Source organism: Cypionkella sp. TWP1-2-1b2, from assembly GCF_049896245.1.
Taxonomy (GTDB): Bacteria; Pseudomonadota; Alphaproteobacteria; order Rhodobacterales; family Rhodobacteraceae; genus Cypionkella.
In genome coordinates this window covers 56,165-113,338 of record NZ_JAFCTX010000002.1, presented here as the reverse complement: position 1 = coordinate 113,338, position 57,174 = coordinate 56,165, and the positions used below count along the sequence as shown (strand labels likewise).

Here is a 57,174-nt window from a genome sequence, read left to right as displayed (position 1 = left end):
GATCTCGGCAAGAATGGCCGCATCGTCGGCGGCACCATCAAGTTCAAGGGCCGCGATCTGACCCATATGGGTGACGAAGAACTCCGCCACATTCGCGGCTCTGAAATCGCGATGATCTACCAAGAGCCGATGGCCAGCTTGAACCCGGCGATGAAGATCGGCGCGCAGCTGGCCGAAGTGCCGATGATCCATCAGGGCATGGCGCGCGATGAGGCGTGGAAGCTGGCGCGTCAGATCGTAGCTGACGTGCGCCTGCCCGATCCCGACCGCATCCTGCAAGCCTATCCGCACCAGCTTTCCGGCGGCCAGCAACAGCGCATCGTCATCGCGATGGCGCTGATGTCAAAGCCTGCTTTGCTGATCCTCGATGAACCCACAACCGCCTTGGACGTGACGGTGGAGGCTGGCATCGTCGATCTGGTCAAGGATCTCGGCCATAAATATGGCACCTCGATGTTGTTCATTTCGCACAATCTCGGCCTGATCCTCGATGTCTGCGACCGCCTCTGCGTGATGTATTCCGGCGAGGCTGTGGAAACCGGCAATGTCATCGAAGTCTTTGACAAGATGCGCCACCCCTATACCCAAGCCCTGTTCCGCTCGATCCCGCTGCCGGGAGCAGATAAGAACTCCCATCCCCTCGTCGCCATCCCCGGCAACTTCCCGCTGCCGCATGAACGCCCGAAAGGCTGCAACTTCGGCCCGCGCTGCGATTATTTCCAGGATGGCCGCTGCAACGCCGCCGAGGTGCCGATGTTCCCGGTGCCGGGCGATGACCGCCACGCCACCCGCTGCATCAAATGGACCGAGATCGACTGGGACGCACCCATGAAGTTGAAGGCCAGCAAACCCAAGACCCCAATCGGCAAAGTCGTGCTGAAGATGGAGGATCTGAAGAAATACTATTCGGTATCCTCGGGCGGCTTTGGCAGCGGCACCACGAAGGTGGTGAAAGCCAACGAAACCCTGTCGTTTGAAGCCCGCGAGGGCGAAACCCTTGCCATCGTCGGCGAAAGCGGGTGCGGCAAATCCACCTTCGCCAAGGTGCTGATGGGGCTGGAAACCGCGACCTCTGGCAGCATCGTGCTGTTCGATGAAAACGTGCAATCCACCCCGATCCAACAGCGCAACACCGACACGGTGTCCTCGGTGCAGATGGTGTTCCAGAACCCTTTCGACACGCTGAACCCCTCGATGAACGTCGGTCGCCAGATCATCCGCGCCTTGGAAATTTTCAAGCAAGGCAAATCGGACGAAGACCGCACCGCCCGCATGTTGGAACTTTTAGACCTCGTAAAACTGCCGCGCGCCTTCGCCGACCGGATGCCGCGCCAGCTTTCGGGCGGCCAGAAGCAGCGCGTCGGCATCGCCCGCGCCTTTGCCGGTGGTGCGAAAGTTGTCGTCGCCGATGAACCGGTTTCTGCCCTCGACGTGTCGGTGCAAGCCGCCGTCACCGATCTGCTGATGGACATTCAGCGCGAAAACAAAACCACCCTTTTGTTCATCAGCCACGATCTTTCCATCGTGCGTTACCTGAGTGATCGGGTGCTGGTGATGTATCTCGGCCATGTGGTGGAAACCGGCACCACCGATCAGGTGTTCCAGCCGCCCTACCACCCCTATACCGAGGCTTTGCTGTCAGCGGTGCCAATCGCCGACACCAAAGTCATCCGCAAACGCATCGTGCTGGAAGGCGATATTCCCTCGGCAATGAACCCGCCGCCCGGTTGCCCGTTCCAAACCCGGTGTCGGTGGAAATCTCAGGTATTGCCCGCCGGACTTTGCGACCGCGAAATGCCGCCGATGCGGACGCTGGAGGGCGGCCATCAGATCAAATGCCACCTATCGGCAGAGATGCTGGCGTCGATGGAACCGGTGATCAAGATGGCGGCGGAATAAGCGCTACGATCCTCAAACGCATATCCCCGCCATAAGCCGCGATGCCTCCGGCGGGGATATTTGAGCAGAGAGGATGACCTAAGGCATTGCTCTTTCTGAAATACTCCCCGCGGAGCGTTCGACAGATCAGGCAGCGAACGGCTACAAACTCGGCCCCGGCGCGATCTTGCTGCCATCGCTGAACCGTGACAACCGAAACCGCGTCAGATCATGCGCCTCGGTCTTACCTGCCACCAGATCGGCGACCACCCGACCCATGCCGGGGCCAATGCCAAAGCCGTGCCCACTCATCCCTGTGGCGATCACAAGACCGGGGATAGCGGCGACCCGGTCGATGACGGGCACCACATCTGGCATGGTGTCAATCATCCCAGCCCAGACGGCTTTCAGTTTCGGGCGACCCAACTCCGGCAGCGCCTTGGCGAAATTGTCCTGCACATCGGACAAGGCTTTCATGTTTGGGCTTGGGTTCAGCACGCGGAGCCGCTCGAAGGGCGAGGTTTGATCGGCCTGCCATTTGCGCTTGGTGCCCCAGGCATCTGGGTAATCCTTCGGCGCTGCGGGGCGGAACTTGGTCGAGGTGAAATCCTTTTTCAGCACCGGAATATAGGTCAGCATGTGGCGGAACGCATCGGGGCCTACGAAGAAATCATGGCTGGCGCCGGGCGCAATCGTGTAGCCACCATCCAGACGGCGGCGGAAGGCAAAGCGGTCGTCCGCCACATCGCCTGCGTAAACTTCGGGCATCGCCTCGGTCGCAGCGACACTCGCCAGAACCGCCAGCTGTGGAATTTTTACGCCCTCGGCACGCAGGAACAATGACGACCAAGCACCCCCGGCCACCACAACCTGATCGCAGGCAATCCGGCCCTTTTCGGTATAAACCCCGGTAATCCGCCCGCCCGCACGATCCAAGCGACGCACCGCACAATCCTCGATCAGCACAGCGCCGCGCGCCACAGCGCCTTCGGCCAGCATCGGCACGGCCACCCAAGGCTCGGCCCGCGCATCTGACGGCGTCAGCAACCCGCCCATCCAAGATGCCTCCGCGCCCTTGATCGCCGCCTGCACCTGACCCGCAGATTGCATTACCGTATCAAGGCCATGCGCCTTTGCATGCACCAACCAATCGGCGAAGCCCTGCATTTCGGCCTCGGATCGCGCGAGATACATCACGCCTTCCTGCCGAAACCCCAAGCCCGCACCAAACTCTTGCGACAGCGATTTCCATATCCGCAGCGATTCGATCATGATTGGCAATTCGCCCAGATCACGCCCCTGCTGCCTGATCCAACCCCAGTTTCGGCTGCTCTGCTCGCCCGCGATGCGCCCCTTTTCGCACAAAACAACCCTCAACCCAGCCTCGGCGAGATGCCACGCCGTCATCACCCCGATCACGCCGCCACCGAGCACCACCACATCGCAGGCGGCAGGTAAGGCACTGGTAAAGCGAGGTTTATTGGCTTCCGAGATCGGGAATTGCATCACTTCAACGTCTCCAGCAGGCTTTCCATAAACCGCAATCCGGCGTCCCATTCGGACAGTTCCAGATATTCATCGACCTGATGCGCTTGGGCAATGTCGCCCGGACCGCAAACCACCGCTGAATAGCCCGCGTCCTGAAATTGCCCCGCCTCGGTGCCATAAGACACCACACCGACGGTATTATCCCCGGTCAGCTGCCGCACCAAAATTTCGGCCGCGCCATCCACTTCAGGCCGGAGCCCCGGCACGCCGAAAAACTTTTCCAGATGCACACCCGCCTCGGGTCGCACCGTTTTCAATGCCACATCCAACCGCGCGGCTTCGACCTCAAACTCCGCCGCCAGAGCATCGGAATCCTCGCCCGGCACCACCCGCATTTCGACCGCAAAGGTGCAATCGCCAGCCGTGATGTTATGCGCGGTGCCGCCCGCTATCATGCCGACATGCAGCGTGGTAAACGGCGGATAGAAGGTGGCCGCCACCGCTGTGACCGGCTTTGCCTGAATTTCCGCGTTCTTGGCATTGACCCAAGCAATCAGCCGTGCGCCTTCCATGATCGCGGAAACCCCGTAGGGCAGCAGCGAGCTGTGGACCTCAAACCCCTTCACATGCACATGATAGCCGGTGCCGCCCTTATGACCGCGGATCAGCTTCATGCGGCTTGGCTCGCCAATCACCGCCGCCGAGGCTTGCGGCAGCACCGCTTGCATCGCGGCAATCATTGGCGGCGCCCCGGTGCAGCCGAGTTCCTCGTCATAGGACAAAGCCAGTTGCAGGGGGCGCTGAACGCCTTGCAGATGTGCGCGCACCAAGGCCCAGACCGCCAGCGCGACATAGCCTTTCATATCGCAGGTGCCGCGCCCGTAAAGCCGCCCGTCGCGTTCGGTCACAACCCAAGGGTCCGACGTCCACGCCTGGCCATCCACCGGCACCACATCGGAATGGCCTGACAGCACCACGCCGCCCTCGACCCAGGGCCCGACATGCGCGAACAAGGCGGCTTTGCTGCGGTCTTCGTTCCAGTGCCGATGCGCTTTGATGCCATGGCTCGCGAGATAGCCTTCCAGCCAGTCAATCAGATCAAGATTGCTGCCGCGACTCACCGTCGGGAAGCTTACGAGGTGGTCCAGCACTTGACGCGACGTCAGTTCGCTCATTTTCAGCCCCCATATGTTGTGGGCGAACGTGGCCTTGGCCACCGCCCCTGTCAATCCCAGCAAAATGCCGTCCAAACACTACAAAACGCCGGAAAAACAATCTGGATTGAGGTCAAAATTCGGGATTGATAGCTGCGGCGAAATCGTCAAGACTTGGCGGTACAACCGGGGGGGCCCAAGGGAATACCCAGCCTACCTTGGACAAAAACAAAGAATAACAACGACCTGGGGAGTTACATATGCCCGATAGGGCCGCGCCCGTCCTTGATGTGAGGCGGCTGAACACCGTATTCCGCACCCGTGGAGGCGAGATTCACGCCGTCAACGATGTCAGCTTCCATTTGGAACGTGGCGAACTTTTGGGCGTTGTCGGCGAAAGTGGTTCTGGCAAGTCAGTCACCATGATGTCGCTGATCGGTTTGCTGCCGAGCCCGCCTGCGGAAATCCGCTCAGGCTCGGTGATGTTGGGCGATCTTGATTTGCTGAAGATCACGCCCGAGCAGTTGCGGAATGTGCGCGGCGACAAGGTGGGCTTTATCTTTCAAGACCCGATGACCAGTCTGAACCCGGTGTTCAACATCGGCTTTCAGATCGCCGAGCCGCTGCGGCGTCACATGGGGATGAACAAGACGCAGGCGGCAGCGCGGGCGGTTGAGCTTTTGGAACTGGTCGGTATCCCCGATGCCGCCAAGCGTTTGGGCGATTATCCGCATCAGTTTTCCGGCGGCATGCGGCAGCGGGTGATGATCGCGATTGCTTTGGCTTGCGACCCGGATGTGTTGATCGCCGATGAGCCGACCACGGCGCTGGATGTGACGATTCAGGCGCAGATCCTTGAATTGGTGAAGGAATTGCGCGTCAAGCTTGGCATGGCGATCATCTGGATCACCCATGATCTGGGGGTGATTGCCGCCATCGCGGATCGGGTGATGGTGATGTATGGCGGCCAGATCGTCGAGCAGGCCCCGGTGAAAGACCTGTTCGCCAACCCGCAGCACCCCTATACACGGGCGCTTTTGAAAACCATTCCCTCGCTGACCGGCGCGCGCGAGAAGCGCTTGCAAGTGATCGAAGGCCAGCCGCCGATCATGACCGCAGCACCGAGTGCCTGCGCCTTCCGTGCGCGCTGCATTCATGCGTTTGACCGCTGCGAAGTGGAAAACCCCAAGCGCCACGGCATTGACAGGCTACCCTTGGGCCAAGGCCATGATGTCGCCTGCCATTGGATCGCCGCACCCGTTCCAGCGGAGACTGCCGATGTGTGATCATTCCGCTCTTCCGCCCTTGCAGGCGTCATCGCTGCGAGAAGCGCCCGCAAGGCAGCGCCGAGCCGCGTTTCGGGAGGCTTGCAATGTTTGATGCCGCCGTAGCCCCTTTGGTTCAGGTTGACGGGTTGAAGATGTATTTCCCGATCTATTCCGGCATCCTGCGCCGCCACACCGGCAATGTGAAAGCGGTGGATGGCGTGTCGTTCGACATTCAGGCCGGCGAGACGCTTGGCCTTGTGGGCGAGTCTGGTTGTGGTAAATCCACCGTGGGCCGGGCGCTGCTGCGGCTGTACGAGCCTACGGCGGGCGCTGTGGTGATTGAGGGCGAGGATATTGCCAAGCTTTCGCCGGAAGCTTTGCGTCGCAAACGCCCGACGATGCAGATGGTGTTTCAAGACCCGCAAGCGAGCCTCAATCCGCGGATGACTTTGGCGGACATTATTTCTGAACCGCTGGTCGAGCATACCAAGTGGAACGCCGACCGCCGCTTGGAACGGGTTTATGAGTTGATGGATGCGGTGGGGTTGAACCGCCGCTTTGCCAACCGTTTCCCGCATGAATTCTCCGGTGGCCAGCGCCAGCGCATCGGCATCGCGCGGGCTTTGGCGCTGAACCCGAAGTTCATTGTCTGCGACGAGCCGATTGCGGCTTTGGACGTGTCTATTCAGGCGCAAGTGGTCAACCTGCTGGAAGACCTGCAAGAAAAGCTGGGCCTGACCTATCTGTTCATCTCCCATGACCTTTCCATGGTGCGCCATATCGCCGATCGGGTGGCGGTGATGTATCTGGGGCGGATCGCCGAACTTAGCCCCCGCGATGCGTTATTCGCCAAGCCTTTGCATCCCTATGCCGAGGCGCTTTTGTCGGCGGTGAATGAACCCGACCCCTCGCTCGCCCGCCGTCCGCGCATCATCCTCAAAGGTGATGTGCCTTCCCCGGCACGGCCGCCAAAAGGCTGCAACTTTTCCACCCGTTGCCCGAAAGCCTTCGCGCGCTGCCACCAAGAGAAACCCGAATTGCAAGAGGTTGAACCGGGCCGCCACGTCGCCTGCTTCCTCTACAACAGCCAACCCGGAGCGACCGGGACACCTGAGGCCAAAGAGCACAATCAACAAGGAGAGTATAAATGAAGCTGAAAACAGCCCTTCTCGGGGCGGCCTGCGCGCTGTCTTTCGCGCCCGCCGCTTTCGCAGATCGTGGCACTGATGGTGAGGTGAAGTTCACCTTCCCGCAGGCTGTCTCGATCATGAACCCGTTCCTGTCCTCGGGCACCAAGGACGTTTATGCGGCCTCGCTGGTGCTGGAGCCGCTGGCAGGCTTTGACGCCGATGGCGTTATCATCCCGAAACTGGTCACCGAAATCCCAACGCTGGAAAACGGCGGCATCTCGGCTGATCTGACCACGATCACCTGGAAGCTGCTGCCCGATCTGAAATGGTCGGATGGCAGCCCTGTCACCGCCGATGACGCCGTGTTCACCGCCGCCTATTGCATGGACCCAGCGGGCGGTTGCGCGCAGCTTTCCAAGTTCGACGGTGTGGCGAAGGTCGAGGCCGTTGATGCTTCGACCGTGAAAGTCACCTTCACCGGACCGAAACCGAACCCCTATACCGCTTTCGTCGGGGCTTTGTCTCCGCTCCTGCAAAAGGCCCAGTTCGCGGCCTGCCAAGGCGCTGCTGCCCCCACCTGTACCGATCCGAACAACATGCCGATCGGCACCGGCCCGTTCAAAGTTACTGGCTTTACCGTCAATGACACCGTCACACTGGCGATGAACGAAAACTACCGCGACCCCGCGAAGCCCGCTTTTGCGAGCGCTGTGATCAAAGGCGGCGGCGATGCTGAAGGCTCTGCCCGCGCGGTGATGGAGACCGGCGAGTTTGACTACGCCTGGAACACCCAAATTCCGCCCGACAGCCAAGCCTCGATGACGGCGGCTGGCAAGGGTGAGTTCGTGGTGGCGTTCGGCACGCTGGTGGAACGCATCGAGATGAACATGACCGACCCCGATCCGGCGCTGCCGGAGGGCGAGCGTGCGACCGCCAAGCACCCCCACCCGTTCCTGTCGGATATCAAGGTCCGCACCGCTCTCTCAAAGGCCATCGACCGTCAGATCCTGTCGGACGTCGGCTATGGTGCAGGCGGCAAGCCGACCTGCAACGTGGTGCCCGCGCCCGACGCTTGGGCGTCCGACAACACCGGCTGCATCGCGCAAGACATGGAAGGTGCGAAAAAGCTGCTGGATGAGGCAGGCTGGGTTCCGGGTGCCGATGGCATCCGCGAAAAAGACGGCAAGAAGCTGCACATCCTTTATCAATCCACCGTCAACCCGATCCGCCAGGACTTCCAAGCCTTGGTCAAAGATTGGTGGACCGAGCTGGGTGTGGATGTCGAGCTGAAAGCCATCGACCCGTCGGTGTTCTTCGGCGGTGATGCGGGCTCGCCGGATACGTTTCAGAAGTTCTACGCCGATGTTGAGATGTATGCCAACAACTCGGACGGCACCGATCCGGAAACTTACCTCTCGCAATACCAGTGCAAGAACGCGCCATCGCCTGAAAACCAGTGGCAGGGTGAGAACATGAACCGCTACTGCGACCCGGCTTACGATGCCAAGGTCAAAGTGCTTTCGACCACGGTTGATGTGGCCGAGCGGCAGAAAATCGCCAAGGAACTTAATGACATGGTGACGAAAGATACCATGACGGTGATCCCGCTGGTGCACCGTGGTACGCTGTCGGCGCATTCCAACACCCTTGGCGGCGTGAAAATCAACGCTTGGGATTCGGAAATGTGGAACGTCGCAGACTGGTTCCGCGTGAAGTAACTGCTTTCGGCGGGGCCAGTGATTGGCCCCGCCACCCTTTTGCATTTGTGCGCCATGCCCCTGCCGTCTCGATTGCCTCACCCCCTTACCCCCTCTCCACAGGCTAAGCTGTGCTCAATCCGCGCGTTCCACCCGTTTCAGCACCTTCCTTTTCGCGAGCACCCTCACCCTCTACCCCTCTCCGCCACCTCGTCCCCTACCCCTCTCCGCCACATCACCCCCTACCCCGCTCTGCTCCACCCTCACCCCTCCCGCAAGATCTGACCAAAGGCGTCGCCGCGTATGCTCACCTTCACGCTCCGCAGGTTATTACTGGCCATCCCGACGCTTTTGGTCATCTCTTTGGTGATCTTTCTGCTGGTCGATCTCGCGCCCGGCTCGCCGATGTCGGAGATTCCGCTGACCGTGCCGCCCGACGTGCGCCGCAAAATGATTGAGGCTTTGGGCGCCGATCAACCGGTGTTCGTGCGCTATGTGCTGTGGTTGCGGCAGTTCTTCTGGGTCGAACCTGCGACCCTGTTCGACGGTTGGTTCGGCACGAATTGGGCGGGCGGTGAGCAGCGCATTCTGTCATGGCAATCGCGCGCCCCGGTGTTCACCATCATTGGCCAGCGTATTCCGCAGACCCTGACGGTGATCGGCACCGCTTACCTTGTCGGCGTGCTGATCGCCTTGCCGATCGGGATTTATTCGGCTTACCGCCAATATTCGCTGTTCGACCAGCTGGGCACCTTGTTCGCGATGATCGGCTTTTCGGTGCCGACGTTTTTCTCCGGCACCCTGATCATCATCATCTTCGCCGTCACTTTGGGCTGGTTCCCAACCAAATATGACACCAACCTGCATGTCACCGACTGGGCGTCTTTCGTGCAGCAACTCAGACAAATGGCAATGCCGGTGATGACGCTGGGATTGGCCAATGCCGCCGTGATCAGCCGCTACATGCGATCGTCGATGCTCGACAATATGGGGATGGATTATGTCCGCACCGCGCGGGCCAAGGGCATGTCTGAACGCGTGGTGGTGCTGAAACATGTGCTGCGCAATTCGATGATCCCGGTGGTCACGGTGATCGCCCTTGGCATCCCGTCGATCTTCGGCGGTGCGATTATTACCGAAAATCTGTTTGGGGTGAATGGTATAGGTGCTGCCCTGATCGGTGCGATCCATGCCAGCGACTTGCCGATGGTGCAGACCCTCGCCTTCATCTTCGCCGTGCTGATCGTCAGCTTCAACCTGATCGCCGATGTGCTTTACGGCTTGCTCGACCCAAGGATTCGCTATGACTGAGGTCACCACCGCCATCCCGAAACCGGAAAGCGCCGCAAAGGCGATCTGGCACCAATTTCGCAGCCATAAGGGGGCGGTGTTCGGGCTTGTCGTGCTGTCCTTACTGATCATCGCCGTCGTGATCGGGCCGTATCTGTGGCATCCCGAAAAGCTGACGGTGGTTGAGGCGATCAAATCGAAGAACAAGGGCCCCAGCCTGCGCTTCCCCCTGGGCACCGATCAGTTGGGCCGCGACATGCTGCAACGGATGATCGCTGCGGGCAAAGTTTCGTTGGCCGTGGGCTTTGTCGCCATGATGATCGCGATCATCTTCGGCACTTTGATCGGCGTTTTGGCGGGCTATTACCGCCGCCTTGACGGGCTGTTGATGCGGCTGACCGACATGTTCCTCGCCTTGCCCTTGGTCCCCCTGTTGCTGGTGATCATGATGCTGTTCCGCGACCGCACCGCCAGTATCCTTGGCCCGGAACTTGGCGCGTTTACCCTGATCGTGTTTGCCATCGGCATCACCTCGTGGATGCAGGCCGCCCGCATCGTGCGCGGTGAGGTGCTGGCGCTGAAAGAACGCGAATATGTGCTGGCCGCCCGCTCGATTGGCTCGGCTTCAAGACGCATCATTACACGGCATATCCTGCCGAACGTCGTATCCCCGGTGATGGTCGCAGCTACCCTTGGCATCGCCGAGGCGATCATCACCGAATCGGTGCTGTCGTTCTTGGGCCTCGGCTTTCCACCCGATTTCCCAACCTGGGGACGGCTGCTGTTTGATGGGTTGTCCTACATGCAGGTCTACCCCGAGCGGGTGATCTGGCCCGGCCTTGCGATCTCGTTGACGGTGCTGTCAGTGAACTATATCGGAGACGGATTGCGCGACGCTTTGGACCCGCGCATCCGGGGGCGCTGATATCTTATGAAGCTACTGTTGATCCACACCGGCGGCACCATTGGCATGGTGGCGACAGAGGCAGGCTTTACGCCCGCTGAAGGAGTGATTGAGGCGGCCTTGGCCGATCTGGGGGCAAGACATGTCACGGTTCTGCCGCTGCTGCCCTTGATCGACAGTGCCCTAGCCACGCCTGCCGATTGGAACCGCATAGCCCAAGCCATTGTGGACAATCACAGTGATTACAATGGCTTCATCGTCACTCACGGCACTGATACGCTGGCCTTCACCGCCAGCGCCCTCTGCTTTGCTCTGACTGGTCTGCAACGCCCGGTAATCCTGACAGGCTCGATGCGCCCGCTGATGGTGGAGAAATCGGACGGGGTGCAGAACCTGTCCGACGCGCTGAAAGCCGCCGAAACCGCCCCGCCCGGCATCTGGGTGCAATTCGCAGGCCAACTTCTGCACGGCGCGCGGCTGCGCAAGGCGCATAGTTCTGCGCTGGATGCCTTCACCGCCAGCCGCAGCGCGGTGCCGCCGCTGCAACCCGGCAAGATCCCCAGCCTGACCCCCTACAAAACCAGTGAAATCGTTATACTCAGCATGGCCCCCGGCCAATCAGAGACCTTCCTTGCCCACGCCTTCATCACCCTGGACGCCATAGTTCTGCGGGTGTTTGGCGCTGGCACTCTGCCAGAAACCCCCGCCTTGCGCGCTGGCCTTCTGGCGGCACAAACTCGCCAAACCCCGATCATCGCCATCAGCCAATCGCCCAAGGGCGGCATCGCTTTGGGCACCTATGCCGCCGGAAATCTGATGCTGGAGACAGGCGTGATCGACGGCCACGATATGACCCCCGAAGCCGCCTACACCAAGCTGGCCCACATCCTAAGTCTGCCCGAAGACCAACGCCAAGCCGCCCTACATCGCAACCTGTGCGGCGAGTTTACTGCATCCCGGCCTTGATCCGCCGCAATGCGCCCCAGACGCCCAACACCACCAAGGGCGTCAGCACCGCCATCGCCACGCCCTTGGAAACCCCGATTTCCTCGACCAGCGGATAGACAACGTATCCTGCCAAAGACACCGCGTAATAGCTGATCGCCACCACCGACAGCCCCTCTACCGTGTGCTGCAACCGCAGGGCCAGATCGGCCCGCCTGTCCATGCTTTCCAGCAGCTTCTGGTTCTGCGCTGATCGTTCGACATCGACCCGCGTGCGCAGCAATTCCGCCGCGCGTTGCGCCCGTTCTGCCATCGAGCCCAGCCGTGCCTCGGCAGATTTCACCGTCCGCATCGCCGGATCATAGCGCCGCATCATGAACTCGCCAAAGGTCTGCCGCCCCTGCACGCGTTCTTCACGCAGGGCCTCAATCCGCTGCGTCACAATCGCCTCATAGGCCCCGGTCGCGCCGAACCGAAAGCTATGCTGCACGGCAAGGCTTTCAAGTTCCGCTGAAATCATCAGCAATTCATGCAACGCCGCCTCGGCAGGCCGCGACACGCCATCCAGCCCCGACACCAAAGCCGACAGCCTTGGGTCAAGCGCGTTGAGCCGACCCGTCAGCCCGCGCGCCCGCATCAGCCCCAGCATCGACATGGCGCGGTAGGTTTCAACCTCGCACAACCGTTGCACAATCCGGCCAATCCGCCGCGCGCCAGTATCGGGGCGCACAAACACCGCAAAGCGCATATTGCCGGCCGGATCAATGCGGAAATCGCCCGCGATCAGCGCAGCGCCTTCCACCACTCGCGCCACCGCAAGGCTTTCGGGCACAAACCATTCCTCCAGCTTGGCGAGCATCGCGGGCTCGTCCTCCATCACCTCGACCCGGATCAGAACGGCGGCGACGCGCTTGCCGGGGGCGGCCTCGACCCAGTCTTCGGGAAAAACCTCCATCTCGGCGGGGTCAAACGCCCGCGCGGACAGACCCGGCGTGAAGGCTGAATAAGTCACGAACTCGGTATGGCTTTCCCATTTCACATCAGCCCGCCCCAAAGCCCCCGAGAAATGCGTGGCCTCCGGCTGCGGATGCGCCGAGCCGTAACGATCCAGCAGCGCCAGCAAATGCGCGCGATCTGCTTCGCGATCCCGGTTTTGCGCCTCGGCAGGTTCCTTGATGGCGATGTAGGCCGCCACGCAGGGCGCACTCAGCGCCGGGAAGGGCCGCGCGTGCAATTCGTTAACCAAAGCATAGCGCAAAGGGTGGTCAGTGGTCATCATTCAAGCCTTACGTCAGAAGCCGTGACCCAGTTGGCAATCTCTGTATCCCGACTGCCAGCGGTTTCGCGGAATACCGGGGTATGCACCCGCGCTGTTGCAGAAAAGCAAAACCCCGACGCGTTGGCCGGGGTAATGCAGGCGTAGGGTGCGTGATCTCACGCACCTGCATCAGTCGATCATCGGCAACAAAGCATCCAAAGACTTCTTCGCATCGCCATAGAACATCCGGGTGTTTTCTTTATAGAACAACGGGTTCTCGATGCCAGAATAGCCCGTGCCCTGCCCGCGCTTGCTGACAAACACTTGCTTTGCCTTCCAGCATTCCAACACAGGCATCCCCGCAATAGGGCTGTTCGGATCTTCCTGCGCCGCCGGATTGACGATGTCATTCGAGCCAATCACGATCGCCACATCGGTCGTCGGGAAATCGTCGTTGATCTCATCCATCTCCAGCACGATGTCATAAGGCACCTTCGCCTCGGCCAAAAGCACGTTCATATGCCCCGGCAGACGCCCCGCCACCGGATGGATCGCAAAGCGCACGGTCTTTCCCGCCGCCCGCAGCTTGCGCGTCAATTCCGACACCGATTGCTGCGCCTGCGCCACCGCCATGCCGTAACCCGGAATGATGATGATGCTGTCGGCATCATTCAAAGCCGCAGCGACGCCTTCGGCATCAATCGCCACCTGCTCGCCGGTGACCTCCATCGCCGGGCCCGTGGTGCCACCAAAGCCGCCCAAGATCACGCTGATAAAGGAACGATTCATCGCCTTGCACATGATATAGCTCAGGATCGCACCCGAAGACCCCACCAGCGCGCCCACAACAATCAACAAATCGTTCGACAGCGAGAAACCAATCGCCGCCGCCGCCCAGCCGGAATAAGAGTTCAGCATCGACACCACGACAGGCATATCCGCGCCGCCGATGCCCATGATCAGGTGATAACCGATGAACAACGCGGCCACCGTCATGCCCAGCAGCGCCAAGGTCGAGCCGGTTTGCAGATACACCACCAACAAAACCAGCGACACGATCGCCGCCGTTGCGTTCAGCACATGCCCGCCCGGCAGCTTTTTCGCCTTGCCGTCAACCTTGCCCGCCAGCTTGCCAAAGGCCACCACCGAGCCGGTAAACGTCACCGCCCCGATGAACACGCCAAGGAACGTCTCGACCCGCAGGATCGACACTTCGACGCCGGATTTATGCGCAATCACCGCCGCAAAACCTGCCAAAGCACTGCGCGCAGCCTCGTCCAAGCCCAAAACCCGCACCATCTCGATATGCGTATTATAGCCGATGAACACCGCCGCCAAACCAACCAGCGAGTGCATCGCCGCCACCAGCTGCGGCATCTCGGTCATCTGCACCTTTTGCGCGACATACCAGCCAATCGCCCCGCCCGCCGCAATCATAACCAGCGAGATCAGCCAGTTAATCGCCCCCGGCCCATAAAGCGTCGCCGCAACCGCCAGCGCCATGCCGACGATGCCATACCAAACCGCGCGCTTGGCACTTTCTTGCCCGGACAACCCGCCGAGCGACTGAATGAACAAAACGGCTGCGACCACATAGGCCGCCGTGGTGAATCCATATTCCATCTGCGCGCTCCCTTACGACTTCTGGAACATGGCAAGCATCCGCCGTGTCACCATGAAACCGCCGAAAATATTGATCCCCGCCATGAACACCGCCAAAGCGCCGAGGATCATCACCAACCAGTTGCCCGAGCCGATCTGCATCAGCGCGCCCAAGATGATGATCGAGGAAATCGCATTGGTGATCGCCATCAGCGGCGTGTGAAGCGAGTGCGAGACATTCCAGATCACCTGAACGCCGACATAGACCGACAGCACGAACACGATAAAATGCGACATGAAGCTTGCTGGCGCATACAGCCCCGCGAGCAAAATCAGCCCACCGCCGATCACCAGCATCCCCACCTGAGAACGCGTCTGCGCCGTGAACACCGCCGCTTCCGCCGCGCGCTTTTCGTCATGGGTCAGTTCCTTGACCTTTTCCTTCGGCTTTTGCACCGCAATCGCCGCGATCTTTGGCGGCGGTGGTGGGAAGGTGATCTCGTGATCTTTGGCAACAGTCGCGCCCCGGATCACGTCATCGGCCATATTGTGATCAATCACACCATCTTTCTTTGGTGTAAGATCGGCCAGCATATGCCTGATATTGTTGGAATAAAGCGTCGATGCCTGCGCCGCCATCCGGCTTGGGAAATCGGTATACCCCACCACCGTCACGCCATTGTCGGACACGATTTTCTGATCCATCACCGTCAGATCGCAGTTGCCGCCGCGCTCGGCGGCCAAATCCACCACGACCGAGCCGGGCTTCATCGCAGCCACCATATCGGCGGTCCACAGCTTTGGCGCAGGCCGTCCGGGGATCAGCGCGGTGGTGATCACGATGTCCATCTCTGGCGCCAATTCACGGAATTTCGCCAGCTGCTTTGCCGCGAAGGCGGGGCTCGACGGGGCCGCATAGCCCCCCGTCGCAGCGCCATCCGGCAATTCGCTGGCATCAAACTCCAGATACACAAAACTCGCGCCCATCGACTCGATCTGCTCGGCCACTTCCGGGCGCACATCAAACGCATGCACAATCGCGCCCAAAGACACGCTGGTGCCAATCGCCGCAAGACCAGCCACGCCTGCACCGACAACCAAAACCTTCGCCGGAGGAACCTTGCCCGCCGCCGTCACCTGCCCCGTAAAGAACCGCCCGAAGTTCGAGCCCGCCTCGATCACCGCGCGATAGCCCGCGATATTGGCCATCGACGACAGCGCATCCATCTTCTGGGCGCGGCTGATCCGCGGCACCATATCCATCGCCACCACGGTAGCACCGCGCGCCTTGACGATCTCCAGCAGGTCCGGGTTCTGCGCTGGCCAGAACATCGAGATCAGCGTCTGCCCCTCGCGCAACGCCTGCGCCTCGGCAACTTCCGGCCCACGCACCTTCACCAGCACATCGGCGCTCGCAACAACCTCGGCAGCCGAAGCCAGAACCTCAACCCCTGCCTTGATATACAAAGCGTCGGAGAACCCCGCTTTCGCCCCCGCCCCAGCGTGAATGACGCAAACATGCCCCAGTTTCACCAGTTGCAGCGCCGATTCCGGGGTCATCGCCACCCGGTTTTCGCCTGCAAAAATCTCGCTCAACGCACCTATTTTCAACGTATTCCCCCGCGTTTGGGCGGTTCAAGGAGCAACCGTGACCGCCAAATCCCCCATGAGGCTTAGCATTGCCGCCCGATAGTTCAACGCTTGATTGCCGCTTTTGGTGAAAAACCTGTCGGCTTTACCGGATGAAAGCAGGCGCAGCAGGCGCTTGGGGCAAAAATTCCGCTCCAAACCACCCAGACGGACGAATTTCCCGCCGCTGAATATCAGTGCAATTTCAACATCGTACCCAAATCCCTCTCGATAGCGCAAACATCCGGCGAATCCAGCAAGGCCGCCGCGATTCGAAACAATTTCAAGCTTGAAATTTTTGGCCATTCCGCCTATTGCTGACCCCAAACCGCCATGCGACGCTGTGCCTGAAGGAGCCTGCCATGACCGATTTCGCCGCCACCAAAGCCCAGTTCCACCTGCCCACTGGCATGATCTATCTCGACGGCAATTCGCTGGGCCCGCTGCCGACGGCCACCGCCGCACGGGTGGCGCAGACGGTCACGGCGGAATGGGGCGAGATGCTGATCACCGCCTGGAACAAAGCCGCGTGGATGGACAAGCCGATGCGCGTCGGCGACCGCATCGCGCGGCTGATCGGGGCCGAGGCTGGCCATGTGGTGATGGGCGACACGCTGTCGATCAAGGTCTATCAGGCGCTGGCGTCTTGCCTTGAGATGAACCCGACCCGGAAAGTCATTCTCTCCGATACCGGTAATTTCCCGTCTGATCTCTACATGGCCGAGGGCCTCTGCCGCACCCTTGGCAATGGCTACGAGTTGAAAACCGTCGCCCCCGAAGACCTGCTGGACGCCATTGACGACACCATCGCGGTGACGATGATCACCGAAGTCGATTACCGCACCGGGCGCCGCCACGACATGGCCGCGATCACTGCCCGCGCCCATCAACACGGCGCGCTGACGATCTGGGATCTGGCCCACTCTGCCGGGGCCTTTCAGGTCGAACTGAGCAAATGCAACGCCGATTTCGCGGTCGGCTGTACCTATAAATACCTCAACTCCGGCCCCGGTGGTCCGGCGTTCATCTACGTCGCCCCCCGCCATGCCGATACCGCCCGCCCCGCCCTATCCGGCTGGCAAGGCCACGCCGCCCCCTTCGCCTTCGATCTCGACTATCTCCCCGCCACCGGGGCCGAGCGGATGCGCGTCGGCACCCCGCCGATCCTGCAACTGGCCGCCTTGGAAGCCTCGCTGGACATCTGGGACCAAGTCGACATGGCCGCCCTGCGCCAAGCCTCGCTAGCCTTGCAAGACCAATACATCGCCGGGATCGAGGCCGCCTGCCCCACGCTCAGCCTCGCCACCCCGCGCAGCCATCAAGATCGCGGCAGCCAAGTCTCGTTCCGCCATCCCGAAGGCTACGCCATCATGCAAGCCATGATCGCCCGCGGCGTGATCGGCGATTTCCGCGCCCCCGACATCATCCGCTGCGGCTTCACGCCCTTGTTCATCGACGAAAGCGACGTGGCCAAAGCCATAGCGATAATCGCCGACATCATGCAAAACAACCTCTGGGACCGCCCCGACTATAAAACCCGCGCGAAAGTCACGTGATGCCGCTTAGGTCATCCTCTCTGCTCAAATATCCCCGCCGGAGGCTCTTGCCGCCAGCCACGGATGCCTCCGGCGGGAGTATTTTGACCAAGGTGAAAGCCACAAGCACCGCCCTTTGCCGCCCCGCCGGATGGATCGCGCAGTGGCGCACCATCGGCAATCTTTCGGTCCTCAACCGCCAATCTCATTCCTGCGCCTGACGCCCCATCCGGGGCAAACCCCATGACAGGAGAGAATGATATGACCACCGATGACAAGCCCGGCTGCCCGATGCACCAAAGCGCCGACAATCCCACCCCCTACAACCCAGCCTCTGAGGGCGCGCAGATGTCGTTCGATGGGCGGATGTCCTACGGCGATTATCTGCACATCGACCAGATCCTTTCCGCCCAACGCCAACTGACCCCGGCGCATGACGAGATGTTGTTCATCATCCAGCACCAGACCTCCGAGCTTTGGATGAAACTGGCGCTACACGAACTCAATGCCGCCCGCCAAGCCATAGCCGCAGGTCGCGCACCGGAAGCGTTCAAGATGCTCGCCCGGATTTCCCGGATTTTTGAGCAGCTGAACAACGCCTGGGACGTTTTGCGCACCATGACGCCGTCGGATTACACCACCTTCCGCGAAGGTTTGGGGCAGTCCTCGGGCTTTCAATCCTGGCAATACCGCCTGATTGAATATGCCGTCGGCAATCGCAACTTGGCGATGCTGAAACCCCACGCGCACCGCGCCGACCTCACCGCCCTCTTGGAAGCCGAACTCGCCCGCCCCAGCCTCTACGACGAAGCCCTGCGCCATCTCGCCCGCGCAGGGCTGCCGGTGCCCGAAGACGTGCTGAACCGCGATCTGCGCCAGCCTTGGCTGGTGCATGAGGGCGTGCAGCGGGTCTGGGAAATGGTCTACCGCGATCCGACGCAATACTGGCAGGCCTACGAGTTGGCCGAAAAGCTGGTGGATTTCGAGGATTACTTCCGACGCTGGCGCTTCAACCATGTCACCACGGTGGAACGCGTCATCGGCCTCAAACGCGGCACGGGCGGCACCGGCGGTGTCAGCTATCTGCGCCGGATGCTGGATGTCGAGCTGTTTCCCGAACTCTGGCATCTGCGTACGACGTTGTAGGGGCGCGCCAGATCCAGCAGCCTGTGGCGCGCACAGGTAAGCCCCGGATGCGCGCCACCCCACGAGCTTGTGATTATGCGCATATTGGAAACAAGGGCTTTGACCTTGCTTTTCGGCTCCACTAGCGTCTTTACAAGAGAATCTCGGCGGCACTTCCCTGCCGCCCCCTTTTTGTGATGGGCTGACGGATGCGTTTTTTGACGGTTAAACTTCTGGCAGCGACAGCTTTGTCGCTGACACTCGCGGCCTGCGTGCCGGGCACACCTCTCCCCGGGGCGACACCGGGCGTAGCGCAAGCCCCGGTGCCAACCGACAATGCGCTGCATTATGCGGGCGTCAGCGATGACGGCATCACGGTGCCGACGGTGCCGGTCGAAAAAGTGCCGCCGGAATTTCAGGTGCAGCAAGTTGCCTACGACAGCGCCGAAGCGGTGGGCACCATCATCATCGCGCCGTCAGAGCGCCATCTCTACTACATCAACGGCAAGAACACCGCGCTGCGCTACGGCATCGCGGTCGGCCGCGCGGGCTTCCAATGGGCGGGGGTGGCCAATATCACCAGCCGCACGCATTGGCCGAAATGGACGCCGCCGCCGGAAATGATCGAGCGCCACCCCGAGCTTGCGAAATGGGAAAAAGGCCAGCCCGGCGGGCCGACCAATCCGCTGGGCGCGCGCGCCTTGTATCTGACGACCAATGGCGTGGATTACGGCTACCGCATCCATGGCACGCCGGAATGGTTCTCGATCGGCAAAAACGCCTCGTCAGGCTGTATCCGCATGATCAACCAGGACGTGATGGATCTGTACAACCGCGTGCAGGATGGTGCCAAGGTCGTGGTGCTGAACGCCGATGGCAGCTACCCTGACAAGCTGAAACTGCCGCCACCCGCGCCGAAAAAGAAAAAGCCCGCCCCGGTTGAGGCCATGGCCCCGGTGCTGAGTGCCACCCCGACCATGCTACCGGGTGCCACGATCTTGCCCGCAGCACCTGCGGCGACAACCGCCCCGGCTGAGGCATCACCTGCCGCAACCATGGCCCCGGATGCGACCATGGCGCCCGCCGAGACGATGGCCCCCGCGCCAGCAACCACCGCTCCAGTGGCTAAAGCACCAGCCGCCACCGCTCCGGTGGCTACAGCACCAGCAGCCACCGCCCCGGCCTCAACCGCGCCTGCGGTGACGGCTCCGGCAGCCCCTGCCGTCTGCGCGGTGCCCTTGGTCAACGGCCTCTGCCCGCAGCCATAAGCGGAACGCGGCAGCCAACAAAAAAAACCGCCTCAGTTTGAGGCGGGTTTTTTCATGCTTAGAGTTCCGACGGCCTCACAACCACTTGTCGTAATCGCTGACCAGCAAATGCGTCGGCGCTACATCTTCTTCAATATCGGCAAACCGCCCAATCGGCTCGCGGAACACGTTGTCGGTGACATCGTCGTTCACCGTCGAGACCTCGCCAATCAACACATCGCCGCCCTCGCCCCAAAACGCGTGCCAATCGCCCGGCATCAGCGTCACCGATTCACCCGGCGCGAGTTTCAGCTTGTCGCCGGGCTTGTAAGGTCGCTCAATACCGTCACAACGCACCAGCCCGCCGCGATCCGCCGCCCAGTTGCCTTTATCGTCCGAACCATAAAGTTCAACCACCAAAGTCGCCCCGCCCCGGTTGATGATATCTTCCGCTTTGATGACATGGGTGTGCATCGGCGACAGCTGATCCTGCCGCGAAATCAACAGCTTCTCGGCATAGCACATCCCACCGCCGCGTTGCAGATCGACCAGCGATCCATTGCGCAAGGTGAACAGAAACAGCCCCATCTGATCAAACCGACCCTGACCGTAATCGGTGATATCCCAGCCGCAGCGGCCCTCAATCACCCGCGATGCAATCGGTTTGTTCGCCTTGAACTCAGCCGGAGTCCAGTTGGCAAAGGGCGGCAAGACAAAGCCATACTGGCGCACCATATCCTCTGCCCCAGCCATGATCTCATTGATACGCGAACGCTTCATCGTCAATCTCCCAAGAATCTGCCCGCAGTATACCGCCAATGTTTGCGCCAACAACGCCAATCGGGATCGGAATTCGCGCGAATTCCGGCACGATTTTCGCGCGAAAATCGCCCTACAACAGCCGTCGGATCGGTTCATTATTGCAAAAGATCACAAACTGCCCGGCATTTTCCACCACCGGAAATCCCCGCCGCTTGGCTTCGGCCAAGAACGCCTCCCGCCCGATGTAACGCTCTACATCCCGCACCTTGCGCCGAATGATTGCGCCACTCATCGCGGCTTGCGAGCCAAAAAGCTCCAGGAAAAACTGCTGAGGACTGATTGGGGGCAAAGCGGACATGCCGGCATCCTGCCGCACCTTGGTTAAAAATCCCTAAACGCCTATCCCCGCGCCGCCCAAGCCCGCGCCGCCCAAGCCCGCACTGCATCGCCAAACGCCGTGAACAAAGGCCGCGACACCGGATCATTCGCCGCATTCCATTCGGGATGCCACTGCACCGACAGCGTGAACCCCGGCGCATCCTTAACATAAAGCGCCTCGGGCGTGCCATCCGGTGCGACGCCATCAATCACAATCCGCCCGCCTGCCCGCGCAATCCCTTGCCCATGCAGCGTGTTGGTCATCACTTCGGACGCCCCCATCAGCCGCGCAAACACCCCGCCTTCGGTGAATTTCACCACATGGCGATGCGCGAACACCTCCTCCATCGTGCCATCCGGTGGCATCCGGTGGTTCAACCGCCCCGGCAGATCACGGATTTCGGGGTAAAGCGAGCCGCCCATCGCCACATTAACCTCTTGAAACCCCCGGCACACCCCAAAAAACGGCTGACCACTGGCCACACAAGCCCGGATCAGCGGCAGCGTGATCGCATCGCGCCCGCGGTCAAACGCGCCATGCGCCGGGGTTTCCGCCTCACCATATTCATCGGGATGCACATTGGGCCGCCCCCCGGTCAGCAAAAACCCGTCACACACCGCCATCAGATCGGCGACCGAGACAAACCGAGGGTCCGCCGGTACGATCAACGGCACGCAACACGCCACCTCCGCCACCGCTTCCGAGTTGATATGCCCGGCGGCATGCACCTCATAGCGCTCGTTCATGGTGTGCGCATTGCCGATGATCCCGACAACGGGGCGGCGCATGGCGTTTGGCGTAGCGGAGGGCATGGCAGGCCTACGTTGCAATTTCGCCTTATCATAGCAGCGCCCCCGGCAGGGTGAAGGCCGAAACTCCCCACAACCGGGCTGCATCCGCAAATCCGCGTGATTTTTCAGCAGATCGCCCAAAACCGCAGCACCGCAGCCATCCGCCACCAGCCAGAGTTACACTGTCAACGCCCAGACCATCCCCGGCCACGATGTCGCAAACAGGCTGGACCCCGCAACCAGCCCCCCCTAGACAGACACCAACGCCCCGAAAGGCCCCCCGTTGCAGGACGCCAGATCATGCCCCGCCCCCCCGCCTCGCCGCTGATCGGCGTTGCCTTCATGCTGGGCGCGATGGCCAGCCTGCCCTTCATCGACGTTTTCGCCAAATTCCTCGGCCAGCAGGGCGTGCCGGTGCTGCAAATCGTCTGGGCCCGGCTCAGCGTCGGAGCACTCGTGGCCCTGCCCTTCGCGCTGCCCCACAAAGGCCCAAAAGGCCTGATCCCCGACCGCCCCGTCTATCACAGCCTGCGCGCCGCTTTCCTGATCCTCGCCACCTTTTGCTTCTTTCTGTCGCTGAAATACCTTCCGATCGCCGACGCGCTGGCGATCTTCTTTGTGCAGCCCTTGGTTGTCATCGCGCTGTCGGCGCTGGTGCTGAAAGAAACCGTGCCCCGCAACCGCTGGGCCGCAGTCGCCGTGGGCTTTGCAGGCACCTTGATCATCATCCGCCCCGGCTTTGTCGCGCTGAACCCCGGCAGCCTGCTGGCACTCGGCGCTGGCACTTTCCTTGCGATCTATTTCGTGATGACCCGCCACATCTCGGGCCGCGCGCCCGCCATGGTCACCACCTTTCAAACCAACGCGGTGGGTGCGGCGTTTCTCAGCCTCGCCATGCCCTTCGTCTGGCATAGCCCAACGCCCGCGCAATGGTTGATGTGCGCAGGCTTGGGGGTCATCGCCACCTTCGGCCACTACCTGATCGTGCGCGCCTATGATTATGCCGAGGCCTCGCTGCTGGCACCTTTGGCCTATACCGAGATGGTGGTCGCCACCGCCGTCGGCTGGTATTTCTTCGGTGATTTCCCCGATGCCCTGACCTTCCTCGGCGTCGGTGTGCTGATCGCCTGCGCGCTCTACATCACGCTGACCGAGCGCAACCGCGCCACATCCGACGCGATAGAGCAGCCATAAGCACTTCATGTGATGCATGATGTTATCTCAACAACGCTTTGATATTGATTGATTATACCTAATAGAAAATCATCCCGGCTTTCATATTGGCTCAAATATCCAGACCGGAATGCCAAAGTTTTCCGTTATCCAGAGACGCAGCTCACCCCCGGCACCCCGATCTCAAATCCAATCCCGCAGCGCGCGGCCTCAGCCACAAGCTCAAGCCTGCACCATCCCATCCAATCACTACCGCAGCATCCAAGCCGCATGTGCCGCATCCGTGCGTTTCGCACCCCCCGATATCAGCCGCCGCGCGACAGGCTCCGCCACGCCCAAAGCCACACAAATCCGCGCCACCTCTGCTGTCGGCTCAGCCGCAGCGCTGTCATAGCGCATCCGCAACCACGCAATGCGCCGCTCGGCAAACCAGCGCTGCCAAACACACGCCGCAGCAATGCCCCGCTCGGCAAACCAGTGCTGCCAAACGCCCGCCGCAGCACTGCGCGGTCCGAAGACAGCCCCGGATAAACCGCGGAAATCACCCCCAACACATCGCCCGCATCAACCGCAGGCCAAACACCCCAGTCTTCCCGCTACCCCCCTGATCGCCGCCGCCAAATAGGTTGATCCATCAGCAACGACATCAAGATCACCGCGCTCCGGCAGGGCGCAGGGCCGCGGCGAAACCGGACCCGCATCGCGCATGGAAAACCAATCCGGCGCACCCGCCTCCCGCGTCGCCACCAACAAATCACGCAGCAAAGTGCTGTTTCCGTGCTGCGTGCCGCAAATAATCTGGCGTTTTATGCCAACTCGCGCCACTGGCCGCAGCACTGACAAACACATGTCCGTCTTGCCGCAACGCCAAATCGCTGAAATCCGCCCCGAGCACAGCCCCCGACAAAAGCCATTGCTCTTTGCCAAATACTCCCTGCGGAGCATCCCACCGCCTGCCCCGACCCAAGGCTGCAAAGCCATGCCCCGGCAGCGCGGTCGAGTGCCCCTTGATGGCGGCCAAAACCGCTCCGCCGTCTCAAATACCCGCGTCTCAGAACACCTGCTCAGATCTTCGAGAACCGCAACACCCCCGCCACCCGGTCGCCACCGCCAGAATCCGAGGGATGCGCCACGCCGTTCATCACCAAAACCTCAGCAAAATCAAACGGTGACATCCCCGCAATGCAGGCCACATTGACGCCAAACTGCCCGGGGTTTGACCTGCGCTGATGATGGGTGTAAATCCCGCAGGTCTTGCAAAAATAATGTCGCGCCACCCAAGTGTTGAACTGGTACAGGCTCAAATTCTCCTCACTCCGCACGAATTCAATGCGCCCAACCTGCGCCGAGACCACAACCGCCCCGCGCATCCGGCACAGCGAGCAATCACAGCGCCGCGCCGAGGTCACCCCATCGCTTAGCCGCAGCCGAAACTGCACCGCCCCGCAATGACAGGCCGCCTCCAGCATCCCGCGCGCTTCATCCGTCATCGCACCAGCCTCCCATCACCCGCAAGCAGTCCAGTGGAGTTCAAACTTGCAGGCAATCGAAAATCGCAACCACGCACATCACGCGACAGCATTTTTCGCTGCCTATGCTTGCCGCGAAACCAAAACAGCCCCGTCACCGCCCCCTCCGCACAGAATAAACCCCAAGCCCCTCAATCTCGCCAGGATTTGCTCTTTGCCAAATACTCCCCGCGGAGCGGCCTCGATCAACGCCAAGCGCAACGCCGCAAACCCATCCCCCGGCAGCGCGGTCGAGCGCCCCCTTGATGGGGGCCGAGACCGCCCCCGTTTCAGATCCCTGCCGTCAAAGGTTAAGACAGTATGAACCACCCAAGGCTAACCTCTTGAAAACCCACACGCGCGAATCTGTCCAGGCGTAGACGGGCCCTCAAACCCCGGCTCCTGCCGCAACCACAGCCGCCGCCGCCGCCAAGGCCCCCGGCCCATGCGGGATATCCAAGGCGATCATCCCCGCTTCCATCACCGCCAGCGCCCCCAAAGTCATATGGGCGTTCACATGCCCCATGTGCGCCACCCGCAGAAAGCCGTGATAGGCGGGGTCCGAACTCGGAGCCATCCCCAGCCCGATCCCCAGCGTCACCCCGGCGCGATGCTCGCACCACTGCCGCAACCGCGTCGCGTGGGGTGCGCCAAACCGCGCCGCCGTCACCGACCGCCCCCGATCGGCAGGGCTGGCCACGTTCAGCCCGATCAAAGGATTGCCGGCCCCCCAGCAGTCAAACGCCGCCCAAACTGTGCGCGCCAGACAGTCATGCCGCGCCCAGACCGCAGGCAGCCCCTCCTCGCCGATCATCGTCAAAGCCTCGCGCAGCCCATAAAGATGATGGGTGGGGGCGGTGCCGTTCCACAGCTGCCAGAACTCCTCGGCGTCCGCACGCGGGGTCCAATCCCAATACGGCGTGCGCAAATCAGCGCCCACAGTCCGCGCCCGCGCCTTATCGGAAAACCAGATGAACCCCATCCCCGGCGGCGTCATCAGCCCCTTTTGGCTTGCCGCCACCGTGACATCGACACCCCAGTCATCCATGCGGTATTCATCACAGCCCAAGCTTGCGATGCAATCCACCGCCAGCAACGCACCATGCCCCGCGCTGTCCATCACCGCGCGCAATGCCGCCACATCGGTGCGGATCGTGCTTGCCGTATCCACCTGCGTCGTCAAAACCGCCTTGATCCCGCCCGCCTTATCCGCGCGCAGAACGCCCTCGACGCGCGCCATATCAACCGGGGTCGATTTGCCGAAATCCAGCACCTCAACCTCAATCCCCATCGCGCGCGCCGAGTTCGCCCAGCTCAGCCCGAATTGCCCGGTCGCCAGCACCAAAGCCTTCTCGCCACGCGAGAACATGTTGGCGTTCGCCGCCTCCCAGACCGCATGACCATTGCCGATATAGGCCGCAACCGAAGCTTTGGTCCCCGCCAGCGCCTTCAGATCGGGCCAAAGCGAGGCCACCAGATCATACAAAGCCCCCTCATAGATGTTCGGTGCCGCTCGGTGCATCGCGGCCAACACCCGGTCGGGCATCACCGAGGGGCCCGGAATGGCAAGATAAGGACGGCCGTTGGCGAGGGTCATGTCAGGCTCCAAATACAAACCTGACATGGCTATCCGGGCCGATATGCCGCGTCAATCGCCAGCAGCAGTCCTGCGCCCGCCGCCGCAGCCGCGCTTGCCCTCACCGCCTGCGCAAGCTAGACCAATTCAGCCACGCGCAACCGCCAATCGCTCGCAACCGCCAATCGCTCGCAACCGAAAGTGCCTCGCCTTGTGACCCAAGCCAATCCCAGTCAGCAAGGGCCCAGTCAGCAAGGGCCCAGTCAGCAAGGGCCCAGTCAGCATGCGCCCAGCCTGCATGCGCCCAGCCTGCTCCGGCGTTTTTGGGCAGGCTATATCCACCAACACACCTGGGGCATCCTTGCGTGCCTGCTGTTGATGATCATCGAAGGCAGCGCGCTTGGTGGGTTGTCGTATCTGCTGAAACCGCTGTTCGACGTGGTGTTCACCCCCGGCGGCGAGGCGGCGCTTTACGGTGTCGGCTTTGCGATCTTCGGTTTGTTTGCCGCGCGCGCCTTCACTGTGGTGGTATCGCGCACTCTGATCTGGTCGATCTCTCAGCGGGTTTCTGCGACTATGCAATCCGACCTTTTGCGCCATATTCTGACACTGGATGCGCCGTTTTTCCAGACCAACCCGCCCGGTGTGCTGATTGAACGCGTGCAGGGCGATACCGGGGCGGTGCAAGGCATCTGGAGCGCCTTGGTCACCGGCATTGGCCGCGATCTGCTGGGGTTGATAACCCTGCTGGCGGTGGCCGTCTCGATTGATCTGCACTGGACGCTGGCGGCGCTGATCGGCGCCCCCTTGCTGATCCTGCCCGCCGCAATGTTGCAGCGCTATGTGCGGCGCAAATCCAACGAGCTGCGCGATCAGGCCGGCCAGCGCGCCACGCGCTTAGACGAGATTTTCCACGGCATCAACGCGATCAAGCTGAACCGGATGGAAGACTACCAGACCGGGCGCTTCCGCACGGTGCTAAAGTCGATCCGCCGCGCCGAGGTACGCTCGATCTTCGCCCGCAGCCTGATGCCGGGGATGATTGATCTGGTGACGGGTCTGGGATTTTTCGCGGTGTTGCTGATGGCAGGCGATGAGATTTCCTCGGGCCAGCGCACCACTGGCGATTTCATGTCGTTCTTCACCGCGATGTCGCTGACCTTCCAACCCCTGCGCCGCTTAGGCGAGATGTCGGGCACCTGGCAAGTCGCCTCCGCCAGCCTGGAACGCATCTACGCGCTGTTTGACGCCCGCCCCGCCTATCCCCGCCCCGAGGTCAGCCTGGCTCTGCCCGCCCCCGGCGCGCCGGAAATTCGTTTTGAGGATGTCAGCTTCGCGCATGGCGACCAACCCGTGCTGCGCGGTCTGTCCTTCACCGCCGAGGCAGGCAAGACCACGGCACTGGTTGGCTCGTCTGGGGCGGGCAAGAGCACAGTGTTCCACCTGCTGACCGGGCTTATGGAGCCCGCCAGTGGCGTGATCCGTATCGGCGGCGTGATCGCTTCCGGCCTCGCCTTGGCCGATCAACGCGCGCTGTTTGCCACCGTCACGCAAGACTCGGCGCTGTTTGATGAAACCCTCGTCGAGAACATCGCTTTGGGTCGCAGCGTGAAACCAGATGCGCTAGACGCCGCCCTGCGCGCCGCCCATGTCGCCGATTTTCTGGCCTTGCTAGCGCGTGGCGTCGATACCCCGGTCGGCCCGCGCGGCTCTGCGCTGTCGGGTGGCCAGCGGCAAAGGGTGGCGATTGCGCGGGCTTTGGTGCAGGATGCCCCCGTGCTGCTGTTGGATGAAGCGACCTCGGCGCTGGATGCGCAATCGGAATCCATCGTCGCCGAAGCTCTTGCCCATGGCAGCCAAGGCCGCACCACTTTGGTGATCGCGCACCGGCTTGCCACCGTGCGCAATGCCGACAAAATCGTGGTGATGGACCACGGCAGGGTTGCGGAAACCGGCACGCATGATCAACTTCTGGCACAGGGCGGGCTTTACGCTGGCCTCTATCGCCTGCAATTCAAGGACTAAGCCATGTTGGGCGAAACCGCCGCCGACCGCCGTGTTTTTACCGTCACCGGAGTGGATCGGCTGACATTTCTGCAAGGCATGGTCAGCAATGACGTGCTGCCTTTGGGGCGCGGTGATGGCGCGGTTTGGGCGGCGCTGCTGACGCCGCAGGGCAAATACCTCGCCGATTTCCTGCTGGTAGCGCAAGGCGACCGCCTGCTTTTGGACATCAAACACAGCATTGCCGAAGCCACGCTCCGCCGCCTGTCGATGTACCGCCTGCGCGCCGATGTGCAGTTCGCGGCCACCGATCTGACCGTATCGCGCGGGCTTGGCGCAGCCCCCCCCGGCACCATCGCCGACCCCCGCCACCCCGCCCTCGGCTGGCGCGGCTATGGTGCCGCAGGTGGCCCACCCGAGATTGACTGGGACGCCATCCGCGTCGCCTATTGCATCCCCGAAACTGGCATCGAGCTTGTCCCCGACGACAGCTACCTGCTGGAATCCGGCTTTGAGCGCCTGCACGGCGTCGACTTCCGCAAAGGCTGCTATGTCGGCCAAGAAGTCACCGCCCGGATGAAACACAAGACCGAGCTGAAAAAGGGCCTGATCACCGTCACCATCGCAGGCGAGGCCCCCCCCGGCACCCCAATCCTGCAAGGTGACAAACCCGCAGGCACCCTGTTCACCCAAAGCCAAGGCCGCGCCATTGCCTACCTGCGCTTTGACCGCACAGAGAACCTCACCGCAGGCACCGCCAAAATCGCGCTGTGAAAATTCTGCCCTAAAGGTCATCCTCTCTGCTCAAATATCCAGGCCCGAATGGCGTGCCGCCATTCGGGTTAGCCGGAGGCATCCGCCGCCTCAGGAAGCGCAAGGTATCAATCCGCCAACGCCGCATAATCCAGCGCCACCCGGCTCCAAGTCGCCTCAGAGTTGGCCACCAGCAACACCCCCGCCCTGCGCGCCAGATCATACGCGGCACCATCCAGAAACCGCGCCACGCCGCCCGCCGCCCGCACCGCCAACACGCCCGCCGCATGATCCCACGGATGCGGTTCTGGCCCCGAAAGCACAAACTCGACATGGCCCTGCGCCATCAGCCGATACTCATGGCACGAACAGCGCAAAGACGTGACGCGGCCATAGCCCAGCCCCGCCAACACCGCCGCGCGCTTTTGTTCCGCCTTGAACAGCCCCACCGGAATGAAGCCACACATTTGTGCCGGATCGGAAACTTGCGACACCCACAACACCTGCGACCGCCCATCCGCCTGCACGAACCGCGCCGCACCACCCGCCGTCACCTCCACCCAGTCATCCAAAAGCGGGTCATAGAGCAAACCATACTTGGCCACGCCATCAAGCACAGCCGCCGCGATCATGCCAAAGGTCGCAAGCCCCTTGGCGAAATTCCAGGTGCCATCGACCGGATCGACGATCACCTGCCACCCGAGGCCCGCCATCGCATCCCTCAAGCTGGGATCAGCCGCCACCGCCTCCTCACCAATCACCCGCGCCTCGGGCCAGGTCTGCGCCAAAGCAGCACAGATCAAAGCCTCGGCCTCGGTATCCGCCACCGTCACCAAATCGGCGAAATCGGTTTTCTGGCTGACCTCACCCACAGCCAAAGCCCGAAATCTTGGCAACACCGCCGCCCTGCCCGCCGCCCGCACCGCTTGCAAAATCACGTCCATCACACACCCCTGAAACAAAAAAGGCCGCCCCAAAAGGACGGCCCTGAATCCCTCACCGACGAATCGCCAGACCTTACGCGCGTTCTGAATATTCCATCAATTCGGTATGCACGATGATATCTTCATCCGGCCCGATAAACGGCGGGATCATGATGCGCACGCCGTTGTCCAAGATCGCTGGCTTGAAAGAGTTCGCCGCGGTCTGGCCCTTTTGCACAGGCTCGGTATCGACCACCTTGCAGCGCACTTTCTGCGGCAGGCTGACGTTCAGCGGCTCTTCGCCGTAATAATTCACCGTCGCCATCATGCCATCTTGCAGGAAGGGGCGACGGTCGCCCAGCAATTCGGCATCGATTTCAACCTGCTCGTAGGTCTCGGAATCCATGAACACCAAGCGGCCATCGGTTTCATACAGAAACTGCTGGTCCTTGTTCTCCAACTCGACCCGCTCCACCTTGTCTTCCGAACGGAATCGCTCGTTCAACTTGCGGCCATCACGCAGGTTTTTCAGCTCTACTTGCGCGAAAGCGCCACCTTTGCCGGGTTTGACATGGTTGACCTTGACCGCAGCCCAAAGCCCGCCGTCATGCTCCATGATGAAGCCCGGTTTGATTTCGTTTCCGTTGATCTTCGGCATTTGTGGTAAAACCTTGTCAAAAGGTTGAAGTTAAAGGAACGCCCCCTATATATCGGGTCAAGCCTGCAAGCAAGACGACTAGATTCGGTAGATACTGTCGCAAGCCATGCCGCTAGCGCATGACAGATATGCAAAAGTTGACCCCCCGAATCGTTATCAAAACGTTACAAGCGCAGACGTTACGAAAATACAAGAGCAAGAAAAAAGGACAATGTGATGTTGGATACGGTTGACAGCACAGCCTTCAACTTTGAGCAAGGCCAGCGGGCGCGCAAACTTTTTGCGGCGGTGGTTTTGGCTGCTTTGGATGATGCCATTGCAGATGATAAGAAATATGGCAACGGCCCCGATCAAATCGCCCGTTGGGCACGCTCGCGCGATGGCCGCGAAGTGTTGTCCTGCGCCGGGATTGACCCGAACGAGCGTGTGGTCAAAGGCCTGATGGAATTCGTCTCAAAAGGCGTGCGCACTTCGGTGGCACTGTCGCGCGAAGAATCCGAGCGTCGTCATGCGCTGGAACTGGAGCATGCAGAAGCGGCATAAGCCACCTCTGCCATAGAATAAGAAAAACGCGCCTTCTGGCGCGTTTTTTATGTGCTGTCACTGGGTTGCGGTCGGCCCCAGCCTGTTCAAACTTGGCCTGCCCAAGCTGAACCTATTCAAACTCTTGCGCCGCCAGCGCGCGTGCGATTTCCGCCCGCACCAGCTTGCGTATATTCCGGGTGATCCGCTCGCCCATTTTGCCCGCCAGTTCTTCGCGCAGCATGTCACGCACCAATTCGCGCAACACGTCTTCGTCAAATCGCATCGCCTGATCGAACGCGTCGTCGTCGTCCGCCGCATCCGGCTCGGCGAGTGCCGCCAGCACACTGGCTTCGGCGGCATCGGCCCAAACCGGATCAGGCTCTAGCGTGCCATGCAGCGGCGCTATGGCGGCCTCAGCCTCATCGTCCTGGCCGATCTCATCCGCTTGCGCCCAAGCCGGAGTTTGCGCCGGGGCAGCCGCCGCAGCCGCGTGATACTCAAAATGATCATGCGGCGCGGCGCCCGCCTCATCCGACGCCAGCGGCTCATCCGGCAACACGTCATCCAAAGCGTCATCGGCAGGCAGCGACCATGGATTGGTCAAGCCGATATCGGCGGCCATATCCGGCTGCGGCGCAGAGTCGCCAATTTCCGCTTCCCAATCATCCGGGCTTGCGTCCACAGCAGCACCTACGCTGGCCACGACACCGCCCAAGCCACTGCCCAAGCCATTGCGCTGAGTATCCGGTGGGGCATCCATCAGGTTTGATCTCGGCACCGCAACAAACATCGGCACAGGATCGGGCAGTTCAGCCTCGGTCTGCACCACCCGCAACGCCGGGGTCAGGATCAGTTTATCGCCCGCAGCCACCGCCAGCTTTGGAGCGGGCCGCATGTCATCCGACACCAGCCTGCGGATAGAGGACAGCACATCCTCAATCTCGGTCGAACTCAACGGCTCTGACATTAACGGCGCCCTACGCATTTCAAACTCTGCTCTTCATCGGCAGTCTAGCGACAGAAGCCACGCATGACAAGGAATTGGCGCATTACCGAGAACGATCAAGCGGATAGACTGCCGACGAGTTTAATGAAAACCGCCCCCGCGCCGCATCCGGGCAGGGGCCGCTTACACCCTACGCATATCTGAAACGGCTTAGTTGCCGATTTTCTCCAGAATCTTGTCCAGCCGCTTGCCGCGCGTCGAAGTCAGCGGCGCTGTCTTGACGGCGTTATAATAGGCTTCTGGATCGTAGGTGGTGATGCCAAGGTTCAACTGTTCCGCCGTCAACTGCCCCATGGTGGACAGCAACTGATAGACGCCGACATAGCGGCTGGCTTCGGATTGCAGCTTGGCCGCCCGCGCGTTCAGCAATTCCTGCTCGGCGTTCAGCACGTCCAAAGTGGTGCGCGCACCCAAAGTGGCTTCCTCGCGCACGCCGTCAAACGCCTTTTGCGCCGCCGTCACCTGCAAACCACCGGCCTCGATCGAGGCCTGCTGCACGATTACGTTCGACCATGCCTGACCGACACCTTCGGACACATCCACCACCGCCTGCAACTGCGCCGCAGCCGAAGATTCCTTGCCCGCCAAGGCCTGCCGATACAAAGCCGAGCGTTCGCCGCCCTGATAGATCGTATCGCTGAACCGGATTCCGGCGACGGTATTGCCCGATCCCGACAACCAATCCTCGTTGACAGTAAGAGAACTGCTTACCGTCGGCAGGAAGGCGGCTTCGGCGATCTTGACCCGAATATCCGAGATTTTCACCTCATGACCGGCCTGTTTGATCACCGGATGGTTGCGCACCGCGATTGCGCGCGCGGCTTCTTCCGATTTGGCGGCAAACGGCAACTTCGGCAGACCCGCCAGCTTGCCGGGGTAATGGCCAATCGCCGCCTTGTAGCGCTCACGCGCGACTTCCAACGCACCCTGCGCCGCAGCCAGACCCGACTGCGCGGCAGCCCGGCGTGCTTCGGCCAAGGATACATCGGTCAGCGTCACTTCGCCCACATCAAAGCGGTCTTTCGCCGCCTGCAATTCCTGGCTGATCAGCCGGACGTTGGATTGCCGAAGCGCTACGATTTCCGCCTGCAAACGCAGGTCAACATAGGCCGAAACGGCGGCTAACAAGACCTGCTGCTCGACGTTCACCAAAAGCTCACGCGTCGCAAGCACGCTTTCACGCGCCACATCGACCGCCATCTTGCCGCGCCCGCCTGCATAGATCAGGAAGGTCGCGCTCAGCTGCGCCGAAGCATCGGTAGACTCGGTGTACACAGGCGCGCCGACCGGAGTGCCAAAAAGATTGGTGCGAAACGCATTGTCAAGCTTGGTCCGACTCGCCTGCGTGGCAAAACTGATCACCGGACGCAACTGTGCCAAAGCCACCGCGGCATCTTCATCCGCCGCGCGCAGCACAGCCTGATTTTTATCCAGCAAATGCGAGGTTTTATAGGCCGAGATCAGCGCATCCGCCAAAGTCTCGGACTGTGCGGCAGGGGCCACCACCATTGCCGCCGTCACCGCCACTGCTGCCCAGAACTTCTGCATCACGCCCTCATATTTCGTTGCGCGTTGTGCGCTTGTTGTCAGTGGCCAGATCACGCCCGGCCCCCCGTCTGTCTGTTACAGCGCAAAAGCCGCGATTTTGGCGAAGCCCGGCAAGATCGGAGCCGTGGCGTTAAACGAAAACCGCCACGTCACCCTGCCATCAGCCTTATGGCCGATCTTCACCGACCCCAGCGCACCCTGCATGAAAATCGCGGCGATCCGACCGCCTTCGGCCAGTTGCGCAAGCAGCGCCTCGGGCACGTCCTGTACGCCGCCTTCGATCAGGATCACATCATACGACCCCGCAGCACCCGCCTCCAGCGGCCCCGTCACCACGCAGACGTTACCCGCGCCGAAACTCGCCTGCGCCGCACCCGCCAGCCCTGCGTCGGATTCAACCATCACCACCGAGGCCAGCATCCGCCCCAGCACCGCAGCACCATAGCCCAAACCACCCGCGATATACAAAGCGCGGTCCGTCGGCTGCACATCAAGCGCATCCAGCATCTTGGCCAAGGTGCGGGCTTCCACCATCACCCGGCCATTGCCGATCTCAAGGTTCTCACCGACATAAGCCGCCTCGGATTTCGAATGTGGCACATAGGCCTCGCGCGGCACCGCAAGCATCGCCGCGATAATGGGGAATTTTGTGACATCAGACGGGCGCACTTGCGTGTCGACCATCATCACGCGGCGGGCAGAAAAATCGCTCATATGGCTAAACTCACCAGTCTAGTTTGCGTCTCTTTCCTCCTGCCACATCTGACCCGACAGAGCAACGCCCCATCGCAACCGCGGATAGATTGTGACCGGATGTTGCCGTTTAAACCGCAGATGCGCCGTTAAATCTGGCACCCGCCCAAGTTGCCGCCCGTGTGCCCAACTCTTTGAATTTCACCGTTGCCGCTTCCAATTTGCCCCGCCAGATCGGATCGGGCTGCTGGCCTTCGGTCACTTTGAAGAACACCTGCAACAGGCAGGCAATCGCAAACGGCTCAATCAGCGCCGCTTTCACCGCCCAAGCGAACAGAATGGCAAACACAAACCCGCCCGCCGACCATGATCCGGGGATCAGATAAACCACCAAAGCCGCTGGGGCCAGCATCACCAGAAACACCACAACCGACAGCCCATAGCTGAACAAAGTCAGCCAAGCCGCATTGATCAGCAGGGGCCTTGCGTTCTGCGCATACAGCACCAGCCCGTCTTGCGCTGAACTCCAAGGATTTTCCGCCTTAGTCTGAATGCCATGCGCCAAAATCACCTCATCGACCAGTCCCACCGAGACTCGCAAGTAAGCCCGCACCACCCCCATCAGCTGATCCACCCCCGGAATTGGCAGAAACCCCAAAATCCCCTGCATCAGCCCGGTGATCACCCCGACCACGCCCTTGATCAGTTTATCCAGTGCAAACAAGGCCGAGGCCTCGCCGAACCGCGCCTTCACCACCGCCGTCGCATGGTCAATCTGCCCGCGCCCGCCCGGCACCTGCCCGCCCTGCATGATCTCGACCATCACCGCGATATGGCCGGCCTTCACGATGTAAAGAATATAGTCGCGCACGAAAAACAGCACCCCCGCCGTCGCCGCAAAGCCAAACAAACCGCCGTAGAAGGTCGAGTTGATCTGGAAATCACCATCGCCAAACGCGCCAACACCCCAGCCAATCCCGGCCCCCGTTCCCGTCGCCAAAATGAACGCCGCCGAGATGCCAAAATACACGATCACCCGAAACAGCACAAAAGGCGCGGTCTTGCGCATCAGGCCAAGCGCCTGCGCCATTGAAAAATCCCACATATCCGTCTCCAAATAATTCGGTCCAAAACCATGCCAGAATTCGCCTGAGCGGCGCGCAATGCAAGGAAATTTATCATCGCGATTTCAGGGGAAGTTTTCACGCAAGGCCAGATCGAAACCGATCCTTAACCCCTGCCCCCACATCCTGGCCAGACAAAGCCGCAACAGGAGAATCCGATGCAAAACCTAAAGCCCGCCGATGAATTATCCGAAATCCGCGCCACACTCGTCCGCTTGCAAGCCCGCGAAGCCAGCCTTTGCGCCGCCTTGCAACAGGAAACCCCAACATTGCCCAAACCCCGGCCCGGCTGGCCGATCCGGCGCAAGACAGAAGGATTGCACTAGGTGGGCATGGCGAAACAATGCTCAAAACAGACAAAACCGCGTAAAGATCGCATCTCACCCCTACATATTGTGGTAGGTTCACAGAAATAACACAAGTCATTCCCCGCTGGGAACAACTTCAGATCAAAATATCGACGCGTCCGATACCCTAGAAAACTATGTTACGGCCCCACGGGCTAAGCGCCCTAAGTGCCGTCGCGCAGCCGGAACCGCTGAATTTTCCCGGTCTGCGTCTTCGGCAAAGCCTGCACAAAATGCACGGAACGCGGATATTTATACGGCGCGATCACCCGTTTGACGTGATCTTGCAGCGCCTTCACCATCAAAGCATCGCCCACACGGCCCTGCGCCAACACCACATGCGCCTCGACAATCTGACCGCGTTCCTCGTCCGCCCGCCCGATCACCGCACATTCCAGCACATCCGCATGTGACAGCAACGCCGCTTCCACCTCTGGCCCTGCGATATTATAGCCCGCCGAGATGATCATATCGTCCGAGCGCGCAGCAAAATGGAACCGCCCGTCTTCATCCTGCCAGAAACTATCCCCGGTCAGGTTCCAGCCATCTTTCACGTACTTTGCCTGCCGATCATCGGCCAGATAGCGACACCCGGTCGGCCCGCGCACCGCCAAACGGCCCACCTCACCACGCGGCAGTTCCGCCATATCCGGCCCGACAACCCGCGCTTCATACCCCGATACCGGTCGCCCGGTGCAGCCCGGACGATGATCTTCAAACCGATTGGTCAGGAAAATATGCAACATCTCGGTGGCACCAATGCCATCCAGCATCGGCTTGCCGGTTTTCGCCATCCACTCGTCATAGACCGGTGCCGGCAAAGTCTCCCCCGCAGAGACAGCCGCCCGAAGCGAGGATAAATCCGCCCCCGCCGCCATCGCTTTCAGCATCACCCGGTACGCCGTCGGCGCGGTAAAACACACCGTCGCTTTGTGGGTCTGGATCAACTCGATCATATTGCCGGGCGTCGCCTGCTCCAACAAAGCCGCCGCCGCACCAAACCGCAACGGAAACACCGCGAGGCCGCCCAGACCAAAGGTGAACGCCAGGGGCGGCGAGCCTACAAACACATCCTGCGGCGTGACGTTCAAAACCTCTTTCGCATAGCCATCCGCGATGATCAGAATATCGCGGTGAAACGCCATCGCCCCCTTCGGCTCGCCCGTGGTGCCAGAGGTAAAGCCGATCAGCGCCACGTCATCGCGCCCCACCGGCGGCGGCGTAAACCGCACCGATTTCGACAAAGCCGCCCGGTCCAGTTCCGCATCGTGGTTCGCCGTGCCGTCAAAGCCGACCACGGTTTTCAGATATCCCGAGGTTTTGGCGCAGGCCACCAACTCCTCCATCAACCGTGTGTCGCACAAAGCCAAAGCGATCTCGGCCTTATCAACAATCTGGCCCAATTCCCCCGCCCGTAGCATCGGCATGGTATTGACCACCACCGCCCCGGCCTTGGTCGCAGCCAACCAGCACGCCACCATCGCGGGATTGTTGGCAGACCTGATAAGCACACGATTGCCGGGTTTTATGCCGTAGTCCTCAACCAACACATGCGCCAAGCGGTTCGACCAATCGGTCAGCTCTTTATAAGTGCGCTGCCGCCCGTTGCCGATCAAAGCCGTGTGGTCGCCAAAGCCCTTTTCCACCATCTTATCGGTCAGCTCAACCGCCGCGTTCAGGTATTCCGGGTAGTCAAAGCCACCCAGCAAAAACTCCGGCTGCTGATCCTGCGGTGGCAGGCGGTCGCGGGTGAAGCTATCGCTATGTCCTGATGGCCCCAACATTCAAGCCCCCTCCGGGATAACAGCCGTCGCTTCAATCTCAATTTTCGCCCGATCCTCGACCAAAGCCACCACCTGCACCAAAGCCATCGCCGGATAATGCCGCCCGATCACCGCCTTATAAACCGCGCCCAGGCCCTTTAGATTGCTGAGGTATTCGTTTTTGTCGGTGACATACCACGTCAAACGTACAAGATGCTCCGGCTTGGCCCCGGCACAGGCCAGCACCTCGACAATCCCCTCTAAGGCCGTCTCAACCTGCCCAACGAAATCATCGGACTCGAACTCCTGATCGGCGTTCCAGCCGATCAGCCCGCCGGTGAAAACCATCCGCCCCGAGGCCGCCATACCATTGGCATACCCCCGCGCAGGCTTCCAGTTTTTCGGATGCAAAACCTCATGGCTCATGCCGCGTCCTCCATATAATTCGCCAAACGCGCCCGCATCTCATCCGGCCAAGCCGTTGATTTCATGCCGTCAATCCACACCAAAGTCATCGCCACACGCAGCCGCAACTCAGTGCCCATATGGCCCTCAATTTTCAAGCCAACCGAGGATCGTCCCAGCTTTTCAACCGCCAATGAAAACAGCACCTTATCGCCGAGCCGCGAGGGGGCCACAAACTCCGCCTCAAGCGCCACAGTCGGCACGCCATTATGCGCCGCCTCCCGACTTCCAAACCCGTGCATCGCGGCAAAACTCCGCCCGACCACATCGTTGAAAAAATTCTCGACGACCGAGTTGGTCATCTCAAAATAGCGCGGATAAAACACGATGCCTGCCGGGTCGCAGTGGTTGAATTCGATCTGAATTTCACGCGTGTAGCTCATCCGAGGATACTCCGCGCAATCACGATGCGCTGCACATCCGAAGCCCCCTCATAAATCCGCAAAGCCCGGATTTCGCGGTATAAAGCCTCAACCGCAAAGCCATGCCGTACGCCATCGCCGCCATGCAGTTGCACCGCCATATCAATCACCTTCTGCGCCGCTTCGGTGGCATAAAGCTTGGCCATCGCGGCTTCACGGCTGACCCGAGCCGCGCCCTGATCCTTCACCCAAGCCGCCCGATAGATCAGCAAAGCCGAGGCATCCACCTGCAAGGCCATATCCGCCAAATGCCCCTGCACCATCTGCAATTCGCTTAAAGCCGCCCCCTGAATCCGCCGCGATTGCACCCGCGCCAAAGCCTCATCCAGCGCCCGGCGCGCAAAGCCCAAAGCCGCAGCGCCGACGGTCGAGCGGAACACATCCAGCACCGACATCGCGATCTTAAATCCATCCGCCGCCCGACCGATCAGCGCGGTTTCAGGCAAGGTCACATCGCGCAACGCCAGATGCGCCAACGGATGCGGCGCAATCACCTCAATCCGCTCGACCACGCGAAGCCCCGGCGTATCCGCAGGCAGCAAAAACGCCGACAGCCCCTTCGCACCCGGAGCCTCGCCCGTCCGCGCGATGATCACATAAACATCGGCAATCCCGCCGTTCGAGATATAGGTTTTCTCGCCGTTCAGCACCCAGCCCTGCGGCCCGCGCACCGCCGTTGTCGCGGTCGCCGCCACATCCGATCCCGACCCCGGCTCGGTCAAAGCAAAGCCCGCAATCGCCGTCCCCGCCCGCGTCCGCCCCAGCCATTCGCGCTGTGGGTCCGAACCGAAAAGCGACACCGCCCCCATGCCAAGCCCCTGCATCGCAAAGGCAAAATCCGCCAAACCATCATGCCGCGCCAAAGTCTCACGGATCAGACACAGACTGCGCACGTCCAGCTTTTCGCCAAGCCCAGCACCGGAGTGCTGCAACCAACCGCCCGCCCCCAGCATCGCCACCAAGCTGCGGCAAGCGGCATCCACGTCGCCGTGATCGACAGGCAGATGCGACGCACACCAAGTCTCCAAACCCGCCGCCAACGCCCGGTGACGGTCCTCAAAAAACGGCCAGCTTAGGAAACTCTGATCGGGCACGGTTCATCCTCTCTGCTCAAATATCTCGGGGTACGGGGCTGAGCCCCCGGTGATCAATCCCCCGCGAAAACCGGCTTTTCCTTGGCCACGAACGCGCGATATGCCCGCTCAAAATCCTGCGTCTGCATGCAAATCGCCTGCGCCTGCGCTTCGGCCTCGATGGCAGCCAGCAGCCCCATATCCCACTCCTGCAGCAGTTGCGTCTTGGTCACGCCATGCGCAAAGCACGGCCCCGCCGCCAGTCGCCGCGCCAGAACCAGCGCCTCGGCCTCCAGCGCACCCGCGCCGTGCAAAGCGTTCCAGAACCCCCAGCGCTCACCCTCGGCAGCCGTCATCACCCGGCCCGTGTAAAGCAATTCCGCCGCCCGCCCCTGCCCGATGATCCGTGGCAGCATCGCACAAGCGCCCATATCGCAGCCCGCAAGCCCGACCCGCGTGAACAGGAACGCGCATTTCGCTTCCGGCGTCGCCAGCCGCAGATCAGCCGCCATCGCAAGGATCGCCCCCGCCCCAACAGCCACGCCATCCACTGCCGCAATGATCGGTTTCCCGCAGGAAATCATCGCCTTGACCAGATCGCCGGTCATCCGGGTGAAGGCTAGCAGATCCTTCATCGGCAGCCCGATCAACGGCCCGATGATGTCATGCACGTCGCCGCCCGAGCAGAAATTGCCGCCGTTCGACGCCAGCACCACCACATCGACGTCCTCGGCGTAGACCAGATCGCGAAACAGATCGCGCAACTCGGCGTAGCTATCAAACGTCAGCGGGTTCTTGCGCTCGGGTCGGTTCAACCGCAGCACGGCGACTCGATCCGAGACTTCCCACAGAAAATGCGCAGGCTTAAAATCCGCCAGTTTCATGCTTTTCCCATCCGCTTCAAAATCTCGGTCAAGCTGTCCAAATCGGCTTCGGACAGCCCGCCAAACAGCCGGTCCACCTCACGCTCGTGGTCGCTCGCCAGCCCTTCAAAATCAGCCAAACCCTGCGGTGTCAGCGCGACAAACACCGTGCGGCGATCCTGATCACTTTGGGTGCGCAGAACGAGGCCGTCCTTTTCCAACCGATCCACCACCGCCGTCGCATTGCCGTTCGAAACCAGAAGCATCCGCGACAATTCACTCATCGTCACGCCATCCCGCCGCCGATACAAAGCCGCCAGCACGTCAAAACGTGGCAGAGTGGTGTCGTGTTTCACCCGCAGAAACTCGCGCAGATGGCTTTCCGAACTGCGCGTCACCCCCAGCATCCTGATCCACATTTTCAGGCGGCGCTTTGACAGATCACTCACAACTCCCCCCCCGCAATGGTTAGTGCCTGCCCGTTGACGCCTTCCGAGCCCGCCCCACACAGAAACAACGCCATCGCGGTGACTTCCGAAGCAGCGATCAGCCGCCCCTGCGGGTTGATCTCGGCCAAGACTGCCCGCGCTTCTGCCAAGGATTTCCCGGTCTTCTCGGCAATCACCTCAACCGAGTGATCGGTCATCGGTGTGTCCAGAAACCCCGGACATATCGCGTTCACCGTCACCGGACGCTTGGCAATTTCCAAAGCCAAAGATCGCGTCAGCCCGATCACGCCATGCTTTGCCGCAGCATAGGGGGCAACCTTGGCATAGCCTTTCAGCCCGGCGGTGGATGCGACCGAGATCAACCGCCCCCAGCCCGGCATCTGGTTCAACCCGTCACGCAGGGTCAAAAACACGCCCGTAAGGTTCACCGCAATCATCGCATTCCACTGTGCCAGCGAGGTCTTCGCCATCACCGTAGAATCCGCGGCCCCGGCATTGGCGATCACCACATCGCATGGCCCGGCTTGGGCAAACATCGCCCGCACCGAGGCTTCATCCGTCACATCCGCCTGCACCGCCCGGATACCCGGCGCGCGCGCCACAACCGCCTGCAACGCCTCAATCCGACGCCCCGCGATCACCACTTCGGCCCCCGCTTGCGCGAAGCCCAGCGCAAGGTTCTCGCCTGCACCCGAGCCGCCCCCGGTGATCAAAACGCGTTTGCCAGCCAGACTGATACCCGGCCCACTCATACCCGGATCACGCCTTCCGATTTCTGCACCAAGCGCTGCGCCTGATCGCGGCCCGCATAATAGGGCTTCGGCCATTGCGTGCCTGTGTCGCCCAAGCTTACCGACTGATGCAAAGTCCAATAGGGGTCGGCCAGATGCGCCCGCGCGAGGCAGACCAAATCGGCACGCCCGGCCAGCAGAATCTGGTTCACCTGATCGGCCTCGGTGATATTTCCGACAGCCATCGTCGCCAGCCCCGCCTCATTCTTGATGCGATCCGAGAACGGGGTTTGGAACATCCGACCATACACAGGCTTGGCATCGGTCGAGGTCTGACCCGCCGATACGTCGATAATATCAGCACCTTCCGCCGCGAACATCTGGGCGATCTGCACAGCCTCAGCAGGCGTCACCCCACCCTCGGCCCAGTCATGCGCCGAGATTCGCACCGACATCGGCTTATGCCCCGGCCAATAGCGCCGCATCTCGCGGAACACTTCCAGCGGATAGCGCATCCGATTTTCCAAAGATCCACCGTATTCATCCTCCCGTACGTTCGACAAAGGCGAGATGAAGGATGAGATCAGATAGCCATGCGCGGCATGCAGTTCGATCATATCGAAATCCGCGCCCTCGGCCATTTCCGTTGCCTTGATGAACTGGCGCAGAACGCTGTCCATATCATCGCGGTCCATGGCTTTGGGCACTGCATTGCCCACCTGCCACGGGATCGCCGACGCACTCAGCAAAGGCCAATTCCCCGACACCAACGGTGCATCGGCATCCGCCCAGCCCACTTGCGTCGAGCCCTTCCGCCCCGAATGGCCAATCTGGCAGCAGGTCTTGGCTTTCGTCTCGGCATGGATGAAATCGTTGATCTTCTTCCACGCCAATTCATGCTTAGGCGTGTAAAGCCCGGTGCAACCCGGCGTGATGCGGCCATGCGCAGACACGCAAGTCATCTCGGTGTAAACCAGCCCAGCGCCACCCTTGGCGCGTTCGGCGTAATGCACGAAATGCCAATCGCCCGGCACACCATCGACCGCGCGATACTGTGCCATCGGCGACACCACCACCCGGTTTTCCAGCATCATGCCGCGCAACTGAAACGGCGTGAACATCGGCGCACGGCCCGGCTGACCGCCATATTGTGCTGCAAACCAATCCTCGGCGGAACGCAACCAAGCCGGGTCGCGCATCCGCAGGTTTTCATGGCTGATGCGTTGCGAACGCGTCAACAGCGAATAAGCAAACTGCGGCGCTGGCATATCGAGATAACGCTCGACCTCCTCAAACCACTCCAGGCTATTACGCGCCGCCGATTGCAGCCGCAAAACCTCCACCCGGCGTTCCGCCTGATACCGCTCAAACGCCGCCTGCATGGTGGGTTCTGCATGCAGATATTCCGCCAAAGCAATCGCGCTATCAAACGCCAGCCGGGTGCCAGAGCCGATTGAGAAATGGCTGGTCGCCGTCGCATCGCCCATCAGCACCACATTCTCGTGATACCACTGCGCGCAAATCACCCGCGGAAACTGCATCCACACCGCCGAGCCGCGCAGATGCGCGGCGTTCGACATCAGATCATGGCCGCCAAGGTGACGTTCAAAGATCTTGCGGCAGGTTTCCACGGTTTCCTCTTTTGACATCGCATCGAAGCCCCACAGCTCCCACGTATCGGGGCTACATTCGACGATGAAGGTCGCGGTATCCTTGTCAAACTGGTAAACGTGTGCCCAAACCCAGCCATATTCGGTCTTCTCGAAGATGAAGGTAAAGGCGTCATCGAACTTGGCATGTGTGCCGAGCCAGACAAACTTGCATTTGCGCACATCAATGTCCGGCTGAAACACCTCGGCATATTCGCGGCGCACAAGGCTGTTCAGGCCATCTGTCGCCACCACCAGATCATAGTCTTTGCGATATTCCTCGGCTGACTTGAACTCAGTCTCAAACCGCAGATCAACGCCCAATTCCCGCGCCCGCGCCTGCAACAAGATCAGCAGCGCCTTGCGCCCGATGCCCGCAAAACCATGCCCGCCCGACACAGTGCGCACGCCGTTATGCACCACCGCAATATCGTCCCAATAGGCGAACTGGCTGCGGATCGCCTGGGTGGAAACCGGATCATTCTTGGCCATACGGCTCAAAGCGTCATCCGACAGCACCACACCCCAGCCGAAAGTGTCATTGGCCTTGTTGCGCTCCATAACCACAACCTCATGGCCGGGGTCGCGCAGCTTCATCGAGATCGCAAAATACAGACCCGCCGGACCACCGCCCAAACACAGAACCTTCATGGCAATCCCTCCAATGCGTTTGATGCAGCCTGCCACCACGACAAAACAATTTCAAGCTTGAAATTTCTCGCTTGAAATTTTTCGCCCACCCCGCATAGTGCACTGATGGAAAACCTGATCCTCACCGCGCACCAAGGCTGGCTGCACGTCGCGCTGAACCGCCCCTCGGCGAAAAACGCGCTGAACACCGCGACGCTTGCCGCTTTGGCCGAGGCGCTGACCCAAGCCGCCACAGACCCCAATATCCGCGCTGTCCTGATTTCTGGCACCGAAGGCAATTTCGCCGCAGGCGCCGACATCACCGAAATCGCGACCAAAACCACAGCCGAGGCCGCCACCGACCCCCGCAAAGCCCATTGGGCCACCATCCGCGCCTTCCCCAAACCGCTGATCGCCGCCATCGACGGCTTTGCCCTCGGTGGCGGATTAGAACTCGCCCTGATGGCCGATCTGATCGTGCTGGGCGAGACCGCCAAACTCGGGCTGCCCGAAACCAACCTTGGCCTGATCCCCGGCGCAGGCGGCATCCAGCGCCTGCTGGCCCTGATAGGCCGCGCCCGCGCCAGCCGGATGATCCTGACAGGTGAGATCATCGACGCCCCAACTGCCCACGCCTGGGGCATCGCCGCTTACCTTGCCACAGGCTCCGCTTTGCCCGATGCGATCGCCCTCACCACCAAAATCAGCCAACGCGCGCCCATCGCCCTGCAGGCCGCCAAAGCCGCCCTCGTGACAGGCGACGAAACCGCCCGCGCCTTCACCTTGGAACGCGCGAGTTTCGAATCCCTGATGGACACCGCCGACAAAGCCGAAGGCATTAGCGCCTTCCGTGAACGGCGCAAACCCAGTTTCACAGGCGCATGATGCACCCCAGCAATCGCCCCAAAATCGGCATCATCGGTCTGGGCACAATGGGCTTGGGGATCGCGCAAGTCTTTGCGCAAGCGGGCTTTCCCACCATCGCCACCGATGCCCAGCCGCTCGCCCGCGCAAGTGCCCGACAACGCATGTCCGACGCCCTGAATGCACGTGTCACCGCCGGCAAACTTAACCCAGAGGCCCGCGATGCAACGCTGTGCAATCTGAACATCACCGCAAGCCTCGCCGAGCTCGCGCCCTGTGATCTGGTGATCGAGGCCATCATCGAGCGCCTCGATGCCAAACAGGCGCTGTTCGCCGAACTCGAAACCATCATTGCGCCAAATGCCGTGCTTGCCACCAACACCTCCTCGATCCCAGTAGCCTTTATCGCCAGCACCGCACAACATCCAGACCGCATCCTTGCGCTGCATTTCTTCAATCCCCCCGCTGCTATGAAACTGGTTGAACTCGCCCCCCACGCAGGCACCTCTGCCGCAGCCCTTACCCTTGCCCGGGAAATCACCGAAACCGCCGGAAAAACCGTAGTCCAATGCCCCGACCGCCCCGGCTTCATCGTCAACCGCTGCGCGCGCCCCTATTATGGTGAGGCCCTCGCTCTGCTGGCAGAAGGCCACCCCGCGGAAGAAATTGACGCCGCGATGATGGCCGCCGGATACCGCCTTGGCCCCTTCGCCCTGATTGACCTGATCGGCGCTGATATCAACCTCGCCGCCACCGAGGGCCTTGCAAGCGCAATGCAAAACCACCCGCGCTACCACGTCTTTGCGGCCCTTAAAGCCCAAGTCGCCAGCGGAAACTTAGGCCGTAAATCCGGCCAAGGCTTCGTTCACCCCGCGCAAACGGCACCCAAAGCCAACTCCGACATTGCCCTACGCATTGAGGCAACCCTGATCAACGAGGCCGCATGGCTGCTCGCCGAGGGTGGCACCACGCCCGAAGGCATCGACACCGCTTTGAGGCTTGGTCTCAACTTCCCACGCGGCCCGTTCGAGGCGTTAGCCCTTCACACAACCCCAAAAGTCCTCGCCACCCTGCAAAGCCTCGCAGCAAACGCCCCCGAGGCCTTGAAACCCCGCTACGCCCCAGCCCCCTTCCTCACCCGGTGAATCCCATGTCTGACGCCTATTTCCTGTACCATTCCATCGGCATGTATCCCGGCAAGACCGCCGATCTGGCCGCCGCCATGACCGAATTTGCGGACGTCTGGGGCAAGACCGATGACAGCCAATGGGCGTATGCGCTTGGCAAACGGCAGAATTTCATCGACCGCTGGCGCGCCATCCTGAACGCACCCAGCCAATCCATCACCGCCACCGAAAACGTCACCGCGGCCTTCCACGCGCTGCTGACCTCGCTGCCAACTAGCCACCTGAAGGGCCGCAAAGTGCTGGTCGGGGCCGATTGTTTCCCCTCCAACCACTTCCTTTTGAATGGCATGGCCGAGAAATACGGCTTCACCCTGCATACCGTTCCCCTGCGTCAAGGCATGGGATATGTCGAGGATGACGACTTCATCGAGGCATGGACCCCAGACGTTGGCCTCGCCTTACTGACATGGGTATCCTCGCTGACCTCGCATCGTATCGACCTGAAACGCATGGTCGCGCACGGCCGCCGCATGGGCAGCCTGATCGGCACCGATATCACCCAAGCCGCAGGCCTGATCCCCTATGACGTGATAGCGCCCGAGGTTGATTTCACCGTCTCCACCAGTCTGAAATGGATGTGCGGCACCCCCGGCGCAGGTATTCTCTATGTCAGCCCGCGCCTGACGCCGCATTGCCACCCCGAACTGCGCGGCTGGTTTTCACAATCCAACCCGTTCAACTGGGACATCACCGCCTTCCAATACGCCCCCGACATCCGCCGCTATGACAGTGGCACCCCCGGCACGATGGCAGCACTCGCCAGCCTGCCCGCTTTGGACTGGCACGCAACCCAAAACCAAACCGACCTGCTGGCCCATAACCGCCAACTGACCGCCCGGCTTATTGATGCCGCAGACGCGCTAAACCTAACCCTGCTCACCCCCCGCGCCCCCGAAAAACGCGGCGGCTCGATCATGTTGCGCCTGCCCGACAGCCATCCCGCCGCCGCTATCGTCACCGCCCTGCGCGCCCAAGGCATCACCACCGACGCCCGCAGCCAAACCCTCCGCCTCTCGCCGGGTAATCTGACGACGCTGGAAGCTACCGAAACTTTGATCGCGGCGCTGACAAAACTGCTGCGCCCTTAACCATTCATCTTGGCAAAAATACTCCCGCCAGAGGCTTCAACATCGCCTCGAAAGCCCCGGCGCAGAACAAACACCGTCTGCCAATCCCTTAATAAACCCTAAACCGCCAAAACCACCCCATTGAAAAACAACAATTTTCCAAACGGTCCCAACGCGGGACCGCATCATTCTTTCCCGTTGCCGGACTCTTCTGGCCAGCCTACCCTGCGCCCATTCATTCCCGGAGGATACCATGATCGCACCCCTAGGCTTCGACACCCTTGCCATCCACGCAGGCACCGCCCCCGACCCCGCGACGGGCGCGCGGCAGGTCCCGATCTATCAAACCACGGCCTACGTTTTCCGCGACGCCGAGCACGCCCGCAAACTTTTCGGCCTGCAAGAAGTCGGCTACATCTATTCCCGCCTGACCAACCCCACCGTCTCGGCGCTGGCCGACCGGGTCTGCGCCCTCGAAGGCGGCGCGGGGGCGATCTGCTGTTCCTCAGGTCATGCAGCGCAAATCATGGCGCTGTTTCCCCTGATGGGGCCGGGCCTGAACATCGTCGCCTCGTCGCGGCTTTATGGCGGCACGATCACCCAGTTCAGCCAGACCATCAAACGCTTTGGCTGGTCGGCGAAATTCGTCGACACCGAAGACCTGCTGGCGGTCGAACATGCCATTGATGAGAACACCCGCGCGATTTTCTGTGAGACCATCGCCAACCCCGGCGGCTATATCTCCGACCTTGATGCCCTCGCCCGCATCGCCGATCAGGCTGGCATCCCCTTGATCGTGGATAACACCACCGCCACGCCTTACCTCTGCAAACCCATCGAGCATGGTGCGACGCTGGTGGTCCATTCCGCCACCAAATACCTGACCGGCAACGGTACGGTGACGGGCGGGGTCGTGGTGGATTCGGGCAAATTCGACTGGTCAGCAAGCAATAAGTTCCCCAGCCTCAGCCAGCCCGAACCCGCCTACCATGGCCTGACCTTCCATGCGGCACTGGGTGCGATGGCCTTCACCTTCCACTCCATCGCCGTAGGGCTGCGCGATCTGGGCATGACGATGAACCCACAAGGCGCGCATTACACCTTGATGGGGATCGAAACCCTTGGCCTGCGGATGCAGCGGCATGTCGAAAACGCCAAGATTGTCGCGGAATATCTGGAGCAAGACCCTCGGGTGGAATTCGTGACCTACGCGGGGCTGCATTCCTCGCCCTACCGCAAACGCGCCGAGTCGATCACCCCGAAAGGTGCCGGGGCGTTGTTCACCTTCGCGGTGAAGGGTGGCTATGATGCCTGCGTCAAGCTGGTGGATAGTGTGAAACTGTTCAGCCATGTCGCCAATCTGGGCGATACCCGCAGCCTGATCATCCATCCGGCCTCGACCACCCACAGCCAGTTGGACGATGAAGCAAAAATCCGCTCCGGGGCCGCGCCGAATGTGGTGCGGCTGTCGATCGGGATCGAGGATGTGCGCGACATCATCGCCGATCTGGATCAGGCCTTGGCGGCAGCTACGGCGTAAAACCGACAAGCCCAGACCGTTATACAGTCTGGGCTTGCTCTTTTTGAAATACTCCCGCCGGAGGCTTCTGCGGCCAATGTCGGATGCCTCCGGCGGGAATATTTAGGCCAGTATGAAACGCAAGGTCACTCAACGATCTCATAGGTGATCGTCACCGAAGCCGTCATGCCGATCTGACCTGAGGCCACGGGAACCGCCGACGCCGCTTTGGCCTCGTCGCGGAACATTGGCATCGGCGCGCCATAGCCTGCGGCCTCGGTGATCGTCTCGATCTTGCCCAGTTTCACCCCTGCCGCCCCTGCAAACAGTTCAGCGCGGGCTTTGGCATCGGCAACGGCGGCTTTGCGCGCCTCATCCTGCGCCGGGCGTGGGGCTGCCAGATCAAAGGTGATGCCGTTCAGCGTGTTGGCACCATCAGTGATGCTGGCGTCCAGCACGGTGCCCAAAGTATCCAAGGCGCGCACCCGAACGCTGAGCATGTTTGACGCCACATAGCCCGCGATTTTCGGGGTTTGGCCTGCGTCATAACCCACCCAGTTCGGGTTCAGCGACAGGTTCGAGGTTTGCAGATCGCGGTCTTCGATCCCCGCCGATTTCAAACGGTCAATCACCGCTTGCAGCGCTTTGGAATTGGCCGCCATCGCCTCGGCTGCCGATGCGCCATCGGTGGTGACGCCCAGCGAGATCGTCGCCATGTCGGGCGTGACCTGCACGGTGCCCTCCCCCGTCACCGTGATCACATTATCGGCAAGTGCCGGGGCTGCAATCGGCAGAACAAGTGCTGCGGACAGCAGCAGGGCATTAAGAACACGCATGGGAACCTCCAAATGTTATGCGTCTTAGGTGTAGTGCTATGACGCGGCCCGCAAGCCGTTCCTTGGGCCTGGCTTGCGTTTTTCTTTCCTTCGGCAAAAAGCTGCTATAGGAAGGGCCAAACCTTGCAGCGCGCGTTTCCTGCGGTGCCCTCCTTGTGCTAGACCCGTGAAATGAAACCAGCTTTTGCACTCGACTTCCGGGATGAAACCATCAGCTTGCTGCACCGCTCTGGCGGTGGTTGGCAGTTGGTGGGGGCTGTTCCGCTTGACACGCCCGATCTGACCGAGGCATTGGGCTATCTGCGCGCCACAGCCCTTGGTCTGTCGCCGCGCGGGATGACCACCAAGCTGGTGATCCCGAATGACCAGATCCTGTATCTGACCGTCCAAGCGCCAGGGCCGGATGAGGCCACGCGCCACGCGCAGGTTATGGCGGCGCTGGAAGGCCGCACACCCTATGATGTCGCCGATCTGGCGTTTGATTACACCGGGACGGGGCCAGACGGAACTGGGCCAGAAGTGCAGGTGGCGGTGATCGCCAAAGAGACCTTGGCCGAGGCGGAAAGTTTTGCCGCTGCGCATCGCTTGAACCCGATTGCCTTCGTCGCTGCCCCCGAGCCTGACAGCTTTGCGGCAGAGCCTTGGTTTGGCCTGTCGTCGCTGGCCCCGTCGCTGATCCCGAAAGGCGCAAAAGTCGAGCGCGACAGTCGCCCGGTGATGATCGTGGCGCGCAACTTTGGCACTGCGGCGCATGCGGTAGAAGCTGTTGTTGACGCGCCGATTGCAGCGGCCGCTTCGATCGCGAAAAATGCGCCCGAGACTGAGGTGGATTTCGCGCCCGAGGGTGTGGTGGAGCCTGAGGGTGTGATTGAGCCTAAGGTTTTGGTCGAGCCTGAGGTTTTGGTCGAGCCTGAGGTTGCGGAATATGTGGCTACGATAGAGCCAGAAGTTCTGGTTGAGCCCGAACCAGATGATTTGCCCGAGGTGGAAATCCGCCCCGAGCCCGACAACCTGCTTGCGGCGCACTCTGTGGTTGAGGCCGAAGTCTATGTCGCAACACCCGAAGATATCCCGCCCGCAGCGGATGCGCCGAAAGAACCCTGGCTGCCTGCAGAGAATGGGTCGCGCGCCGGATATGAAGATGACGCGCCGCCCGCGCCCGCGCTGGATGACGACAACGCATTGATTGCCGCCCTTGCCGATACGCTGTCGGCCCCGATCCCGCAGCCTGCACCGCCCCCGCCCGCCCCACTTGCTCCCCGCAAGCCGGTGGTCGAGGTGGAAGAAGCGCCGATGGCTTTGGATGTCTCCGATGATGCGGCTGAGGGTGATGACGAGCCGCAGGGTGCCGAGGCGATCCGGGCTGCGATTTCGGCCAAGGCGGCACGGGTGATTGATCCGGTCATCGCCGATGATTTGCCGCCGATGCCTGCGGCGGCGGCTTTGGGTGCGTTCTCCAGTCGCCGTCAGGGCAATGAGGAGCCGCTGCTGAACAAAGCCCCGCCACTCGGGGCGGCAAAAGCTGGGGTGCCGCGCCCGGCTGCGGCAAAGCCGTTGGCTGGGATGCAAGGCTTTGGAGCGCAAGGCTTGGGGGCTCAAGGCTTGGGGACGCAAGGATCGGGGCTAGCACGTGCGCCGATGTCAAAACCGGATTTGGCCGTAAAGTCAGCAAAGCCCAGCAAACCCGGTTTGCGCGGCCTGTCGGCCTTGGTTTCGGGGTCAAGTGCTGCCGCCTCGAAACCCCGCAGCAAGGTTGCGATCCCTTCAGCCCTACCGCCGCTGAAATCCAGCGATGCTGCGGCAGCAGGCCCGCCCAAGCCGCAGGGGACGCGCCCCGCTGCGGCACGCGGCCCCGGTGGCTTTGCGGCCCGCGAACCGGTGCGCGGCAAACCGCGTTATCTCGGGCTGCTGCTGACGGTGGTCTTGCTGTTCCTGCTGGCAATGATTGCGGCTTGGTCTTCCTATTCGCTGGGCGCGTGGAACACCGGGACAGATGCGCCAGTGCAGGTTGGCGCGGACAATCCAGACGGCACGGACGTTAATGCGACCGAGATGCCGGATGCGAATGATGAGATGCTCGCCGATATGCAGGACCCGGCAGAGCTGTCGGAAACCGCTTCGGCCAGCGAACCAGCCGCGCCCGTGGTGGATGGCGGCGTGGCTTCGCCCGATGCTGCGGATTTGACCGGCACCAGCGCCGAACCTGCGCCGGCTGTGGATATCGCCGCTGAGACCACAGCCCCGGTGAACCCGACGGCGGGCACCGATGATGAGATTTTCCTCGCCTCGATGGATGCAGCGCCCCTGCCGCCCGATCCGTTGTCGTTGGAGCAGCCGCTGGCGCAGGGCGATCAGATGCCAGCCGCACAGCCAGCGCCGCCGCCGTTTGGCACGGTGTATCAGTTTGAAGCCAATGGCGCGATCACGCCGACGCCCGAGGGGATCATAACGCCTGAGGGCGTTTTTCTGCGGGCGGGCAAGCCATCACGGGTGCCAACCGCGCGGACCGAGGCAGTAATCGCGGCGGCGGCTGCCGCAAAACCGGCAGTTGCGGACGCGGCGCTGCCGGATGCGGTGGCCGGTGCAACGGCTGCTCAGACCGTTTATGCCGACCCGGCCTTGGCAGGCAAAAAGCCAAAAACCCGACCCGAGGGGCTGACGCCACCCGCAGCCGCCGATCAGGGCGCATTGGCCCCCGAAGTCGATAGCCGCCTTGCTGGGCTGCGCCCGACCGCCCGCCCCGCGACGATCCTGTCAGCCGGACGCCAAGCGCAGCAAGCCTCGGCTGCGGCCTCGCTGACAGCACAGGCTGAAGTGCTGACCCAAGATGCGGCCTTAACCAGCGGCTCGAAGCTGGCAGTGGCGATCAGCCGCAAACCTGCCGCGCGCCCGCGTGATCTGAGCCGCACGGTGGAAGCCGCAGTGGCCGCCGTTGCCCGCGAACCAGAGCCCGAACGCGCCGCAGAACCGCAGCCGCGACTGGCCGCGATCCCCGACAAGAACTCCAGCGCCGAAGCCGATGGTGAGCCGGAAGTGGCCTCTGCCGCGCCAAGGATTCCAACCAAGGCGACAGTGGCCAAGCAGGCGACGTTCAAGAACGCGATCAACCTCTCAAAGCTGAATCTGATCGGGGTTTATGGAACGCAATCAAAGCGTTACGCCTTGGTGCGTACCGCAGCGGGGCGCTATAAAAAGGTCCGTGTCGGCGATACGATTGATGGCGGCGGCAGGGTGGCCGCGATCACCGCCACCGAAGTACGCTATCAAAAAGGCGGCCGTCTGGTGGCCTTGGCGATGCCGAAAGGCTAGAACGGTTGCGCTTATCTTGAACGACACTGCGCGCAAAGACCTGCGCGCAGTGTGATGGTTCTTCGTCAGATAGAACCGAACCGCATGTATCAGCCAGCCGTCAGCACGCCGCGATCAATCTGATCTTGCTCGATGCTTTCGAACAACGCCCGGAAATTGCCTTCGCCAAAGCCATCATCGCCTTTGCGCTGAATGAACTCGAAGAAAATCGGCCCTATCACGGTTTTTGAGAAGATTTGCAGCAGGATGCGGGTCTCGCCGCCATCCACCACGCCCTCACCGTCGATCAGGATGCCATGCTTGGCCATCGCCTCCAGCGGTTCCTGATGGCCAACAACGCGGGTTTTCGACAGCTCGTAATAGGCCATCGGCGGCTTCGGCATGAACTTCAACCCGCGTGCGGCGATCTCATCGGTGGCGGCGTAAATGTCCTGCGCGCCGACCGCAATATGCTGGATGCCCTCGCCGTTGTAACGCTTCAGGTATTCGACAATCTGCCCAGTTTCCCCGCGATCTTCATTGATCGGGATGCGGATGCGCCCGCAGGCCGAAGTCAGCGCGCGGCTGAACAGACCGGAGTGTTTTCCCGCGATGTCAAAGAAGCGAATCTGCTTGAAGCCAAAGATTCTGCCATAGAAATCAAACCACTTGTCCATATTGCCTTTGTGAACATTGTGCGTCAGGTGATCGAGATAGTAAAAACCGACGCCCCTAGGCTGATGATCGGTAAAAGTGAAATTCGTATACGGATTCGCCGCGCCGTATTGATCGACGAAATAGATCAGTGAGCCGCCAATGCCGACAATCGCCGGGACCTCCAGCGTCTTCACGCCCTCGAACGGCGCGGCCCCACGCGCCACCGCATGGGCAAACGCCTGCTTCGCATCGACCACGCGCCAGCCCATTGAGGGCGCGCAGGGGCCGTGCTCATCAACAAAATTGCGGCCATGGCTGCCGGGTTCATCGTTCAGGATATAGGTGATGTCGCCCTGCTGCCACAGCTCGATCGCTTTGCTGTTGTGCCGCGCGGTGAGGCTATAGCCCATACGGGTGAACAGATCGCGCAACTCTTGCGGATTTGGATGGGCGAATTCGACAAACTCCATACCATCTGTGCCCGCCGGATTGGCCGGGCTGATGCTGGCATTTGCGGCGGCGTGCGGAAACGGTCCCATGGTGTGCCTCTTTTGAATGCGTTTCGTCATAATAACGCATTAGTGACACGCTGTTTGCGCGTAGTTGGGTTGTAATGCGGCAACCTACGCGCAATACACGCGGGATATATGAATTTGACGCGAGAAACCCGCATGCTGGACGCTATCGACTCACGTCTGCTGGCCGAGATACAGGCCAATGCGATGCTGACAGCACAAGAACTGGGCGAGCGGTTGAACCTGTCGCCGAGCCAAGCCGCACGGCGCAGGCAGCGGCTTGAGGCCGAGGGCTTTGTGGTGGGATATGCGGCGAAGCTGTCGCCCGCCAAGGTTGGGCTGACCGTGCAGGCGTTTGTGCAGGTGCAGATGGCCACGCATTCGCCCGACGCTGCGCGCAGTTTTGGCACGCTGGTAGCCACCTGCCCCGAAATCGTCTCGGCCTGGACGCTGACCGGCGAGGCCGATTACCTGCTGCGGGTCTGGTGCGCCGATTTGCCGGATTTGAACCGGGTTATCCACACGCTGTTGCTGCCACATCCGGCGGTGGCGCGGGTGCAAAGCCAGATTGTGATGGACCAATTCAAGGCGGATGCGCCGCTGCCGACTTAAAACTGTTACCGACCTAAGTTTGTTGCTGATGTAAAGCCGCTGCCAAATCTGAAAGTGCGTAATGGAAAGTTTTCTGCTGCAAGCCTCGATCTACCTTGGCGCCGCCGTTTGCGTGGTGCCTTTGGCGGTGCGATTGGGCTTGGGCTCGGTGCTGGGCTACTTGGCTGCCGGGATTTTGATGGGGCCGATCTTGGGTATCGCAGGCGCGGAAACTGCCGATTTGCAGCATTTTGCCGAGTTCGGCGTGGTGCTGATGCTGTTCCTGATCGGGCTGGAATTAGAGCCGAAATCTTTGTGGGAGATGCGGCATAAACTGCTCGGCATGGGTGGCGCACAGGTGGTTTTGACCACCGCCAGCGTGGCTATCGGCTTGATTTGGTTCGGTGTTACGCCTGCCGTTGCTCTGGTTCTCGGCATGACGGCCTCACTGTCATCCACAGCCATCGTGCTGCAAACCCTGTCGGAAAAGAACCTGATGCGCACGCAAGGCGGACGCTCGGCGTTCTCGGTTTTGCTGACGCAAGATATGGCGGTGATCCCAATGCTGGCGGTGATTCCGCTGCTTGCATTGCCGGAACTGGCTGGGCAGAGCGCCGAGGTTTACGGCGTCAGCAATCCGCAGGATGTGGTCGAACAGGCTGCGACCTCACAACTGATCACCACGGTGCAATCCTTGCCGGGCTGGGGCGCGGGCTTGCTGACCTTGGCGATTGTAGCGGGCATCGTGCTGGCGGGCCATTATCTGAGCCGTCCGATTTTCCGCTTTGTTCATGCCGCGAAACTGCCCGAGATGAGCACCTTTATCAGCCTGCTGATGGTGCTGGGCATTGCGTTTCTGATGATGTTGGTCGGGCTTTCTCCGGCTTTGGGCACCTTTGTGGCGGGCGTGGTTCTGGCGAACTCGGAATTTCGCCATCAGCTAGAGGCCGATCTGAAACCGTTCAAAGGCCTGCTGCTGGGGCTGTTCTTTATGACCGTCGGCGTGGGTATCAACTTTAAGATGCTGGCACGCGAGCCGTTGACGGTGCTGGGACTCACCCTTGGACTGATGCTGCTGAAGGCGCTGATTCTGGTGGCGATTTCGCTGGTGTTCAAGTTGAAGCGGCAAGACCGTTGGCTGTTTTCGCTCAGCCTTGCACAAGGCGGCGAGTTCGGTTTTCTGATCGTCAGCTTTGCGCGGTCTGAAAGTGCCCTGCCACTGGCGGCGGGGCAGATGGGCCTGTTGGTGATCAGCCTGTCGATGCTGCTGACGCCTTTTCTGTTCATCGGCTATGATTGGCTCAGCGCCCGTTTTGCCCATCGCACCCCCGATCACGCCCCCGATGAGATCGACGAAAAAGGTCAAGTGATCATCGCTGGGATCGGGCGGTTTGGCCAGGTGGTCAATCGGCTGATCCGCACCTCGGGCATCCCGACGGTGGTTTTGGACAACGATATGACCACGATTGAAACCATGCGCAAATTCGGCGTGAAAGGGTTTTTCGGCGATCCGGCGCGGCCGGAACTGCTGGAGGCGGCCGGGCTCGCCGAGGCGCAGGTGATCGTGATTGCGGTGGATGACAGCGACACCGCAACCCGGATCGTGCGCTATGCCAGATCGCGGCGCCCCGATATCCATATCGTCGCCCGGGCGCGGGATCGGGTGCATGTCTATGAATTGTATCAAGCAGGTGCGAATGACATCGTGCGCGAGACCTTTGACAGCTCGGTCCGGGCGGGGCGCTATGTGTTGGAAAACATGGGGTTTTCCGAATACGAGGCTGCGAAAGTGTCGCAGGCCTATTACCGTGTTGATCGCGGCGCGATGCGCGATCTGGCCGAAGTGTGGGTTCCCGGCCAACCCACCCATCTGAATGACGCTTATATTGCGCGTGCCAAACAGCTTGACCGCGATCTGGAAATTGCCTTGATGGAGGAGCTGCACGAGGTCAAACCGATGGCTGCCGAAGACCCTGCCGAGGTGATTGACGCCATGCTGTTCCCCGATATGGATGAGCCACGCGACAGGCAGGCAGAGCAGTAGGGCAGAGCAATAAAAAAGGCGGCCCGAAGACCGCCTTTTCCGAAATTTCAAAACCAGATCAGGCAGCGCGGCCAATCAGCACATCGCCGACTTTCTTCTGAGCACCGGCCTCATCGACACCAGAAACGGCAGCAACTTCACGAGTCAAACGCTCCAGAGCCGCTTCATAAAGCTGACGCTCGGAATAGCTTTGCTCACGCTGGTCATCGCTGCGGTGCAGGTCGCGCACCACTTCGGCAATCGCCATCAGATCACCCGAGTTGATCTTCTGTTCATACTCCTGCGCCCGACGCGACCACATCGCACGTTTGACACGCGCCTTGCCCTTCAACGTATCCAGCGCCTTGGTGACCAGATCCGGCGAAGACAGCGAGCGCATGCCCACATCGGTGGCCTTATGGGTCGGAACCCGCAGCGTCATCTTGTCTTTTTCGAAGGAAATCACGAACAGTTCCAACACGAACCCGGCGATTTCTTGTTCTTCAATCGAGATGATTCGGCCAACGCCATGGGCTGGATACACAACGAACTCATTCGGACGAAAATCAGGCTTCTTCGATTTGGTCATTCAGTCGCTTCCTCGGGCAAGAGCCTGTTGCGCAAAAAACGTCACCGTTTCGGGAAATCATCCCGAGCAACGG

At 61.2% G+C, this 57,174-nt stretch carries 52 protein-coding genes (1 of these 52 running past the window's edge); 22 read left to right on the top strand and 30 right to left on the bottom strand.

The genetic code is table 11. The features are described from left to right. A protein-coding gene (locus tag ACP7AP_RS01735; RefSeq protein ID WP_426031603.1) for a dipeptide ABC transporter ATP-binding protein crosses the window boundary here: on the top strand, nt 1-1,899 show its 3' portion. The gene continues 192 nt to the left of window position 1, outside the view; the window shows 1,899 of its 2,091 coding nt (coding positions 193-2,091); the start codon falls outside the window, past its left edge; it ends in the stop codon at nt 1,897-1,899. 141 nt (nt 1,900-2,040) lie between these two features. Here ACP7AP_RS01735 and ACP7AP_RS01730 read toward each other — a convergent pair whose 3' ends face one another. Next, nucleotides 2,041-3,384 (bottom strand): NAD(P)/FAD-dependent oxidoreductase, encoded by a 1,344-nt coding sequence (locus ACP7AP_RS01730; RefSeq protein ID WP_426031601.1) that lies wholly within the window; start codon nt 3,382-3,384, stop codon nt 2,041-2,043. Next, complete coding sequence (gene argE, locus ACP7AP_RS01725) at nt 3,384-4,541, bottom strand: acetylornithine deacetylase (protein WP_426031599.1); 1,158 nt, start codon at nt 4,539-4,541, stop codon at nt 3,384-3,386. The genes ACP7AP_RS01730 and argE overlap by 1 nt, the downstream gene beginning before the upstream one ends. 239 nt (nt 4,542-4,780) lie before the next feature. Between argE and ACP7AP_RS01720 the strand changes: the two genes are divergently transcribed. From ACP7AP_RS01720 to ACP7AP_RS01695, 6 genes are all read left to right on the top strand, one after another. Next, nucleotides 4,781-5,806, top strand: a complete 1,026-nt coding sequence (locus ACP7AP_RS01720; protein WP_426031597.1) for an ABC transporter ATP-binding protein — start codon at nt 4,781-4,783, stop codon at nt 5,804-5,806. An 86-nt stretch (nt 5,807-5,892) separates the two neighbouring features. Further along, nucleotides 5,893-6,939 carry an ABC transporter ATP-binding protein gene (locus tag ACP7AP_RS01715; protein ID WP_426031595.1) on the top strand — a complete coding sequence of 349 codons (1,047 nt, stop codon included), beginning with the start codon at nt 5,893-5,895 and terminating at the stop codon, nt 6,937-6,939. After that, nucleotides 6,936-8,636 carry a peptide ABC transporter substrate-binding protein gene (locus ACP7AP_RS01710; RefSeq protein ID WP_426031593.1) on the top strand — a complete coding sequence of 567 codons (1,701 nt, stop codon included), beginning with the start codon at nt 6,936-6,938 and terminating at the stop codon, nt 8,634-8,636. Before ACP7AP_RS01715 ends, ACP7AP_RS01710 begins: the two co-directional genes overlap by 4 nt. Nucleotides 8,637-8,918: 282 nt before the next feature. Beyond that, nucleotides 8,919-9,926, top strand: a complete 1,008-nt coding sequence (locus tag ACP7AP_RS01705; protein ID WP_426031591.1) for an ABC transporter permease — start codon at nt 8,919-8,921, stop codon at nt 9,924-9,926. After that, nucleotides 9,919-10,830 carry an ABC transporter permease gene (locus ACP7AP_RS01700; protein WP_426031589.1) on the top strand — a complete coding sequence of 304 codons (912 nt, stop codon included), beginning with the start codon at nt 9,919-9,921 and terminating at the stop codon, nt 10,828-10,830. Before ACP7AP_RS01705 ends, ACP7AP_RS01700 begins: the two co-directional genes overlap by 8 nt. A 6-nt stretch (nt 10,831-10,836) precedes the next feature. Then, nucleotides 10,837-11,775: an asparaginase gene (locus tag ACP7AP_RS01695; RefSeq protein WP_426031587.1), complete on the top strand. Its 939-nt coding sequence runs from the start codon at nt 10,837-10,839 to the stop codon at nt 11,773-11,775. Here the strand turns inward: ACP7AP_RS01695 and ACP7AP_RS01690 are convergent. The 4 genes from ACP7AP_RS01690 to ACP7AP_RS01675 form a co-directional block, all read right to left on the bottom strand. Beyond that, nucleotides 11,756-13,030, bottom strand: a complete 1,275-nt coding sequence (locus ACP7AP_RS01690; RefSeq protein WP_426031585.1) for a DUF3422 family protein — start codon at nt 13,028-13,030, stop codon at nt 11,756-11,758. The two genes, ACP7AP_RS01695 and ACP7AP_RS01690, sit on opposite strands and share 20 nt — an antisense overlap. A 171-nt stretch (nt 13,031-13,201) precedes the next feature. Beyond that, nucleotides 13,202-14,635, bottom strand: a complete 1,434-nt coding sequence (locus tag ACP7AP_RS01685) for an NAD(P)(+) transhydrogenase (Re/Si-specific) subunit beta (protein ID WP_426031583.1) — start codon at nt 14,633-14,635, stop codon at nt 13,202-13,204. 12 nt (nt 14,636-14,647) lie between these two features. Beyond that, nucleotides 14,648-16,225, bottom strand: coding sequence for a Re/Si-specific NAD(P)(+) transhydrogenase subunit alpha (locus ACP7AP_RS01680; RefSeq protein ID WP_426031581.1), 1,578 nt, complete (start codon nt 16,223-16,225; stop codon nt 14,648-14,650). A gap of 24 nt (nt 16,226-16,249) precedes the next feature. After that, a complete protein-coding gene (locus tag ACP7AP_RS01675) occupies nt 16,250-16,549 on the bottom strand; it encodes a hypothetical protein (protein ID WP_426031579.1) in 300 nt (99 codons plus the stop codon). A 56-nt stretch (nt 16,550-16,605) separates the two neighbouring features. Here ACP7AP_RS01675 and kynU point away from each other — a divergent pair, with 56 nt between their 5' ends. From kynU to ACP7AP_RS01660, 3 genes are all read left to right on the top strand, one after another. Further along, on the top strand, nt 16,606-17,799 hold the full coding sequence (gene kynU, locus ACP7AP_RS01670) for a kynureninase (RefSeq protein ID WP_426031577.1): 1,194 nt from the start codon (nt 16,606-16,608) through the stop codon (nt 17,797-17,799). A 240-nt stretch (nt 17,800-18,039) separates the two neighbouring features. Next, a complete protein-coding gene (gene kynA / locus ACP7AP_RS01665; protein WP_426031575.1) occupies nt 18,040-18,924 on the top strand; it encodes a tryptophan 2,3-dioxygenase in 885 nt (294 codons plus the stop codon). Between the two features lie 188 nt (nt 18,925-19,112). Continuing rightward, nucleotides 19,113-20,171, top strand: a complete 1,059-nt coding sequence (locus ACP7AP_RS01660) for a L,D-transpeptidase (RefSeq protein WP_426031573.1) — start codon at nt 19,113-19,115, stop codon at nt 20,169-20,171. Between the two features lie 75 nt (nt 20,172-20,246). On the opposite strand, the gene ACP7AP_RS01655 is transcribed toward ACP7AP_RS01660, so the two are convergent. The 3 genes from ACP7AP_RS01655 to ACP7AP_RS01645 all read right to left on the bottom strand — a co-directional run bounded on the left by ACP7AP_RS01655 (nt 20,247) and on the right by ACP7AP_RS01645 (nt 22,079). Next, entirely contained in the window at nt 20,247-20,930 is a 684-nt protein-coding gene (locus tag ACP7AP_RS01655) for a D-lyxose/D-mannose family sugar isomerase (protein ID WP_426031571.1), read from the bottom strand. 112 nt (nt 20,931-21,042) lie between these two features. Continuing rightward, complete coding sequence (locus tag ACP7AP_RS01650; protein WP_426031569.1) at nt 21,043-21,270, bottom strand: N-(5'-phosphoribosyl)anthranilate isomerase; 228 nt, start codon at nt 21,268-21,270, stop codon at nt 21,043-21,045. A gap of 41 nt (nt 21,271-21,311) precedes the next feature. Then, nucleotides 21,312-22,079 carry a gamma-glutamyl-gamma-aminobutyrate hydrolase family protein gene (locus tag ACP7AP_RS01645; protein ID WP_426031567.1) on the bottom strand — a complete coding sequence of 256 codons (768 nt, stop codon included), beginning with the start codon at nt 22,077-22,079 and terminating at the stop codon, nt 21,312-21,314. 303 nt (nt 22,080-22,382) lie between these two features. Between ACP7AP_RS01645 and ACP7AP_RS01640 the strand changes: the two genes are divergently transcribed. Further along, entirely contained in the window at nt 22,383-23,276 is an 894-nt protein-coding gene (locus tag ACP7AP_RS01640) for a DMT family transporter (RefSeq protein WP_426031565.1), read from the top strand. A gap of 228 nt (nt 23,277-23,504) precedes the next feature. Here the strand turns inward: ACP7AP_RS01640 and ACP7AP_RS01635 are convergent, their stop codons facing one another. The 4 genes from ACP7AP_RS01635 to ACP7AP_RS01620 form a co-directional block, all read right to left on the bottom strand. Next, a complete protein-coding gene (locus ACP7AP_RS01635; RefSeq protein WP_426031749.1) occupies nt 23,505-23,714 on the bottom strand; it encodes a Stf0 family sulfotransferase in 210 nt (69 codons plus the stop codon). A gap of 295 nt (nt 23,715-24,009) precedes the next feature. Beyond that, complete coding sequence (locus tag ACP7AP_RS01630; protein WP_426031563.1) at nt 24,010-24,276, bottom strand: hypothetical protein; 267 nt, start codon at nt 24,274-24,276, stop codon at nt 24,010-24,012. A gap of 43 nt (nt 24,277-24,319) precedes the next feature. Further along, on the bottom strand, nt 24,320-24,745 hold the full coding sequence (locus tag ACP7AP_RS01625) for a GFA family protein (protein WP_426031561.1): 426 nt from the start codon (nt 24,743-24,745) through the stop codon (nt 24,320-24,322). Between the two features lie 406 nt (nt 24,746-25,151). Beyond that, nucleotides 25,152-26,360, bottom strand: a complete 1,209-nt coding sequence (locus ACP7AP_RS01620) for a pyridoxal-phosphate-dependent aminotransferase family protein (protein ID WP_426031559.1) — start codon at nt 26,358-26,360, stop codon at nt 25,152-25,154. Between the two features lie 273 nt (nt 26,361-26,633). On the opposite strand from ACP7AP_RS01620, the gene ACP7AP_RS01615 reads away from it, so the two are divergent. Further along, complete coding sequence (locus tag ACP7AP_RS01615) at nt 26,634-28,364, top strand: ABC transporter ATP-binding protein (protein ID WP_426031747.1); 1,731 nt, start codon at nt 26,634-26,636, stop codon at nt 28,362-28,364. 3 nt (nt 28,365-28,367) lie between these two features. Further along, nucleotides 28,368-29,117: a YgfZ/GcvT domain-containing protein gene (locus tag ACP7AP_RS01610; RefSeq protein WP_426031557.1), complete on the top strand. Its 750-nt coding sequence runs from the start codon at nt 28,368-28,370 to the stop codon at nt 29,115-29,117. Between the two features lie 107 nt (nt 29,118-29,224). Here the strand turns inward: ACP7AP_RS01610 and ACP7AP_RS01605 are convergent, their stop codons facing one another. Together ACP7AP_RS01605 and efp are read right to left on the bottom strand one after the other, a co-directional pair. Next, nucleotides 29,225-30,040 carry an inositol monophosphatase family protein gene (locus ACP7AP_RS01605; RefSeq protein WP_426031555.1) on the bottom strand — a complete coding sequence of 272 codons (816 nt, stop codon included), beginning with the start codon at nt 30,038-30,040 and terminating at the stop codon, nt 29,225-29,227. Between the two features lie 73 nt (nt 30,041-30,113). Further along, nucleotides 30,114-30,677, bottom strand: coding sequence for an elongation factor P (efp, locus tag ACP7AP_RS01600; RefSeq protein ID WP_054004611.1), 564 nt, complete (start codon nt 30,675-30,677; stop codon nt 30,114-30,116). Nucleotides 30,678-30,893: 216 nt separating this feature from the next. Here efp and ACP7AP_RS01595 point away from each other — a divergent pair, with 216 nt between their 5' ends. Beyond that, entirely contained in the window at nt 30,894-31,220 is a 327-nt protein-coding gene (locus tag ACP7AP_RS01595) for a DUF6280 family protein (RefSeq protein ID WP_426031552.1), read from the top strand. 112 nt (nt 31,221-31,332) lie between these two features. On the opposite strand, the gene ACP7AP_RS01590 is transcribed toward ACP7AP_RS01595, so the two are convergent. The 4 genes from ACP7AP_RS01590 to ACP7AP_RS01575 form a co-directional block, all read right to left on the bottom strand. Further along, nucleotides 31,333-32,169 carry a hypothetical protein gene (locus ACP7AP_RS01590; protein ID WP_426031550.1) on the bottom strand — a complete coding sequence of 279 codons (837 nt, stop codon included), beginning with the start codon at nt 32,167-32,169 and terminating at the stop codon, nt 31,333-31,335. A gap of 189 nt (nt 32,170-32,358) precedes the next feature. Continuing rightward, nucleotides 32,359-33,756, bottom strand: coding sequence for a TolC family outer membrane protein (locus ACP7AP_RS01585; RefSeq protein WP_426031548.1), 1,398 nt, complete (start codon nt 33,754-33,756; stop codon nt 32,359-32,361). A gap of 75 nt (nt 33,757-33,831) precedes the next feature. Continuing rightward, a complete protein-coding gene (locus ACP7AP_RS01580; RefSeq protein ID WP_426031546.1) occupies nt 33,832-34,470 on the bottom strand; it encodes a protein-L-isoaspartate O-methyltransferase family protein in 639 nt (212 codons plus the stop codon). A 109-nt stretch (nt 34,471-34,579) separates the two neighbouring features. Further along, nucleotides 34,580-35,554, bottom strand: coding sequence for a hypothetical protein (locus ACP7AP_RS01575; protein ID WP_426031544.1), 975 nt, complete (start codon nt 35,552-35,554; stop codon nt 34,580-34,582). 177 nt (nt 35,555-35,731) lie between these two features. On the opposite strand from ACP7AP_RS01575, the gene ACP7AP_RS01570 reads away from it, so the two are divergent. Further along, nucleotides 35,732-35,899 (top strand): hypothetical protein, encoded by a 168-nt coding sequence (locus ACP7AP_RS01570; RefSeq protein WP_426031542.1) that lies wholly within the window; start codon nt 35,732-35,734, stop codon nt 35,897-35,899. Between the two features lie 185 nt (nt 35,900-36,084). Here the strand turns inward: ACP7AP_RS01570 and ACP7AP_RS01565 are convergent, their stop codons facing one another. Genes ACP7AP_RS01565 through ACP7AP_RS01530 form a run of 8 tightly spaced genes read right to left on the bottom strand, consistent with a single transcriptional unit; the run spans nt 36,085 to nt 43,986 of the window. Beyond that, entirely contained in the window at nt 36,085-37,704 is a 1,620-nt protein-coding gene (locus tag ACP7AP_RS01565) for an AMP-binding protein (protein ID WP_426031540.1), read from the bottom strand. Further along, nucleotides 37,705-38,109: a RidA family protein gene (locus ACP7AP_RS01560; protein ID WP_426031538.1), complete on the bottom strand. Its 405-nt coding sequence runs from the start codon at nt 38,107-38,109 to the stop codon at nt 37,705-37,707. After that, the gene (locus ACP7AP_RS01555; protein ID WP_426031536.1) at nt 38,106-38,531 is read right to left on the bottom strand and encodes an acyl-CoA thioesterase; all 426 of its coding nucleotides are present in this window, start codon (nt 38,529-38,531) and stop codon (nt 38,106-38,108) included. The genes ACP7AP_RS01560 and ACP7AP_RS01555 overlap by 4 nt, the downstream gene beginning before the upstream one ends. Further along, nucleotides 38,528-39,664: an acyl-CoA dehydrogenase family protein gene (locus tag ACP7AP_RS01550; RefSeq protein WP_426031534.1), complete on the bottom strand. Its 1,137-nt coding sequence runs from the start codon at nt 39,662-39,664 to the stop codon at nt 38,528-38,530. Before ACP7AP_RS01550 ends, ACP7AP_RS01555 begins: the two co-directional genes overlap by 4 nt. Before the next feature lie 53 nt (nt 39,665-39,717). Next, nucleotides 39,718-40,527 carry an enoyl-CoA hydratase family protein gene (locus tag ACP7AP_RS01545; protein ID WP_426031532.1) on the bottom strand — a complete coding sequence of 270 codons (810 nt, stop codon included), beginning with the start codon at nt 40,525-40,527 and terminating at the stop codon, nt 39,718-39,720. Then, complete coding sequence (locus ACP7AP_RS01540) at nt 40,524-40,955, bottom strand: MarR family winged helix-turn-helix transcriptional regulator (RefSeq protein ID WP_426031530.1); 432 nt, start codon at nt 40,953-40,955, stop codon at nt 40,524-40,526. The genes ACP7AP_RS01545 and ACP7AP_RS01540 overlap by 4 nt, the downstream gene beginning before the upstream one ends. After that, complete coding sequence (locus ACP7AP_RS01535) at nt 40,952-41,707, bottom strand: SDR family NAD(P)-dependent oxidoreductase (RefSeq protein WP_426031528.1); 756 nt, start codon at nt 41,705-41,707, stop codon at nt 40,952-40,954. The genes ACP7AP_RS01540 and ACP7AP_RS01535 overlap by 4 nt, the downstream gene beginning before the upstream one ends. Further along, on the bottom strand, nt 41,704-43,986 hold the full coding sequence (locus ACP7AP_RS01530) for a bifunctional salicylyl-CoA 5-hydroxylase/oxidoreductase (RefSeq protein ID WP_426031526.1): 2,283 nt from the start codon (nt 43,984-43,986) through the stop codon (nt 41,704-41,706). Before ACP7AP_RS01530 ends, ACP7AP_RS01535 begins: the two co-directional genes overlap by 4 nt. A 105-nt stretch (nt 43,987-44,091) precedes the next feature. Between ACP7AP_RS01530 and ACP7AP_RS01525 the strand changes: the two genes are divergently transcribed. The 4 genes from ACP7AP_RS01525 (at nt 44,092) to ACP7AP_RS01510 (ending at nt 48,623) form a co-directional block, all read left to right on the top strand. Then, nucleotides 44,092-44,850 carry an enoyl-CoA hydratase-related protein gene (locus ACP7AP_RS01525; RefSeq protein WP_426031524.1) on the top strand — a complete coding sequence of 253 codons (759 nt, stop codon included), beginning with the start codon at nt 44,092-44,094 and terminating at the stop codon, nt 44,848-44,850. Further along, nucleotides 44,850-45,974: a 3-hydroxyacyl-CoA dehydrogenase NAD-binding domain-containing protein gene (locus ACP7AP_RS01520; protein ID WP_426031522.1), complete on the top strand. Its 1,125-nt coding sequence runs from the start codon at nt 44,850-44,852 to the stop codon at nt 45,972-45,974. Before ACP7AP_RS01525 ends, ACP7AP_RS01520 begins: the two co-directional genes overlap by 1 nt. A 5-nt stretch (nt 45,975-45,979) precedes the next feature. Beyond that, nucleotides 45,980-47,104: an aminotransferase class V-fold PLP-dependent enzyme gene (locus ACP7AP_RS01515; protein ID WP_426031520.1), complete on the top strand. Its 1,125-nt coding sequence runs from the start codon at nt 45,980-45,982 to the stop codon at nt 47,102-47,104. 232 nt (nt 47,105-47,336) lie between these two features. Further along, complete coding sequence (locus ACP7AP_RS01510) at nt 47,337-48,623, top strand: O-acetylhomoserine aminocarboxypropyltransferase/cysteine synthase family protein (protein WP_426031518.1); 1,287 nt, start codon at nt 47,337-47,339, stop codon at nt 48,621-48,623. Nucleotides 48,624-48,748: 125 nt separating this feature from the next. Here ACP7AP_RS01510 and ACP7AP_RS01505 read toward each other — a convergent pair whose 3' ends face one another. Beyond that, on the bottom strand, nt 48,749-49,438 hold the full coding sequence (locus ACP7AP_RS01505) for an SIMPL domain-containing protein (RefSeq protein ID WP_426031516.1): 690 nt from the start codon (nt 49,436-49,438) through the stop codon (nt 48,749-48,751). Between the two features lie 171 nt (nt 49,439-49,609). Between ACP7AP_RS01505 and ACP7AP_RS01500 the strand changes: the two genes are divergently transcribed. Next, on the top strand, nt 49,610-52,747 hold the full coding sequence (locus ACP7AP_RS01500) for a hypothetical protein (RefSeq protein WP_426031514.1): 3,138 nt from the start codon (nt 49,610-49,612) through the stop codon (nt 52,745-52,747). Nucleotides 52,748-52,836: 89 nt separating this feature from the next. On the opposite strand, the gene hppD is transcribed toward ACP7AP_RS01500, so the two are convergent. Next, nucleotides 52,837-53,922 carry a 4-hydroxyphenylpyruvate dioxygenase gene (gene hppD, locus ACP7AP_RS01495; protein WP_426031512.1) on the bottom strand — a complete coding sequence of 362 codons (1,086 nt, stop codon included), beginning with the start codon at nt 53,920-53,922 and terminating at the stop codon, nt 52,837-52,839. A 132-nt stretch (nt 53,923-54,054) separates the two neighbouring features. On the opposite strand from hppD, the gene ACP7AP_RS01490 reads away from it, so the two are divergent. Beyond that, complete coding sequence (locus ACP7AP_RS01490; protein WP_426031510.1) at nt 54,055-54,510, top strand: Lrp/AsnC family transcriptional regulator; 456 nt, start codon at nt 54,055-54,057, stop codon at nt 54,508-54,510. A 61-nt stretch (nt 54,511-54,571) separates the two neighbouring features. Next, nucleotides 54,572-56,533 carry a cation:proton antiporter gene (locus tag ACP7AP_RS01485; protein WP_426031508.1) on the top strand — a complete coding sequence of 654 codons (1,962 nt, stop codon included), beginning with the start codon at nt 54,572-54,574 and terminating at the stop codon, nt 56,531-56,533. 58 nt (nt 56,534-56,591) lie between these two features. On the opposite strand, the gene ACP7AP_RS01480 is transcribed toward ACP7AP_RS01485, so the two are convergent. Further along, nucleotides 56,592-57,101, bottom strand: a complete 510-nt coding sequence (locus ACP7AP_RS01480; RefSeq protein WP_054004630.1) for a CarD family transcriptional regulator — start codon at nt 57,099-57,101, stop codon at nt 56,592-56,594. Between the last annotated feature and the right edge of the window lie 73 nt (nt 57,102-57,174).

Bases quoted from the DNA above. Each gene is read 5' to 3' on its own strand.
- ACP7AP_RS01650 (WP_426031569.1), bottom strand. From the start codon at position 21,270: ATGTCCGCTTTGCCCCCAATCAGTCCTCAGCAGTTTTTCCTGGAGCTT.
- ACP7AP_RS01625 (WP_426031561.1), bottom strand. From the start codon at position 24,745: ATGACGGATGAAGCGCGCGGGATGCTGGAGGCGGCCTGTCATTGCGGG.
- ACP7AP_RS01480 (WP_054004630.1), bottom strand. From the start codon at position 57,101: ATGACCAAATCGAAGAAGCCTGATTTTCGTCCGAATGAGTTCGTTGTG.
- argE (WP_426031599.1), bottom strand. From the start codon at position 4,541: ATGAGCGAACTGACGTCGCGTCAAGTGCTGGACCACCTCGTAAGCTTC.
- kynA (WP_426031575.1), top strand. From the start codon at position 18,040: ATGACCACCGATGACAAGCCCGGCTGCCCGATGCACCAAAGCGCCGAC.
- ACP7AP_RS01575 (WP_426031544.1), bottom strand. From the start codon at position 35,554: ATGTGGGATTTTTCAATGGCGCAGGCGCTTGGCCTGATGCGCAAGACC.
- ACP7AP_RS01655 (WP_426031571.1), bottom strand. From the start codon at position 20,930: ATGAAGCGTTCGCGTATCAATGAGATCATGGCTGGGGCAGAGGATATG.
- hppD (WP_426031512.1), bottom strand. From the start codon at position 53,922: ATGGGACCGTTTCCGCACGCCGCCGCAAATGCCAGCATCAGCCCGGCC.
- ACP7AP_RS01545 (WP_426031532.1), bottom strand. From the start codon at position 40,527: ATGAAACTGGCGGATTTTAAGCCTGCGCATTTTCTGTGGGAAGTCTCG.
- ACP7AP_RS01535 (WP_426031528.1), bottom strand. From the start codon at position 41,707: ATGAGTGGGCCGGGTATCAGTCTGGCTGGCAAACGCGTTTTGATCACC.
- ACP7AP_RS01595 (WP_426031552.1), top strand. From the start codon at position 30,894: ATGTTGGATACGGTTGACAGCACAGCCTTCAACTTTGAGCAAGGCCAG.
- ACP7AP_RS01695 (WP_426031587.1), top strand. From the start codon at position 10,837: ATGAAGCTACTGTTGATCCACACCGGCGGCACCATTGGCATGGTGGCG.
- ACP7AP_RS01490 (WP_426031510.1), top strand. From the start codon at position 54,055: ATGCTGGACGCTATCGACTCACGTCTGCTGGCCGAGATACAGGCCAAT.
- efp (WP_054004611.1), bottom strand. From the start codon at position 30,677: ATGCCGAAGATCAACGGAAACGAAATCAAACCGGGCTTCATCATGGAG.
- ACP7AP_RS01500 (WP_426031514.1), top strand. From the start codon at position 49,610: ATGAAACCAGCTTTTGCACTCGACTTCCGGGATGAAACCATCAGCTTG.
- ACP7AP_RS01605 (WP_426031555.1), bottom strand. From the start codon at position 30,040: ATGGACGTGATTTTGCAAGCGGTGCGGGCGGCGGGCAGGGCGGCGGTG.
- ACP7AP_RS01485 (WP_426031508.1), top strand. From the start codon at position 54,572: ATGGAAAGTTTTCTGCTGCAAGCCTCGATCTACCTTGGCGCCGCCGTT.
- ACP7AP_RS01590 (WP_426031550.1), bottom strand. From the start codon at position 32,169: ATGTCAGAGCCGTTGAGTTCGACCGAGATTGAGGATGTGCTGTCCTCT.
- ACP7AP_RS01705 (WP_426031591.1), top strand. From the start codon at position 8,919: ATGCTCACCTTCACGCTCCGCAGGTTATTACTGGCCATCCCGACGCTT.
- ACP7AP_RS01555 (WP_426031536.1), bottom strand. From the start codon at position 38,531: ATGAGCTACACGCGTGAAATTCAGATCGAATTCAACCACTGCGACCCG.
- ACP7AP_RS01690 (WP_426031585.1), bottom strand. From the start codon at position 13,030: ATGACCACTGACCACCCTTTGCGCTATGCTTTGGTTAACGAATTGCAC.
- ACP7AP_RS01685 (WP_426031583.1), bottom strand. From the start codon at position 14,635: ATGGAATATGGATTCACCACGGCGGCCTATGTGGTCGCAGCCGTTTTG.
- ACP7AP_RS01675 (WP_426031579.1), bottom strand. From the start codon at position 16,549: ATGGCCAAAAATTTCAAGCTTGAAATTGTTTCGAATCGCGGCGGCCTT.
- ACP7AP_RS01710 (WP_426031593.1), top strand. From the start codon at position 6,936: ATGAAGCTGAAAACAGCCCTTCTCGGGGCGGCCTGCGCGCTGTCTTTC.
- ACP7AP_RS01700 (WP_426031589.1), top strand. From the start codon at position 9,919: ATGACTGAGGTCACCACCGCCATCCCGAAACCGGAAAGCGCCGCAAAG.
- ACP7AP_RS01660 (WP_426031573.1), top strand. From the start codon at position 19,113: ATGCGTTTTTTGACGGTTAAACTTCTGGCAGCGACAGCTTTGTCGCTG.
- ACP7AP_RS01510 (WP_426031518.1), top strand. From the start codon at position 47,337: ATGATCGCACCCCTAGGCTTCGACACCCTTGCCATCCACGCAGGCACC.
- ACP7AP_RS01720 (WP_426031597.1), top strand. From the start codon at position 4,781: ATGCCCGATAGGGCCGCGCCCGTCCTTGATGTGAGGCGGCTGAACACC.
- ACP7AP_RS01585 (WP_426031548.1), bottom strand. From the start codon at position 33,756: ATGCAGAAGTTCTGGGCAGCAGTGGCGGTGACGGCGGCAATGGTGGTG.
- kynU (WP_426031577.1), top strand. From the start codon at position 16,606: ATGACCGATTTCGCCGCCACCAAAGCCCAGTTCCACCTGCCCACTGGC.
- ACP7AP_RS01505 (WP_426031516.1), bottom strand. From the start codon at position 49,438: ATGCGTGTTCTTAATGCCCTGCTGCTGTCCGCAGCACTTGTTCTGCCG.
- ACP7AP_RS01560 (WP_426031538.1), bottom strand. From the start codon at position 38,109: ATGAGCCATGAGGTTTTGCATCCGAAAAACTGGAAGCCTGCGCGGGGG.
- ACP7AP_RS01620 (WP_426031559.1), bottom strand. From the start codon at position 26,360: ATGACCCTCGCCAACGGCCGTCCTTATCTTGCCATTCCGGGCCCCTCG.
- ACP7AP_RS01565 (WP_426031540.1), bottom strand. From the start codon at position 37,704: ATGTTGGGGCCATCAGGACATAGCGATAGCTTCACCCGCGACCGCCTG.
- ACP7AP_RS01715 (WP_426031595.1), top strand. From the start codon at position 5,893: ATGTTTGATGCCGCCGTAGCCCCTTTGGTTCAGGTTGACGGGTTGAAG.
- ACP7AP_RS01730 (WP_426031601.1), bottom strand. From the start codon at position 3,384: ATGCAATTCCCGATCTCGGAAGCCAATAAACCTCGCTTTACCAGTGCC.
- ACP7AP_RS01525 (WP_426031524.1), top strand. From the start codon at position 44,092: ATGGAAAACCTGATCCTCACCGCGCACCAAGGCTGGCTGCACGTCGCG.
- ACP7AP_RS01580 (WP_426031546.1), bottom strand. From the start codon at position 34,470: ATGAGCGATTTTTCTGCCCGCCGCGTGATGATGGTCGACACGCAAGTG.
- ACP7AP_RS01570 (WP_426031542.1), top strand. From the start codon at position 35,732: ATGCAAAACCTAAAGCCCGCCGATGAATTATCCGAAATCCGCGCCACA.
- ACP7AP_RS01515 (WP_426031520.1), top strand. From the start codon at position 45,980: ATGTCTGACGCCTATTTCCTGTACCATTCCATCGGCATGTATCCCGGC.
- ACP7AP_RS01645 (WP_426031567.1), bottom strand. From the start codon at position 22,079: ATGCGCCGCCCCGTTGTCGGGATCATCGGCAATGCGCACACCATGAAC.
- ACP7AP_RS01640 (WP_426031565.1), top strand. From the start codon at position 22,383: ATGCCCCGCCCCCCCGCCTCGCCGCTGATCGGCGTTGCCTTCATGCTG.
- ACP7AP_RS01530 (WP_426031526.1), bottom strand. From the start codon at position 43,986: ATGAAGGTTCTGTGTTTGGGCGGTGGTCCGGCGGGTCTGTATTTTGCG.
- ACP7AP_RS01520 (WP_426031522.1), top strand. From the start codon at position 44,850: ATGCACCCCAGCAATCGCCCCAAAATCGGCATCATCGGTCTGGGCACA.
- ACP7AP_RS01610 (WP_426031557.1), top strand. From the start codon at position 28,368: ATGTTGGGCGAAACCGCCGCCGACCGCCGTGTTTTTACCGTCACCGGA.